The sequence below is a fragment of the Streptomyces sp. NPDC043867 genome (genome assembly GCF_056435845.1).
Genome location: NZ_JBWKDS010000003.1, coordinates 169055 through 224652, shown reverse-complemented (window position 1 = coordinate 224652; position 55598 = coordinate 169055). Strand labels below are relative to the sequence as shown.

Genomic DNA, 55598 nt, shown 5'->3' with positions numbered 1-55598 from the left:
ACCCAAGCGATGGCTAGTTCCGCAGCCTCGTCCCATGGACGGCTGGGATCGTTGTACGGCACCCATACCGCCACGTACGTCGCATCGGTCATGGAGACGACTGTAGTTCCGTGCACCGACAGGAGACGACCAGCTGCTTCTGCCAGCAGAAGCAGTCACCCTTATGGAAGGCCGCCGCCCCCGCCAAAAGCAGAGGAACGGCTCAGCGGGACACTACTGGGTATCTGTCACACAGCACTCCGGTGCCGTTGGATGATCTCATCGGAGAGAAGGGCATTGCCCGCGAGGAGCACCAGCGCGCCTGGTGCTGGAGTCGCTGATGCGAGGCTAGGAGACGGTCCCTGTACGGGCAGGTGACCCGCCTCAAACCGTGTGTGGGATGCCGGGTTGCCCAAACCTGACCCATGGCGCCCTGTGCTGGCACTGCGAGCTGGAGCAGGGGAAAAGTTAGCACTTGTACCTCGCTCACGAGCACGCAACAGCCCTGGGAAGCTCCTGCCCCGTCAGTCGCTGGCGCGAGCAAAGAGGTGCAGGGGCTCCCACGTCCATAGCCGCCATTCCCCCGGCCATGGCTCCGGCTTGGGGTGAGCCTGCTCGTCTTCTCTGATCCACCGCATGGACACCGTGGCTGGCGGGCCGCTGACGGGGTCCAGTCGCGCTGTAACGGTGCATGCGGCAGGCATGTCGTGCCTGACGGCCAGGACGTGGAAGGTGGCGAGAGGATAGTCCTGGTAGGCCCGACGGACCGCACTGCGTGCTGCCTTGCCGTGCTTGGTATGCAGCTCCTGAGTGAGGAGGTCGCTCAGGGATCCGTAGTTGCCGTCCCTCCACCAGGTCAGCAGGCTCTCGGTGCGCTCACGGACGGGGTGGCTGGCGAAGTCGTCGGTTCCCGGCAGGTGTTCACGCGTCGTCCACTGCTTTTCGATGCTTTTGATCTTCCCCTGTTCCGCGAAGAAGGCGGCCGCGTCTTTGAACTGTCCGGCCAGTGCCGACCAGGAGAAGGGTCCAGCGGCGCTGTGCTGCTGCTCTTTCTCTCGCGCGGAAGCCCAGTCGGCGACGGCGAACAGTCGATTCCATGCCTTGGTCGCCACGATGATGTTGTCGTATTCGAGGATGCTGCCGTGCACGATGCCGTTGCGATAGAGCTCGTACACGGGCGCCTCCTGGGTGGCGCTGCGGCCTTTGGTGAAGGTCTTGTGGGCGTGGGCGAGGCCGCGGTGGTGGCCGACGACGCTGTCCCAGGCGTGAAGGTCCTTCGCTTCTCGGGCGTGCAGGCCCCGGCGTACGGATTCGACTTCGTTGACGAAGCCGTCCATGACGCTCAGCAGGACATGGATGCAGGCGTAGTAGCGGCCAGCGAAGTAGTCCTCCTGCGCCTTGTCGATCAAAGGAAGTCGACGGCGCATGGCGGGGAGCTTCCTGAGGAGGCGGATCATGAACGACAGCCGGTCGCGATCGTGGTAGTGCTCGATAAGCATGACCTCGGCACGGTCCGCGTCCTGAGGGGCATCGGTGAGAATTGCCTCCACCACTGTCAGCGACAGATGGTCGTGGAGGATCCAGTTCTTCTCGCTGAGCAGGTCGTAGAAGGCATCGACCTGATGCTGGAGTTTGAGCATCTGCTGCTTGACAGCCTTGGCCTTAGCCCTCGCTGAGGGGAAGAATCGCAAGACCGCCAGCGCCTGTTCCGCTTCACGGAACGAAGGAAGATCACGAGCCGATTGGTAGGACACAAAAGGATCGTATGGAAGGGCGCTGACATTCCCCCACACGTTTACCGTGTGAAACGCCCACGCACGCGGGCCCCAGCGCGGGTTCTCTCCCCTCCCTTGCCAGCCCGTGCCCGCCCGTCTCTCCCCCTCTCCGGACGGGGCCGCAAGGGGAGGGGGCCGGGTGCAGGTGCTGGGCGGCTCCGTCCGCGGCGGCCGCAACCTGGGCGTGGCAACGCTACGGGCGCTGGTCTGGGTGGCGCCGCGGGACAGGCGCGGTCCCGCAGACGCAGGCTGTTGGGATGGGTCAGAGGGTGGGCGCCAGCCGGACCTGCGGTGCCTTGACGATGGTGATCGTTCAGGGGGCGGTCCTGGTCCTCTCGCGGCGTGCGGACGGCCTGGACATGCAGCTCGAGTTGAGGACTGCCGCGGCGGGCCGGGCGTCTACTCCATCTCGTCCGTCTTGCGCCAGTCGCTGTCCTCACTGGGCAGCCGGCAGTCCAGTACGTGCGCTGCGGCCAGCAGTGTGCCGTCATCGGTTAGTTGGCGTATCTGCTCGTGTTGGTCGCGGCGGACATCGTCGATGGCGTGGTTGGTCGCGGGGCAGCTGCGTTTCTTGGTGTTCCAGCGGGTGCAGTTGAAGTAGCCGACGAGGAGCAGGCCGGCGGTGTCGGGTTCGCTGAGGTAGGCGCGCAGCTGGGTGCGGGCGGTGGTGGGCAGTTCGGGGTTCCAGCATCCTTTGGCCTCGATGATGACTCTGAGGGTGTGCTGGCCGGTGTCGGCGGGCGCGGGGGCTTCGATCTGTATGTCGGTGCGCAGGCCCGGCAGGCCGTCGCGTCGTACCTGGACTTCCCGGTTGACGACGACGCGGTGGCCGCCGATGTCGCGGCGGAGGAAGGAGGCGACGGTGTCGCTGAGGTCGTCTTCCCAGCAGGGCCAGCACTGGGTGGTGGAGTTGAAGCGGTGCTGGTCGCGGTTCCAGAGGGTGACGGCGGTTCCGTTGTAGCCCTGCAGGTCTTCTTCCAGGGCGGCCAGGGATTCACGGACCAGGTCGAGGAGTTGGCGGGCGTCGCGGACGAGGCGTGTCTGGTGGTCGGTGGCGAGCCGGATCAGCTGTTCAGGCTCAAGGGGCTGCGCGCTGTGGTCTGCTGCCGTGCGGGCTGTGCTGCGGGCGAGCATGCGCAGTTGCCATACCTGCGGATATGCCAGAGCGAGCCGTTGCAGGGCGGCTGCGGCTGTGTGCGTTTCGCGGGAGGCGAGGATCCGCGGCAGGTGATCCAGCAGGTCGACGAGGCGGTCTTCGTCCAGGATGAGGCCGTTGTACAGGGGCCGCTGCAGGCGTCCGACGCCGACATCGTCCAGGAGGAGGGTGTAGAGATCAGCTAGTTCGTCTTCGCCGAGGTGGTTGAAGGGCCATCTGTCGGGTCCTGCGGACAGGTCGGTGAGTAGGTCGCGGTATTCCGCCAGGACGGTGGGGTCGCTCAGGCCGTGATGTAGGGCAGGCCAGTGAGCGCGAACGATGTCGTGGCGGAGCAGGGTGCGGGCGGCGAGCAGCCACTGTTGCCGTTGCGGCGCGCCGGGCTCGCGTCTGCTCGGGTCATTGCCGAGAGCGTGTACGAGGTGGCTGAGGGCGTCGGTGTCCCCGGCTGCGGCGAGTTCGTCGAGAACGTTCCACCACTGCTCGGGGCTGCGGTCGCTGTCCAGTGCCCAGGTGTGAAGGAGGGGCCGGAGTGCTAGGGAGGGGTCTTTTCCTAGAGTTCTGGTCAGGTCGCGCAGGGTCTGGTCGGTGGTGTGGTCGAGGGCGTCCAGCAGCAGCGGGTGCAGGTGGTCTCCGGCGCGCGGAATGCAAAGTCGGATCCAGGTGCGCTGTATCTCGCGTTCGTGAGCGTTGTAGGTGGTGTCGCGGGCCAGGGCGACGACCCAGCCGGCCCAGTGTGCGGGGCTGGCATTAAGCACGGCCGGGTTGTCGATAAGGGCGAAGGCGGCGAGTTCTGTAGACCGCGGACGAGCTGTGGAGTCCGTGCGGAAGTTGGCTGCGGTCAATGGCAGCGACTCAGTCAGGAGGTGTAGGGCTGCCTGGCCAAGACGCCGGGCCTGTTGGGTGCCGGCTGCTGGCCGTGAGGGGGCCTGGTCGGCGAGGGTGAGCATGCCGGTCATGCGCTGCGGTTGTGAGCCGTCAGGTGTGCGCAGCAGGCAGACCAGGGCACGGTTCCATGCGGTCAGGACGTCCGGGCCGCGGGCGGCAAGCGCCTCGTCCACAGCCATGCTCAACGCGGCTGGATCGAAGCGCCGTTGCTTGTGTTGCGTTGTGGCGCGTGCTTCGCGTTCTTGCTTGTTGTATTGGTAGGTGTCCCAGAACGCGGTGGCGGCAGCGAGCGTGTGGTTGGCACGGCGCAACGCATCGGCACGGGCCTTTGTCTCGCGGTCTTCCGGAGGCGCGAAACGGACCGCCTGCCGGGCGCGGATCGCGTTTATGGCGGTGAGTTGGCCCCAGTGTTCCATCCAGTGCAATAGGTCGGCGTAGGGCAGGATGAAGTCGCCGGGGAGGGCGGCCAGCAGGGTGTAGAAGGGTTCGTCGTCGCCGTGCTGCAGGAGGTAGCGGGCGAGGAGATGCCGGGTGCGGGAGCAGTCGTCCAGTGCCCGGGCCAGATCCTCAAGGGAGCCCTGCAGGGCTGAGCTGTGCAGGAGGTCCTCGTGTGCGGCCAGGCTGAGGAGCCCCTCACCGATGAGGGGCACCAGGTTGAGGGCAGGGGTGATCTCGTCCAGGGTGACCGCGCGAGCTATCACCGCCAGGGCCAGGCCAGGACTGGCTCCCTGGGCCTCTCCTGCCTGCAGGACCTGCCCGGCCCATGCGGCTGCTTCGGCGATGGTGCTGGCGTCGAGCTGTGCCGGAGCCTCGCGACGCAGGAAGAACCCTGCTCCCACGTAGGTTGGGTCCGGGTCGCGGACGCGGTCGAGGTACTCGGTCACGGTCAGCTGGCCGGGAAAGAGGTGGCGCAGTGCCGCCGCGATCACCTCGGGTGACGCGTCCTGGGCCAGGCCCGCGATCCGGGTGAGCGCGTCCGGGGTGGGCTCGGCGACACCGGCCAGGGCCGCGGTGCGCACGCCGGTGTTGTGGCGGGTGTTTTCGGCTACCGTCAGCAAGTCGTCGGCCAGTTCCGGGTGGGGGCAGGCCCGGGCGATGCTGACGGCCGCGTACAGCAGATGTGCCGCTCCGGCTTCCTGCAGGCGGGGCCGCAGCTGGCTGGCCAGGCCGGGGTGGTTGAGGCGGTACAGCAGGCTGTGGTCGAGGTCTGCCGTGTCATCGCGTTCCAGCAGGCCGAGCAGGGCGTCAACAGTGCGCTTGCGCTCGGTGTCGGGCAGGCTGGGCAGGTCGGTCAGGAGCAGCAGGAGGGGATCGTCGCGCAGGAGGTCGGCAAAGAGCGTGGCATCGCTGGTGGCGCGCCAGGCAGCAACTTCCTGGTGTGCGGGAATGATGTGGCGGGCCTCGCCGTCTCCGATCCACAGCAGCTGGCGCTGCGGTTGCGGCTGCAGGTTGCGCATGCGCAGGAAGTGGGCGGCAAGGAATTCGCGGTAGCTGTCGTGGGCGAACACCCAACGCAGGTCACCGGTCGGGACCAGCAGGCTCGACTCGGTCACCTGGCGTAGGTTCCATAGGGTGCACGGGACGCTGCCGCCCAGGTGTCCGGGCTCGTCGGAGCCATCGAGTCGCGACAGTCGAAGGTCCTCCAGAGTGGCGGAGTCGTTGGTGAAGAGGTCCTCAGTTACCGCTGTGTACGGCCCGAACTGCAGGGAGGCGGCCAGCCGGGCCGCGACCGCCAGCAGATGTTCGGGGGATGTCTGAGTCTGTAGCTGGTGTGGGTCGGTGGGACGGCGGTGCTCGGTGCACAGGCGCAGGCAGGCTTCGAGGTAGGCGTCGTGGACCGTGGCCGGCAGACGGGCGTGGGCGGCATAGCTGTCGAGGAGCTGCAGCAGGGTGACCGGGTGGGTGGCCAGTGCGACCAGACCCTGCTGCTGGATCGACTCGAGCAGGGCATCGGTATCCGCCACGCCGACCGTCTGGGCCGCGGCGGCCACATCGTCTCGGCTGAGTGGGGCCAATCCCATGATCTTTATATGGTCGCCTTGCCAGCGTGTGCGCAAGGCTTCCTCGAACCGGGCTGGCCAGCGTGCGCTGCGGCAGGTGATGCGCAGGTGCAGCCTCTCGCGATCCGGCTCGGGCACCTCTTCGAGCGCCTCTTCCAGGAGCTGGTCCAGCTGGGGAAGGTCGTTGAGGCCTTCGTCCAGGCCGTCGAGGAGAACGTGCCACTCCCCCGGCTCTGTAGGAGGTGTCAGGGCTGCCTGCAGGCGCGTCTGCGCCAGCCGGATCGTGGTGCACCGTTTCAACTCCAGCCAGGTGGCATCCACACCGTCGTCCAGCAGGGCATCGTGTTCCTGGCGCAGAGCGTACGTCTTGCCCATACCCCGTTCGCCACGCAGCACTATGACCGCAGTGCCCCGCTCCTGGGCCAGCAGCACACCGGCCTCGGCGTTGCGTGGCGGCCATCCGTAACGGCCCTGGGCGGGCGGCTCGTCCAGCACGAACACCCGCCGCTGCCAGGGAAACTGGTGCTGTGTCAACGTGCTCTCCCTGGCGCGCGGGGCCAACTGTTGAGGCCACCCTAAAACCGACAGCGCCAGCAAGACGGTTGGATGGCCAGCCGCCCCCCTTCTGGAACGCCACCCCCGCCCTGCTTCCGGGCGACAACAGGCGCTCCCCTGCGGGCGCACTCGGACGAACGCTGGCTTGCTTCTCGCCTCCGCCCGCCCTCGTGGAGTGACGTCCCACCCCTCGCATCAAGATCAACTTCTTCGCATCCTCAGAGACCCCAGTCCCAAGAAATTATTCGTGAAGTTGAGACATTCTCGATAAAGATGCGGCGTCCCAGGTCAAAGGCTTGCCATCGATGATCACGAGAGCCCTTGTATCTCATTGAGACAGGTCAGTCAGGAATACGGCTCAACCTCAGCTTCTGTGAGTGCAGTTGAGATAGTGCAGGTCACAGCGATGGGCATGTCTCAACTGTGCGAATAACCGACACCCTCCCGAGGCTCAACTCCCTCTACAAAATACCAGAACCGACACAGACGTACGCCCAAAGTCACACACTGGAGAAGTCGATTTCACTGAGGGGCGGCTCTGTTCACGAGAACAGGCTCTGGCTCAACTTCTGTGACGCGACCCGTGAGTGGTGAACATGAGGGGGACGGCGTCCGCGTAGTCGTAGTAGCCATCGCGGTCCTTGTCCCCGTAGGTGCCGTGCCACTGGTAGGTGCCCGACCAGATCTCCCTCGTCTGCTGCAGCACCGCATTCATGCGGTGCTGCAAAGCTTCGGGTCCGATGCGGGTACCGGGGTTGAAGACCACCGCGACCGGCGGGTGCGCCCGTCAGCTACGCCCACCCTCTCAAAGACGGCCGCGCCGGCCTCGCCTACCGGGACCTGGAAGCGACCTGCGAGCACCTCGGCCCGGACGGCGAACGTTGGCGCCGCCTCATGCAGCCGTTGCTCGAACATTCTCAAGAGCTGGTCGACTTCATCCTTTCCGGACAACGAAGCCTTCCCTGCAGCCTCTCGGTCCCGGCGCTGCTGGCTTCCCGCATGCTGGTGCACGGCACCGCGTTGGCGCCCCGCCACTTCAGCACCGAAGAGGCCCGCTCCCTCCTCACCGGGGTGGCGGCCCACGCGGTGGGCAGGCTGCCGTCCCTGGCCTCGGGCGCGGTCGCCGTGCTTCTCGGACACCTCGCGCACGCCGGTGGCTGGCCGGTGCCCGAGAGCGGTAGCGCCCGCATCGCCGACGCGCTCGCCGCCGACATCGTCGCCTGCGGCGGAACCTTCCACACCAGCCATCACGTGACCGGTCTCGAGGAGCTCCCCCGTGCCAGGACGGTGCTGCTCGACGTGAGCCCCAAGGCGTTCGCCCGGATCGCCGCCGATCGGCTGCCCGTCCGTTACCGGCGAGGCCTCGCCCGGTTCCGGTACGGGCCCGCGGCGGCGAAGGTCGACTTTCTCGTCTCGGAGCCGATCCCCTGGGCCAATCCCGCCGTGGGACAGGCCGCCACCGTCCACCTGGGCGGGACCCAGGCAGAGATGTACCGGGCCGAGACAGCGGCGGCGGCCGGCATCCGGCCCGAGGGGCCGTTCGTCCTGCTGGTCGACCCGGCCGCGGCCGACCCCGGCCGCGCCAGAGCCGGACGACGTCCCGTATGGGCCTATGCCCACGTCCCCAACGGTGACGCCGTCGACCCGGCCGCGACGGTCACTGCGTGCATCGAGCGTTATGCGCCGGGATTCACCGACACGGTCATCCGCCGGCGGGGGATCAGCGGCGCACAGTACGAGGAGTACAACCCGAATTACGTGGGGGGAGACATCGGCGGGGGTGCCATGACCCTCTGGCAGTCCCTCATGCGTCCCGTGCCCCGCTTCGATCCGTACCGCACCCCGCTGCACGGTGTGTACCTGTGCTCGGCGTCAACGCCGCCCGGACCGAGCGTCCACGGCATGTCGGGACACCTTGCCGCGCTGTCCGCCCTTCGCCGCGAGTTCGGCGTACGTACTGCTCCGGACATCGGACCGCGGTGAGCCGTCCGCACGCGACCCGCCCGCGCAGAGCGCTGCTCACCCCGCGCTCTCCGCCACCTCGTCCGCGGACTTGTCGGGGAAGACCAGCCGCACCCCGCCGCCGATCACCAGGAAGCAGGACAGCAGGAGGGCGAAGTGCATGAACTTCGCGGCACCCTCCCAGTCGGACGAAGGCCCCAGGACCAACCAGAAGGCGAGAGCCATCCCCGCCAACACCACCGCCACGCCGAGCAACCGACGCACTCCATGATCCCTTCTCAAAATGACCTTCAGGCAACCGTCCTACTCTACGCACCGGTAACTACGGCTCGGCGCACGGCAGATAAGCAGCTGGCCGAATCGCGCCGCCCGCAGGCGCGGCGCCACCCTCATGAAGGCCGCGCGGGGCGGGGGGAGCCCCCGCCCTGTCACGACCATCGTCGCCACCGGGCGCCGCTGCAGCGAGGTCGTCGGACTGCGCCTGGACTGCGTCGGCCGCTACCGCGGTCTGGCCATGCTGTTGCACGACCAGACCAAGGTCGGCAACTACAACGAGGGCATCCGCATCCCCGAGCCCGTCTACCAGTGCCTCGATGCCCGCCGAACCAGGACACTCCACCGCTTCGAAAAGCGCTACGGCCGCACCCCAACAGCCGCTGAACGCCCCGGCCTGCCCCGTTCCCCTCTCGCATCCGCAACCCCAACGGCCGGCAGCCGATCTCCTACGGACACTTCAACCAGCGCTTGGCAGCATCAGTGAACGCCCTGAGGCGTCCTCAACTCACCTCCGTAGTCCACGAAGAGGAGCATTCCCCTTGCGACTGCATCGCGTAGCGCCCGGCATTGCCGCAGGCATCCTCGCCCCGGCCCTCCTGCTCGCCACCCCGTCCTTCGCCGCCACGGCGGCACCGACCGCGGTGACGGTGTCCGCGGTGTCCTCGTCCGCGGTGTCCTCGTCCGCGGACGAGCCGGACGCCGACGACCTGAGGGTGGCCATAGTCCGGATCCTCGCCGACCAGGACAGCGGCCGGCGTGTGACACGAGAAGCCAACGCCCTCCTGGACGCCAACGACCCCGAGGCGATGCGCGCCTGGCTGGAGACCGGCTACCGCATCGCCCAGGCCGAGGACGACCGCGTCGCCATCGCGCGCATCCTCGCCGACCCGTCCATCAGCCCGGCCCTGCGCGCGGCAGCCAACGCCGCCCTCGACGACAACACACCCGAAGCACTGCGCCACTTCCTGGAAGTCGGCAGGTACCAGGTCGCCTGACCGGCACGGCGCCGCACCACAGCGCGTCGCCCGGGTGGCACCCCCTGCCGCACGCCCGGTCACCGGAACGCCGAGAATCCGGGCGGGGCCGCCTGCACCTCTGTGTGCCGGCGGCCTCGCCCGGCAGGCCCTGCGCCGGCTCGGCGCCCTCCGCAGAGCTCTGTGGTCTCGCCGCCCGGTGCGGCACGGGCCACTGACACCTCCGACAGCAGAAAGCACATTCTTCGATGACCACACAACTCCTACGCACCGAGCGCAGTGGTCCGCAGGCCGCTTCCGTCGTGACCGACCTGCCGTTCAAGCCTCAGCTCGTCAAAGTGGTGTTCAGGGACGTGACCCCGTTGCACGTCTCCCGGCCGGCCGCGTGGGCCGCCGCCGAGCGCTTCGTGCAGTTCGGATCCGGTGACTACGGTCCCGGCGAAGAACGACCCTGGTGGGGGTTGTGGTGGGGGACGGCTGCTGGTGTGACGGGTACGCGTGGCGCCGGGCAGGCCGGTGCCGTACCGGACGGGAAGCGAGCGGCTCCGTGATGATCGGCGTCGATGTGGGCAGTGGGGACCGGACGGCGCTGGGTGTGCTGGCGCAGTACCGGATGGCCACCACCGAGCAGATGCACCGGGTGATCTCCCCCGAAGTGCGTATCGAGCAGAGCCGGCGGCGGCTGACCAGACTGCGTGCTGAGGGGCTGGTGGACCGCATCACGCTGCCGCAGGCCGGACGAACGCGGGTGTGGTTTCCCACCGCGTACGGCGTGCAGCCCGCTGCCGAGTGGCCCGAGATGCGCGGACACCGCCTCTCCAGGACCGTGTCCGATCCGACCGCCGTGCGATTGAAGGTGGGCCACACGCTGACGGTGACCGAGACCGCACTTGTCTTCCTCGAGGACGCCCGTCGCCGCGGCGATCTGTGCCAGCCGCTGGACTGGATCCCCGAGGTCCACCACCCGATCGGCAACGGCGAAGCCGTCATCCCCGACGCCCTCCTGTACTACCGGCGCGGGCCCGCCGAAGGTGACAGCGGATCAATGCTGCGGGCCTTCGTGGAGGTCGACCGGGCCACGATGGGACCCGAACGCCTCGCCGCCAAGCTGGCCGCGTACGAGCGCCTCCACCGCTATGTGCCCATAGCCCCCGGGCGCCGGGCGACCTTCCAGGAACCGGTGGTGGAGTAATGGCGGCGGCGCTACCCGCTCTTCCCACGCGTCCTGTTCGTCCTGGACGGTACCGGAAGCGCCGGCGTCGAGAACCGGATTCGCGCCCTGCACGCGGCGGCCGGGCTCCTGGCGCCGTCCCGCTTCCCCCACGACGTCCCCATCCTTGCGGCGCAGCTGGCCGACCTGCTCGAGCACGGGCCTGGCGAACCCGTGTGGCGCCCTGTCCACGACCCCGACCAGCGAGTCCCCTGGACCGTGCCCGGCCATCGGCAGCCATGACACACAGCCGCCGCAGCAGGGCCTCGGTCTGTGCCGCTGACCAGCCATGGACGGGGCCACGGTGCGAGTGGCCGTCCCGCGGTCCGCTCCACGGTCGGGGGCGGTGCCGCGCAGTGCTTGGGTCAGCGGTCCACGGCGGGCAGGTGGGCCAAGCCGGTGTCGCTCATGACGCGATCGATGGTCTCGCTCAGGGCACTGTCGGCGCCGATGACGGTCTCGATGCCACCGGGCAGCAGATCACGCGCCCGGTACAAGTCCCTCAGCTGCATCTCGCTGACGTCGGCGGCGATCGGCTTGGTGGCGTGCCGGGCGAGGGTCTCCTCGAAGGGCACATCCAGGTAGTAGCAGTGGGTCGGCCCGCGGTGTTCGGCGCGTAGCTGGGCGAGCATGTCGCCGTAGCGGTCGGCGTAGAGGAGGCCTTCCACGACGACGTGGAATCCTGCGTTGAGGGCGTAGCGGGCGGTCAGGTCGATCAGGCCGATGTTCGCCGCTCCCGGGCGGTCCCGTTCTCGGAGCACGATGCGACGGAGGTTGTCCTGGCCGACCAGGGCCAGGCCGCGACCGAACCGCTCGCGCAAGCCGGCCGCGACGGACGACTTTCCCGAGGCGCTGTTGCCGCGCAGCACAACGAGCCGGCTCTCTTCGGTGCCTACTCTCACAGCGGTCACGTTATCGACGGCCAGGGACAGCGCCGGGAGCGTGTCCCAAGTGCGCGGACCGCGGCCCCGGGCCTCGCGGCTGATCTCGCCACGCTCCTCCAGCTGCCGTAACTGGTAGGCCACCGACGACGTGCTCGACAAGCCGACGCTGCGGGCGGTCTCCCGCACCGTCGGCGCCTCGCCGCGCTCCACAATCGAGCTGCGGATACACGACAGGATCGCCTCCTGCCGGGCGCTCAGATACTCCAACTTGCGCCTCACGCCACACCTCGCTCCTGCCGGCCGACCGGCAGCTGCTCCCGTAGGGCTGCCCACCCGGCCGACGCACTGCCCGGACGCTGCGACCAGTACGGGTGGTACAGCACACGCGCACCTAGAACCAGCAGGTCCCGTCGCAGCCGCGTGCGGGACAACACGTGATCAATACAGCTAGAGCCCTGTAGGTGCGGGTGTAGGCCAGGTGCAGGTCGACCAGATCGGGCGGGAAAGAGTCGAGTCGGCCGGCGTTCTGCAGCTCCCTCAGGTCGGCCATGTAGATGCGGAGCACTCCACCGTTGTCCGACACCGCCAACGGCGCGTCTAGCCTCATCAACGTGAGCTGGCGGTCGCCCTCCAGGGCGACCGAGGATCGCAACTTACACGGCCCGTGAATCTCGATCACCGGGTACGTGCCTGGCGGTCGCCCTTCGGGCGACCCGACCGAGGATCGCAACGGCATACTGCGGGCCGTGACGTTCTGGCGTGAACTGCTGGCGGTCGCCCAGCGTCATTTCCTTCTCGCTCGGGCGTATCGGGCTTCCTCGGACTCGCGTCGAGCAAGGAACACGATGACGGCATCGGCTGGAGCGATCACCGTATGGGAGGGCAGCCCAGGAGCCCGGGCCCAAAATCTCGTGCTGTCCTTGTCCTCATCAACCTGGGCGCCGACCTCGACGAGCTAGGGCCTGTCGTTTGGATCATGCCGGCGTCGCGGGGTCTGGCACGCACATCTGCGGCGTTGTCGTCGGTCGCCGACGCTCCGCGTCGACTCCCTCCTCCGCCTTGCAGCTGCACGCGCCAGACCCCGCTCGGGTCGGTCAGGACGAACCGTCGGTCACAGCCAGCCTGATCCAAACGACAGGCCCTAGCCGCGCGCACCCCGCGCACCGGGATGCGCGCACCGGTCGGGCAGCCCGGCCAGCCCTCTCCCCTCCTCTGCTCAACCGCGCCATGTACGGCGCCTTTGTTAGGCCTCTTTACGAGGTGTGCGGCCGGCGCTTTAGTGCTCGAAGACCGCCGTCGCCACGGGCACTGCGAGCAGCAGGCTGAGTCCGATCAGGGGGAGGCGGTCCAGCCACAGGACGGCGGCGAATTCGCGCAGTGTCGCGGCCAGCCAGTAGGCGGGGGAGGTCGGCGCGCCCACGACGTGCAGGGGCACGCCGACGCGGCGGGCCAGCAGGGTCGTGCGGTAGACGTGGAAGCCGCTGGTGACCACCGTGGCACGGTGGCCGGGAGTGGTGCCGTCCACGAGGGCCGCGCTGAAGCGGAGGTTCTGCCCGGTGTTGACGGAGCGGTCTTCCCGTGCGATCCGGTCGGCGGGCACTCCGCGTCCGCGCAGATAGTCGGCCATCGCGTCGGCCTCTGAGCGGACCTCGTCGTCGCCTTGGCCGCCCGAGACGACGAACACCACACGAGGCGTGTCCGGTGCGCGGGCGGCGTCGATCGCGAGGGCGCGCTCCAGCCTGCGGGTCAGCAGCGGGCCGGGCCGGCCGCCGTCGAGCCCGGCGCCCAGGACGACGACATGGGTGGTTCCCGGCAGGGGGGTGCTGCGGCCCCGGAGGAACACGTAGCCGGCGAAGACGAGGAAGAGCAGAGTGAGGTATCCGGCGGCCGCGTTGACCGCGACCACGAAGGCACCGAACGCCTCGCCGCCGACCGCGTGGAAGACCGCGTCGAGGCCGAGCACCGCCAGCACCGCGCAGCCGGCGCCCCCCGTTGCCAGCAGGGCTGCCTGCGGTCCGTAACGCCGGATCAGGAGGACGCCGTCGGCCAGCAGCAGCAGGCCCAGCGCGAGCGCCAGGAGCAGGGCGGCGACGGCGAGGACGGTGGCGATGGCCGGGTGGGCTGCCGCACTGCGAGCGGCCACGCCGAGTCCGGCAGAGGTCACCGCCAGGCAGAACAGGACGGCGGTGGAGAACCGGTGCGGTGCCAGCAGAGCGTTGACGACGCCACCCGCGGCGAACACGACCGCGGCGAGGTACTCCGGGTACTCCGGCATGTGCCGCACCGCTTCGCTCTCCTGCCCGCCGGGCCGCTGCCCGTACCCGCTCGTTCTCGCGCCGCCCGCGGGTTCCCGGACCCGTGCACTACGGGGACCCGCTACGGACGGCCGCCGGCCATCCTCCCAGACCCGCCGTAGTGCTCCGAACCCGGGCGGGCGGTGGTGCGTTCGACGGGACCGGCATGTCGTGCCGGTGGTGGTGCTGCCCGGCCGGACGTGGACAGCGCGGTTTGTGAGCGCCGGTGATCAGCAGGGCACCGCGGGCGGTTGTGTGGCCGCCGGCGGCGCGCGGTTGTCCCGGGAAGCCTCGTTCACGGGCACTGCGTCCGCCGGCACCGACGACGCGGCTCAGATGCCGCAGGTAGGGGCGGACCAGTACGGGGAAGGGTCGAGTGCGACATGGGTGTGGTCGTTGTGATCGGGGTAGCCCGGACCGAGGATCTCCGAGAAGCCGTGCGTGCGGGCCTGCTGGGCGAGGCGGCAGAGGGTGGGGGAGCCGGTCAGATCGGCGGCGTCGCCGTACAGGTGGCGGCTGGTGGACGAGCCACCGACGGCGCTGTTGCAGGCGTAGGAGCGGAAGCCACTGGAGACGGTGAGCGGGACGTCCCCGAGCGCGTGACGCATCGCCTCCAGTTTCCACATGGTCTTCAGCGCGTTCGCCTTGGCGGTGGCCGCTGGGACGGCGCCGCCCGACCAGTCGGAGTTGCAGCGGTTGAGTTCGGCGTAAGCGAAGTGGATCGGCGTGCAGTCCGCGTCCTGCAGCGCGTAGAGCTTGCTGAAGGTCGCCGGCCCCGCGACTCCGTCGGCGGCGAGGCCGTACGCGGACTGGAACGTGCGCACGGCGGCGGCCGTGCGGGCGCCGTACTGGCCGTCGTAGGAGAGGCGCTCCCCGGACGTCACCCAGCCCGCGACCCGGATCTGCAACTGGGTGACGTCGCTGCCGGAGGCGCCCTGGGAAAGGGATCGACTCCAGGTGTAGCACTCGTCGGCGTGTGCGGTGCCCGCGGCGGCGCCCACGCCGACCATCACGCCTGACGCGAACATGACAATCACGGTGAGGAGGCGTGCGAACCGTCTGAACATCCAGACCTCCGGGTCGTCGGTGCGGCCACCGCTCTCGGGACGGCCGTCGACCCCAGCCTGAGCCCAAGTACTACGCGCGTCAACGGTGCGGCTCCTGTCAGGCGGCGCGCTTCACGTGGCGGACCATCCACAGCAGCAGGGCGTCCAGGCCGGTGGCGGCCGAGAGGACCCGGTCGACCGCCTCGGGGGTGTGCAGCCACTCGTCGCAGCCGAGAGGACGGGCGGCGATCAGGAACGGTGGCGCAGCAGGTTGGCACGGCAGTGGTTCGTCGGGGAGCCGCGTGGGGGGCGTTTCATCACGTCCCCGGAGATGTCGTAGCCCTTCTTTTGCAAGTCCTCGACGCTGGCGGGACCACCGACCGGGCCAGTCTGCCCATTTCCGTCGGAATCTCGGGCGCCAACCTGCACGACAGCCAAGCCCCGATCCCCTGGTCATCGCGACGTCGGCGCGAACGGCGGTCTCACCGGCTACGGCGGGGGCCTGGAGCGCAAGCAGCGACTGCCGGCCTTCGAGAGCGGACGGAGTGCGGCAGCCCTGTTCTAGAGCCCCTTAGTGTTCATGTCACTGAACAACAACCACATGCACGACCGTTGACGCGGCCATGGCAAGCGCTTACCTTCCAGAACACAAGCGCTTTGGTCATCTGCGCGTGCCGCCCAGTCGTCTGCCATGTTCACGTCGTCGAACCAGCCGTATGGTCGCACCGGGCCCGCCGCAGAGAAAAGGGGTCAGCGAACCCCCCGTCGGACGAGCCGCAACCACCTGGAGAGAGAACGATGCAACGGAGACCCGTCATCGCGTGCGTCGGCCTGCTGGCCGGCACACTCGTCGCGTTGTCCGGCAACACGGCGCAGGCAGCGTCCACCCGCTACGAGGCCGAGAGTTCCCCGGCCGTCTGCACCGGCACCATCGACTCCGACTGGGCCGGCTACTCCGGCAGCGGATTCTGCAACGCCACCAACGCGGTAGGCGCCTATGCCCAGTTCACCGTGAGCGCCTCCACCGCCGGGACGGCGACACTGAGCATCCGCTTCGCCAACGGGAGCACCGCAGCCCGCCCCGCGACCCTCACGGTGAACGGCGCCTCGGCCACTTCCGTGTCCTTCGAGAGCACGGGCGCCTGGGGCACCTGGTCTACGAAGACGCTGTCGGTACCGGTCAGTTCGGGCGGCAACACCGTCCGGCTCAGCCCCACCGCCGCCGCCGGGCTGCCCAATATCGACCATCTCGACGCGGAGGTGGGCGGCACCACCACCCCGCCGCCCTCGGCGACCGCTCTCTACGTGGCGCCGAACGGCACCGACGGCGCGGCCGGCACCCAGGCGGCGCCCACCACGCTCACCTCCGCGATCAGCCGCATCACCTCCGGCGGCACCATCTACCTGCGCGGCGGGACGTACAACCACGCGCAGACGGTCACCATCCCGGCGGGCAACAACGGCACCGCCGCCGACCGCACCGAACTCCTCGCCTACCCCGGTGAGACGCCGGTCCTGAACTTCTCGGCCCAGGCCGAGGACCCCGCCAACCGCGGCCTCGCCGTCAACGGGTCGTACTGGCACGTCAAGGGAATCGTCGTCGAGCGCGCCGGGGACAACGGGATCTTCGTCGGCGGCAGCAACAACATCTTCGAGCGCACGGTGACGCGCTTCAACCGCGACACCGGCCTCCAGCTCTCACGGATGCTGTCCAGCACCCCCAGCAGCCAGTGGCCGTCGAACAACCTCATCCTGAGCGCGGAGTCGCACGACAACGCCGACTCCGACGGTGAGGACGCCGACGGCTTCGCCGCCAAGCTCACCACCGGTCCCGGGAACGTCTTCCGGTACGCCGTCTCCCACAACAACATTGACGACGGCTGGGACCTCTACACCAAGACGGACACCGGCCCGATCGGCCCGGTGACCATCGAGGACTCGCTCGCCTACGACAACGGCACCCTCAGCGACGGCTCCCAGGCCGGGAACGGTGACCGAAACGGTTACAAGCTCGGCGGCGAGGACATCGGCGTCGACCACATCGTCCGGCGCAGCATCGCCTACCACAACGGCAAGCACGGCTTCACCTACAACAGCAACCCCGGCTCCATGAAGGTGTCGGACAACATCAGCATCGACAACGCCCAGCGCAACTTCAACTTCGACGCCGGCACCTCGGTGTTCACCAACAACACCTCCTGCCGCAGCGGCAGTGGCACCAACGACCGGATCATCGGCACCGCCGACGGCACCAACCAGTTCTGGTCCGGCACGAACGGCTCCCGCTGCTCGTCGTACGCCGGAGCCCTGCACTGGTCGTACGCCTCGGACGGCCGCCTGGTCGTCACCTTCGGCGGCTAAGCCGCACCTTCAGCGGCGGCCAGGCCGCGAGAACGGCCTTCCTCGAGGCCCCCACGCCCCGACGGCCCACACCGGCCGCCGGGGCGTCACCGCCTCGTCCAGGCCGCCGGTGAACCGCGCCCGCGCTTCTCTGAGCCGAGCGGTCCTCAGGAAGCGCTCGCGAAGTCACTGACCGTGACTGTGTGTGACATTGCCCCCTCCGTCCGGGAGTGCCGGTCGCGGGCTTTTTCAGGGTGTCCTTGGGGAGGCCGACGGCCATCAGCAGGAGGATGGTCAGGAGCATGGCGGCGCCGAGCCAGGCCAGGGCGGCGGAGGCGCGCAGGCCGTAGCCGGACAGCGCCCAGTACGCGGTCAGCAGGCTCCGTTCGCTGCGGGGGATGTCGCCGGCGTGGCGGCGCATCTCCATCTCCCCGTAGTAGAAGTCGGCGGCCCCGGGTTCGTGCTTGCCGTCCTCGAAGGCTTTGCGCAGCGCCCGGTACACCGGCGCCAGCTGCAGCGGCCCGGTCCGTCCTGCACCGAGCACTGCCGGGTTCCAGCCCCGTACGGCGCCCGGTCGGCCAGCACGCCAGTGGTGTTCTTCGGCGAGGACACGGCGCTCGGTGAACCGAACGGGCGGCCAGCGCCGCCAACGCACAGAAGACGGGGCCGTGTCGAAGGTGCAGGCGCCTTCCAGGCGCAGTTGGTCCAGGTGGACGGTGCCGGCGAACAGGCAGTTCGACAGGTCGGCGTCGGCCAGGACCAGGTGGGCCGCATCCACTCCGCGCAGCGACGCCGGCCGCACCGACGGATCCGGCAACGCCGCGAGAGCGGCTTCGTCCAGCTGGCCGCCGTCGGTGAGGATGAACGGATCGGGCTCTGCGGCGATCGTGAGGGGATACTCGAACACCGCATGCGCGAAATCGACCGTGGCGCCCGGCGTCGCCCTCGAACGTCGCCAACCCGAACCTGGCGCTGTCCTCGAACGTCGTTGTCTCGAACCAGGCGACGGCCTTGAACGTCACCGCCCCGAAGACGGCGTCGCCCTCGAAGGACGCCGACCCGAATTGGGCGGACCCCAGGCGGGGGTGTCCGGTAGTGGGGTCACGGACGGCATTGAGTAGGGCGTCTGGCAGGGGTTTGGTGAAGGAGGTCCCGCGGTGGTCGATGTCAGTACCGGGGGTGAGGCCGGCGAGGTAGGCGCCGCGGGTCTGGGGCACCACGACCCGCGGCCGCAGCCATGTCGTCCGGTATAGGCCGACGCCTCACCGAACCGCTGGCGTATCGCTCAGCGGGGCCTGAGTCCGTCGACGACGACGTCCAGCATGCGGTTCAGCTGGGGGCGCTGCTCGGGATCGCCGGCCACGGAGAGCAGACCGGCGAGGATGCCACCCACGTCGGCCGGGTCGATGTCGCTGCGCAGTTCTCCTGCTGTGGCGCCGGCCTTGAGCACCATCGCCAGGACCTGCTGGACCTCGTCGCAGACCGGTCCGGTGCCGAAGCGGCCGGAAGCACTCATGGCGACCAGAGCCTCGCAGATGCCGCGTCGTTCACCGGCCCAGTCGGCGAATCTGAGCATCCACGCGTGGAGGGCCTGGGCCGGCGGCTCGGTGGCCAGCAGCGTGCGCGCATCTTCGCGCAAGGGGCGGATCTGGTCCCGGTAGACCTCTTCGACCAGATCCTCACGGGTGGGGAAGTGCCGGTACAGGGTGGCGTTCCCCACTCCCGCGCGTTTGGCGATCGCGTCCAGCGAGATCCCGCGTCCGGACGCGAAGGCTTCGGCGGCCGTGGCGATGAGCTGCTCGCGGTTGCGCTGCGCGTCGGCGCGCAGGGTGCTGCGTGGAGGTGTCATGACCCTCGCGATCGTGAGTGTCGGATGAGGCTCGGGAACGATTCGGGGATGTCCCCGGTTCAGTGTACGGTGAGACAAGCGGGGAGTTCCCCGATTGTGAAGTGTTCTCGCCTCACTGCTTCAGCGACGAAGGGTTTTGCCATGCCTACAGCTCTCATCACCGGGGGAACGACCGGGATCGGAAGGGCGACGGCCGAGCTGCTGCACGCCCGCGGCTACCAGGTCGCGGTCACCGGACAGAATCCCTGATTCCCTCGCACGGGCACGGTCCGAGCTCCCCGACGACGTGCTCTTCGTCTGATCCGGTGCGCGCGTGCTCTCCGACACCGACGCTCTGATGTCAGCGGTGTCGGCGCGGTTCGGGTCACTGGACCTGCTCTTCCTCAACGCCGGGATATTCCGTCCGGCACTGGCAGCCGATGTGACGGAGGAATCGCTCGACAAGCACGCCGACCTCAACTTCAAGGGCCAGTACTTCACCCTCCCAAACTGGCTCCGCGCAGAATTCGCGTCAACGCCGTGAGCCCCGGGGCCACCGACATCCCACTGTTCGACAAGCTGGGAGTTCCCCAGAGCGGCCGGGACGCCATGCGCGCGAAGATCCCCTTCGAGCGCTTCGGATCCAGCCGCGAGGTCGCGGAAGCAGTCGCCTTCCTCGCCTCGGACGCCGCCGGCTGCATCACCGGCCAGGACGTCACCGTGGCCGGCGGCTACGGGCTCGGCGCCTGATGAGCATCCACGGGCCCACGACCGCCCGCACGCAACACACCCCAGGAACCACACCTCACAGGAGAACACGATGGCGCTCACGCTCGACACCTACCGGCAGCTGGGACGTTCCGGCCTGCGGGTCTCACCACTCGCGCTCGGCGCGGCCACCTTCGGCAACGACTGGGGCTGGGGCGCGGAGCAGGACGAGGCGCGGAAACTGTTCGACCTCTACGTCGAGCGGGGTGGGAACTTCATCGACACCGCGGTCACCTATACCAACGGCACCTCCGAGCGCATGCTCGGCGAGTTCGCCCGTGACCGGCGCGACAGCCTGGTCCTGGCGACCAAGTACACGACGCTGCGTCGGCCCGATGACCCCAACTCCGGCGGCGCCAGCCGGAAGAGCCTGTTCGGCGCGGTCGAGACCAGCCTGCGACAGCTGAATACCGACTACATCGACCTGCTCTACCTGCACGTATGGGACTCCACCACGCCCGTGGAGGAGATTCTGCGCGGCCTGGACGACCTGGTGGTCCAGGGCAAGATCCTCTACGTCGCCATCTCCAACACCCCGGCCTGGCAGATCTCACGCATGCAGACGATCGCCGACCTGCGCGGCTGGTCGCCACTCACGGCACTGCAGCTGGAGTACAACTTGGTGGAACGTACCGGGGAGCGTGACCTTCTGCCGATGGCCCAGGAGCTGGGACTGGGAACCGTGCTGTGGTCCCCCTTGGCGGGTGGGGTCCTCACCGGCAAGTACAGCCGCCAGGACTTGACCGCACCGGCGTCCGACCGGAGTGAGAGCGCCCGCAAGAGCTTCAACCTGGCCCTGGGCGGAGTGACCGAGCGCAACCTCGCCATCGTGGACGTCGTCAAGGAGGTCGCGGCGGAACTGGGCCGGACCCCTGCACAGGTCGGACTGGCCTGGACCTTGCACAACCCAGGGGTGACCGCGCCCATCATCGGGGCGCGAACTGTCGGACAGCTGCAGGAGAACCTGGGAACCCTCGAGGTCGACCTCACCCCGTCCCAGAAGGCGCGCCTGGACGAGGTCAGCGCGATCGATCCCGGCTTCCCCCACGCCATGCTCGCCAGTGACCACATCCGAGTACAGACCCGCGGCGACCTGAAGATCCAGGCCCGCCATTGACGGACGCGCACGGGGGCGGCATCTCGCCGCCCCCGTGCGCGCGTCGACAATCCGCCCGGCCACGCCGCCCCAGTCACGCGGGGGCCGTCGCGCTCTCACGCTCGGGGGTGCGCGGGCGGGGCAACGTCGCAACGCCGCCGCGAGTCTACGACCCCAAAAGCGGGCGACCGCCCAAACACAGCGGCGAGTTCGCCTTCGGCCAGCTCCGGCCGACTCCGGTCCTGCCACGACGTGCGCGGGCTTCTCGCAGTCGGGGCAGCGCACCAGGACAGACGGGCCGGCGCATCTGCTCGTACTTCGGCCCGGCCCCCGCCTCCCTGCGGCGACGGCCGCCCCGCCGGTCGTGACGCCCGGACTCGCACCGCCCCTCCCAGCGCGACGCGAGCTCGGCCACGAGGTCACCCAGGCGCTCCGCCGACAGGCCACAGAAGGCAGAATGGGACATAGCCGCGCGGGCCTGACCAAGGTTCACACCTCGACAACCTGATGGCCCGCCGGTACGTCACGGCCTGCGGGAAGGCGCGGTCAGGCCGGCTGCCACAGTTCGACTCGGTTGCCCTCGGGATCGGTGACCCAGCCGAATCGGCCGACACCCTCCATGTCCTGCGTTTCCTCGGCCACGTCTGCTCCCTTGGCGCGCAATTGCGCGAGCATCGCATCCAGATCGCCGACCCGGAAGTTGAGCATGGTCTGCTGGGCGCGGGACCCGAAGTAGTCGGTCCCGGACTCGAACGTCGCGAACACCGTCGGCCCGGCCCCCTGACGCCATAGGCCGTTCTCATCGGCGTCCAGGCCCAGACAGTCGCGGTACCACGCGTTCAGGGCCGCCGGGTCGGCAGCCCGCACGAAGTAGCCACCGATTCCAAGTACACGTTCCATACCGCCATCCTGCCAGGACGGCGATCGGGAGGCTCTGGCACCACACAATCACCTGCTTCACCCCCGTCTCAATCGCGGGGCACCCCGTAACTCTTTGTTCGCCTCCTCAGCGGCGGATCTGACGATCGAGCGCATCCGTGCCCTCGCCGCGCAGCCGGATCAGGTCGAAAGCCTTGCGCTGGAGTTCAATCACGGAGATCGCCCGCATCGCGGACATCGACACCGCCCTGGTCGGCCAACCGCACGAGCTCCACCTCGTCGCGGACCGGCAGGTCAAGGATCTCCTCGCCGGCTGCCAGGTCGCCCACCTGCCCGGACTCGCGATGCGGCGGATCGCCGACCTCTACCCGACGCCCTCGACGAACAGACCGTCGTCGTTCCCGGCACCGGCACCGGCACCCTGGACGTGATCGTGCCGCGCTGGCCAAGTCGCCAGCCGCCGTCCACGAACAACGCCGGGCTCTGGAGGCCCGGATCGAGGCACTGCTGGAGGCCCACCCTCTTTCCCAGGTCCTGACCTCGATGCCCGGCATCGGCGTCAGGACCGCCGCAGTCCTCCTGACCACCGTCGGCGACGGCAGCTCCTTCCCCGCCGCCGCCCACCTCGCTTCCCACGCGGGCTCGCACCTACGACCAGGCGGTCGGGATCCTCGATCCACGGCGAATACGCCCCCGGAGGCGGGATCCGACAGCTCGAACGCGCGATGTTCCTCTCCGCGTTCGCAGCCCTGTACGATCCCGCCTCCCGCACCTGCTACGACCGCTGCCGGGCCCGCGGCAAGACCCGCACACAGGCCCTCCTCCGCCTCGCCCGCCAGCGCATCAGCGTCCTGTTCGCCATGCTCCGCGACAAAACCTGCTACGAACCCGCCTCCCCGAAGCGGCCAGCGCCCGACCAGCTCGGGCTTGACGAAAGACACAGGGGCACTCCCCGAGACAGGGCTCCCGCTGTCAGCCCGCGAAGTCGCGGATGACCTACTGGGCCACCCGCTTCCTGGCGTCGGCGAGTTCCGCGGCGATCGCGGCCCACGCGTCGTCGTCGAGGGAGAGCAGCGCGGGCCGCGGTTCTCCCTCGCTGACCCACTGACGACGCGCGTGCGTGTGCGGGTGCGTCGAGTCCACGCTGTGGCCGCGCAGTGCGCTGACCCGGCGCAGCCGCTCGTACTCCCGCTCCGGTACCGACCCGACATGGGTGGCGAGTCGTTCCCACAGGCCCTCCCACGCGTCCCGTCGTGACCGCCCGCCGATGCCGGTCTGGGCCAGCACCGATTCTCTGCGCAGCTCGATGTCAACGGAGTCGGCGACGAGCGGTGTCCGTCGTGTCGCCCGTGGTGGAACGCCTTGATGGAGCTTTGTAGGTGAAGGACTTGGGAGCATCAGCACTGCGCAGCAGGTGGAAGATCTCGGCCTGGCTCGTGCCGGAGCGAATCGCCACGGTGTCGGCGTCGGCCGCTCAGAGGTGGCCGTCCAGGAACTCCCGTACCTCGGCGATGGTCATGGGCCCCGTGCCGTGCGCCACCGCCTCTCCCTCCTTCAGCAGGACGCAGGACGGGGCTCCGGTGATCCCGTATCGCTCGGTTGCGGCCGGACAACGCGTGATGTCGGCGCGGACGGCCGTCAGGCGGCCCGTGTAGTCGTCGGCGATGCCACCCACGACGAGGTCCATCACCCGGCAGGGCTCGATTGCCTTGGGCCATGTCCCGGTGAAGTATGCGAGGACCGGAACTGCGCTCATCCCGAGGATGAAATTGAACTCCGCGTCCTCACGGGGCTGGTGAACCCGTTTCGCCATGGAAGCTCCTGACCTCACGTCCGTTGTTCCATCCCCATCATCCCCCGCGCGGTGGGCCAGGCCGGCCCGGTCGGTCGTCCGGCTGCCCCGGGCCGCATGAGCCAGCTCTGATGCACCGAGAACCAGGCAGTACGCGTCAGCTGACTCGAAGACCGACCGCCAGCGTCAGTTCAAGGACCCGGTGTGGCGATGCGAGGTCCGGAAACAGCTCCCGCAGCTGCGACATCCGGTACCGGACCGTCTGGGGGTGGACGAACAACGCCGCCGCCACCTCGTCCCGCCTGCCCTGGTGCAGCAGCCACGCCCGCAACGTCTCCTCCAGCCGCCGTGAGGTCGCGACGGGCAGGGTCCGCAACGGTGCGAGGGCTCGGGCACGCAGGTCTGCGAACGCGTCCACGTCGGCGCTCAGCACCAGCTCGGGCAGGTGGTCCTCGGTGTCGCGAATATCAGAGGAGAGGGAGCGCGCGCGTACGGCTCGTGCGTACGAGTCGGACGCACGAGCCCATGGCCGGGCCGGGCCGACCACGGCGGTGCGGTCGGTCAGCTGCCGCAGGAGATGTGACCTGTCGGCATCGGGGACGAGCAGCACACCGGTGGCGTCCGGCAGATCGTCGAGGACGAGGGTGCTCGGGTCGAGCGCGCGGTAGGCCGGCCGGGCCTGGGCGGCGGGCAGCAGGACCGCGGTCAGCGAAAGCGGAGGCTGCCACCCGGCCCGTTGAACAGAGGCCCGCAGCACGTCCGGGCTCGCGCCGGCGAGGAGGTCGCGGGCCAGGTGTTCCAGATGGCGCTCGTGGGCCCTGCCCCGGGCGGCCAGTTCGTCGGCGTGGCCCGCGGCGCTCGCGGCGGAGAGCTCGTCGATGTAGGCGAAGGTCAGCTCGGCGAACTTGGCGACCTCGGCGGCGGGCAGACCCGCGGGTACGGCACCCGCTGCCAGGCATCGCCAGGCCACGCGGGCGCCGACGCGGTAGGCGCTGAGCAGGGCGTCCATCGAACGGCCGTCGCGCACCTCGCCGCGGCCCAGCTCGTAGGCTGCGTCACCGGCGTCGCCGCCTGTGGCGTTCCCGCTCGCGAGGTCCAGGTAGTGCCCCAGGGCGGTACGGACGGCTCGGCGGATGGTTGCGCCCATGCGGCCCGCAAGGGCGTTGGCGTAGGGAGGGACCTCGTCGATGATCGCCTGGACGACCTCGTCGGCGGTGGTCTTCAGCGCGGCCCGAAGTGCGGTGACCGTCGTCTCATCCAGGGCCAGTTCGCCGGCCCTCCGGATTGCATGGTTCACGTTTTGTTCCCTGCGAACAATTCAGCCGACCAGATTTACGTCCTGCGGTCAGGACTTTACGCCTTGAGGCGCAGCAAGCTGGAGTCATGACGAGTGCAGCCCTCCGCAGCAGGGCGTGGAAACTGCTGGAGATGGTCACGACGCCGCTGCTGCCGTCGGACTACCTCGACCTGGTCAGTCCGCTGCGTGCGGGCGCTGACCTGCGTGGGCGCATCGAGGCCGTGCACCCCGAGACGGGTGACGCCGCGACTGTCGTGATCAGGCCGGGACGGGGCTGGCGCGGCCACACAGCCGGTCAGTACGTGCGGATCGGGGTCGACGTCGACGGGGTGCGCCTGTGGCGGGCCTACTCCATCACCTCGCCGACAAACCGCCAGGACGGCCGCGTCACGATCACCGTGAAGGCGCTCCCGGACGGCAAGGTCAGCAACCACCTGGTCCGCAGGGCGAAACCGGGCACGCTGATCCAGCTCGACCAGCCGACCGGTGACTTCGTGCTGCCGCAGGCCAAGCCCGCCAAGGTGCTCTACCTGACGGCCGGCAGCGGCATCACGCCCGTGATGGGCATGCTGCGCGACACCGAGTTCGACGACGTCGTCATGGTCCACTGCGCGCCACAGCCGCAAGACGTGATCTTCCGCGACGAACTGCACGACCTGGTCGCGGACAAGAGGCTGCGGCTCACCGAGGTGCACACCGACACGGACGGCATGCTCGACATCGCCCGTCTCGACGAACTCGTGCCCGACTGGGCCGAGCGCGAGACGTGGGCTTGCGGGCCCGCGGGCCTGCTCGACGCCGCCGAAGAGCACTGGACCGAGCACGGCGTCCAGGAGCGCCTGCACACCGAACGCTTCCGCCCCGGCATCGTCGTCGCCGGCGACGGCGGCGAGGTCACGTTCAGCGCCACCGGCAAGACCGTCGACGCGGACGGCGCCACGCCGTTGCTGGACGTCGGCGAGGAGGCCGGCGTGCTCATGCCCTCCGGTTGCCGCATGGGCATCTGCTTCGGCTGCCTCACGCCGCTCAAGGCGGGCGCCGTCCGCGACCTGCGCACCGGCGAGATCACCGAGGCCGAGCCGGGCGTCCTCATCCAGACCTGCGTGTCCGCCGCGGCGGGCCCCTGCGACATCGAACGGTAGGAGCACCTTGACCGCCATCGACCCCACCGCCCACCTGACCGCGGAGCAGATCGAGGAGCTCGGCCGCGAGCTGGACGCGATCCGCGACGAGGTGATCGCCGGCCGCGGCGAGAAGGACGCCGCCTACATCCGCAAGGTCATCTCGGCGCAGCGCACGCTCGAGCTGGTCAGCAGGGGGGTGCTGCTGTTCTCGATCTTCCCGCCCGCGTGGCTGCTGGGCACCGCCGGTCTGTCCGTGGCCAAGATCATGGACAACATGGAGATCGGCCACAACATCCTGCACGGCCAGTGGGACTGGATGCGGGACCCGAAGATCCACTCCACCACCTGGGAGTGGGACCACGTCTCGCCGGCCGAGCAGTGGAAGCACTCGCACAACGAGTTGCACCACACGTACACCAACGTGATCGGCAAGGACAACGACCTCGGCTACGGCATCATGCGCGTCGACGAGGACCAGAGGTGGCATCCGTTCCACCTCGGCCAGCCGCTGTGGAACTTCCTCAACGCCTGCTTCTTCGAGTACGGCATCGCAGCGTACGACCTGGAGCTCGGCAAGAACCTGAACAAGCGCCGCCGCAAGAACCCGGAGTTCCGGGCGCGGGCCAAGGCCGTGGGCCGCAAGATCCGCAAGCAGGTGCTCAAGGACTACGTGATCCACCCGCTGCTGTCGGGCCCGTCGTTCCTCCCCACGCTCGCCGCCACGTTCACCGCGAACCTGGTCCGCAACATCTGGTCCCACTCGGTGATCATGTGCGGGCACTTCCCCGAGGGCGTGCAGGTCTTCGAGCGCCGGTCGATCAAGGGCGAGACGCGCGGCCAGTGGTACCTGCGCCAGATGATGGGCTCGGCGAACATCAGCGGCAGCAGGGCCATGCACTTCATGACCGGCAACCTGTCGCACCAGATCGAGCACCACCTGTTCCCGGACCTGCCGAGCAACCGGTACGCCGAGGTCGCGGTGAAGGTGCGCGCGCTGTTCGAGAAGTACGAGCTGGAGTACGTCACCGGCCCGCTGCCCAAGCAGGTGTTCTCCGCGTGGCACAAGGTCTTCCGGCTCTCGCTGCCGAACAAGAAGCCCCGGGTCGAAACGCCGGACCGCGAGCAGGAGCTCGTCGCCGCCTGATCCCCGGTATTGGTGCAGATGTTTCGGCCGTACCGGCGGCACCGCCGGGTTCGGTGAGATCCGTTGCGGACGGTGGGCGGCCGCGACATCAGACCGTACGACACGGGATCCGGGCAGCCCGGTGTCCGGCTGCGCTGCCTGGACAGGCGAGAACGCCGGAACCGGCGCGAGGCTCAGCCCTGGGTGCGGAGAGACATGAAGAAATCGTCGATGTCCAGGATTTCTTCTTCGGTCAGGAAAGGCACCCGCCACTGCAACCGCGCGCCGTGTTCCATGAATGCGGGCGGAAGACCCGTGCCGTAGGTCTCCACGTACTCGGCCGTGTCGCGACGCCAATAGTAGGTGCCGTCACTGTGCAGAGAGGTTCCGCCCGTGACGGCGAATCGGCGGCCCACGATGTCCTCCGAGTGCCCCATGAGGGCAATGGAGGGGGGTGACTTGGCGCTTGCGACGTCTTTTCGGCCCGCACAGAGGGCGGCGTTGGGTGTGTGGCGGATCCTGCCACCGGGGAAAATCGCGGTGATCGTCCTTGCGGTGCTACGGCATGATCAGCGCCTGGGCGACATGGCCACCCACAGACTCACCCCCGGCGAGGAGACCGCCAACCGCGTCCTCGCCATCGGATGCGCACCAGTCGAGCACGGCTTCGCCCACCTCAAAAGCTGGCGGACCCTCATCCAACTCCGCACCGGTCCCGACCGCGCCGCCCAACTCCTGGCGTCCCTTTCCCGGCAGCATCCTGATCACACCGCCGACCGCCCACCGCCCGCGCCGTCCTCAACGCATCAGCCAGCAGAAGGCCGAGGCCCGACATGGTCTCCCTCTGACAAGATCAACCTTCCTTGTCGCGTGGGGTGACGCGGAAATCGAACGGAACAGTCCCGGGGTCCAGCGCGGTCACTCCGCCGTCCACGGTCAGGACAGCGCCGTTGACGAAGGAAGCAGTTGGCGACAGCAGCCAGGCGATAGCCTCCGCGACCTCACGAGGATCCCCCGGTCGGCGTGCCGGCAGCAGCCGGGTGGCTTCCTCGTAGGCTCCGTCGATGTCGCCGGAGGCCAGTCCGGCATCCTCTGCGAACCGGGCCATGCGACGGTCGGCCATCTCCGTACGCACCCAACTGGGGCAAACGGTGTTGGCTCGCAAGCCCTGGGGCCCGTAGTCCACAGACAACGACCGGCACAACTGCAGCAATGCCGCCTTGGAGGTGGCGTACGCGGCGTTGCCCACCCCGTTACGCAGGGCGGAGACCGAAGCGACCGCGACGACGGAGCCCCGGGCCCGAAGCAGGTGCGGTAATGCCGCACGCATCAGGAGGAAAGGGCCGGTGAGGTTGGTACGGAGCACCAACTCCCAGTCGTCATCGGACAGTTCTCCGACACCCCCGCTGCGTCCCACTCCCGCGTTGACAACCAATCCATCGAGTCGGCCGAATCGCTCGACGGCAGTTTCGATGAGGCGGAGAACATCGTTCGGGTCACCCGTGTCAGCTGGACAGGCCAAGGCCCCGGTTTCCTGGGCGACGCGGTGCAACGGCTCCGGTCGCCGGCCCGAGATGACAACTTCGTGCCCAGTCTCCCGGAGCAGCCGTGCAGTTGCCGCACCGATTCCCGTTCCTCCCCCAGTCACGACCACAACACGCTGATCCGTCATGTGCGTTCGCCCTCCTGCTGCTGTCAGATCGAGTGAAGCGAGCTTAGACGGCTGCGGACCGCACCTTTGTTGGGAAGCGCGTGGCGGGCATTTTGCGGTCGCCCATCCGCTTGTTCCACTCGACGAAGGTGACGACCGGGGGCGGGTCCTCGCTGGCGCACTCCTCAGGCAGGTCCAGCTCCAGGTCGATAGGTTCGCCGACAATGAGCGGATCACGGGTCTCATGTCGCTCGGCACGCCCTTCGGCGCCCGCGAGCAGGAGTACGCCGACGACTCGGTACTGGAGGCCGGCGATCACGTCGAGAACGGCGGGGCCGCACAGCCGTACCGGTGGATGGTCGCCCGGCTGGGAACGGTCGTTGTGGCCGTCTCCGTGCGGGGCGCGAAGGGCCATACCGCGCGGGAACTTTGAACAACTGGGCAGCAAGGCCCTTGGCTCAGATGCTGACGCGCATCGAGCAGCGGCTGAAGGGGAAGTGATGGAGCCGCTGCCAACTTCGGATCCTGCCAGGCTAGCGGGCTACCGGCTGCTGGGACGGCTCGGCGCGGGCGGTATGGGGGTGGTGTACCTGGCCCGCTCGGCCGGCGGAACTCGGCTCGCGCTGAAGGTGATTCAGGCCGAGTACGCCGCGGACCCCGATTTCCGGGAGCGGTTCCGGCGTGAGGCGGACACGGCCGGCCGGATGACCAGCCCGTGGGTGGCGTCCCTGGTGGACGCGGACCCCGAGGCGGCACAGCCCTGGCTCGCGACCACCTTCGTCCCCGGTCCCTCGCTCGCCGAGGCCCTCGCCTCGCACGGGCCGCTGCCGATGCCGAGCCTGCGGGTGCTCGGGGCGCGGCTCGCCGAGGCGCTGCGGGAGCTGCACGCGGCCAATCTCGTGCACCGGGACGTCAAGCCGGGCAATGTGCTGCCGGCGCTCGACGGGCCACGGCTGATCGACTTCGGTGTGGCCCGCAATTCCGAGAACACTGCGCTCACCTCGACCTGTGTCGTGGTGGGCACGCCGGGGGTGATCCGGCCCGGGCACCCGAGGCGGCCGCGCAGCTCGTCGCCGACCGTTCCGTGCTGGCCGTGACGGTCCCACCACGGACGCCACCGCCCTGGCCTCGCTGGCGGCGTACGACGCGGCGTCGCTGCCCCTGATCGCGGTGTCGCCCGGCGCCACCGTGCTGGGGGTGACGGGCAGCCGGTCCTTCCCGCACGCCCGGGTGACGGACACGGTCCTGCCGTTCTACCTGGACGCGTATGTGCGCGGCACCGTGAAGTCGCGCACGGTCGGGATCGTCGGCGACCGGGCGGTGGACGCCTACGGCTGGCCCTGCAAGTGGGCGAGCTGTGGCGGATGCTGCGGTGGTCGTGACTGCCGCTGCCTTCCCCGTGGCTGGGGCGGGAGACCGGGAACTGGCGGGTAACCGCCGCTTGCCTGGGCGTCGCGGCGGGGAGGTACGGGGCAGCCGAAGCACTCCTCGCGTCATCAGGGTCAGGTGATCGCTGTGCAGATGCCAGGCGCCGGCCGGGGCGCGCCGGTGAGTGTTCCGGTGCCTTTCGCCGGAGGCGGCTCGGTCGGGCCAGGCGGGGCCGACCTCGGCGGGGGCAGCCCGTGACGCTCCACGACGACGTTGCTGCGCTGTGGACTGGTTCGGTGGCGCTGGAGCCTGGACTGCTGGTCTTCGAGGGCGTGGTCGGTGCGGCGCACGCGCATGCCCATGCGGCGGTGCAGCTCCTGGTCGTCACCGCCGGCCGGGTAGAGCTTGCGGACGGGCACGGAGAGGCGCGAGCCGTCAAGGCTGCCTTGATCCCTGCCCGAGCCGTGCACGTGGTCAACGGCGAAGGCGCGACAGCGGTCTGTGTCTACTGCGACCCGGACAGTCCTGTGGGCCGGGCCCTTCAGGCCCGCTTCACGCACGCACCGGGTGACCGCCTCACCGGCTGGATCACCGCCGCCGCCCCGATCGCCTCCTCGCTGCAGGCGCCGGCCGCCGGCGGGATCGGGGAGAGGGTGATGCGCGAGGTGATGCGTGATCTGGCCGTGGGCCGGTCCGCGCGTGGCTGCCATCCGGCGGTACGTGCCGCCACCGCCCGTGTCCAGGCGCTGCTGGGCTGCCCCATACGGCTGGGTGACGTGGCTGCGGAGGTCGGTCTGTCCGCCGGCCGGCTCGGGCACCTGTTCGCTGAGGAGCTCGGGTTGTCCTTTCCCGCCTACCTGCGGTGGGCCCGGCTGCGGCGGGCGATGGAGCTGGCACGGGGCGGAGCGACTCTCACGCAGGCCGCCCACGGTGCGGGGTTCGCCGACAGTTCGCATCTGACGAGGGTCGCCCACGAGATGTTCGGGCTCGCGCCCTCCGAGGTCATCCGCGGTGTGCAGTGGGCGCCGGCCCCGACGAACCGCCTGCTCGCCACTTGAGGGTGCGCGGCAGCGGATCCGTCCAAGCCAGTCCTGGCGGTGCGCAGCACGCTGGACTGCATGGTCGGCAACCTCATTCGGTACGGATATGCCCCGCTGCTGCTGGTCGGGGTCAACGGCTGCGGCATCGCCCTGGCGGGCGCGGGCGCGTCGAAGGTGTGGCTGCTCGCTCTGCTGGCGGCTGCGGTCGGGGCGTCGTTCGCCGCGGAACGGCTGTTGCCCTACTGCCGGGAGTGGAACACGCCGGTGGGTGACGGCCGTCGCGACACGGCCCATGCTGTGATCAACGAGACCCTGATCCTCGGCAGCGTCGCTGCCATCCCGGTGCTGGCGGCCGTCGTCACGGTGGCCGAAGTGTGGCCGCACCGTTGGCCGTTCGCCCTCCAGGTGGTCTTCGCGGTCCTGGTGGCGGATCTTGGGATCACGCTCGTCCACCTCGCCAGCCACAGGGTCGGTGTTCTGTGGCGTTTCCATGCCGTCCACCACTCCGTGAAGCGCTTCTACGGCTTCAACGGTCTGATGAAGCATCCGCTGCACCAGAGTGTGGAACTGAGTGCGGGGGTCGCGCCGCTCCTGGCCATGGGCCTTCCGGTCGATGTGGCCGCGGCTCTGGCCCTGGTCGTTGCCGTGCAGTTGCTCTTGCAGCATTCCAACGCGGACTACCAAGTGGGTCCTTTGCGGTACGTGCTGTCGCTGAACGAGGGGCACCGGTTCCACCACCTGAAGTGGGCGGGTGTGGGTGATGTCAACTTCGGTCTGTTCACCCTCGTCTGGGATCGGATGCTCGGCACGTACTCGTACGATCCCGGGCGCCGGTTCTCCAGCGATGATCTGGGGATGGCCGCGAAGCCGTGCTATCCGGGCGGCTACCTCGCACAGCTTGCCGAACCGTTCCGTGCCCGCGGCGCCTGCACCGCACCAGCCGCGGACCACGGCTCTCCCCCATTGCGGACCCGTACCGGGGACGGCACCGGCCGGGCGTAGCGGGCGCCCCCCGGTGCCGGGGGGGGCGACGCCCGGGTTCAGCCGTGGCCGAAGGGGCATCCGCCCTTGCCGCGGCGTTTGGCGTCGTCGTCGAGGTAGAAGTTGGGGCGCTGGTCGGCTTGGTGGTAGTAGCGGTGGAAGACCGGTGTGATGCCGCCGGAGACGGGGGGCACGATCCAGCTCCAGTCGGCCGGGACGGTGCGGCCTTGCCGTTCCTCTTTGGCCAGGTGGGTCAGGAAGTGCCGGGATTCGGTGTGATGGTCGCTGATCTTGACCTCGGCCTCGTTGAAGGAGTGCAGCACGGCGATGTTGAGTTCGACCAGGGCGCGGTCGCGCCACAGGGTGGCCTCGCTGCTGGTGTCGAGTCCGAGGTGTTCGGCGACGGCGGGCAGCAGGTTGTACCGGTCGGTGTCGACGAGGTTGCGGGCGCCGATCTCGGTGCCCATGTACCAGCCGTTGAAGGGGGCAAGCGGGTAGTCGACGCCGCCGATGCGCAGCCGCATGTTGGAGATGGCCGGGACCGCATGCCAGCGCAGGCCCAGGTCGGCGAAGCGCGGGTGCTCGGGGTGGGTCAGGCGGACTTCGAGGACGAGGTCGTCGGGCACGTCGAAGAGCTGTGGCTTGTCGTGGTCGGTTTCAATGACCCAGGGCAGTACGTCCCAGGGGCCGCCGGGGGCCTGCCATCCCAGCCGGCGGGCGGTGTCGGTGAAGTTCACGTAGGCGGGGTCGCCGACGGTGTCGCTGCCGTCTCGGCGATATCCGGCGTAGCGGATGAGCTGGTCGTTCCACACCCGCGGAGCTCGTCCTTGGGGTGTGTCGGGGGCGAAGACGGAGATGACCGGGCGGATGCGCCCGTTGTTGGTGGCCTGGCGCAGGTGCTCGGCGAGGTGCCGGTTTATCTGGTCGGCGCCGGTGGCGTCGCGGCGGTCCAGGACGCGCAGGCTCTTCCAGTACAGGCGGCCGATGCAGCGGCTGGAGTTGCGCCAGGCGACGCGGGCGCCGAAGGCCAGTTCGTCCGCGGTGTGGGTGTAGGTGCCGCTCCGCTCGATGTGGGTGCGGATCTGTTGCAGGCGTGCGTGCAGGGGGGCCGGCTGGTCCGGCTGCTCTGCGTGGTGGAGGCGCACGAACTCTTCGGCTTCGTCCCAGTCGGCCGTCGCGTCTGCAGGCGCCCGGCGGGCCGCGTCCGGCCAGGATGACGGCGCGGCCGAGGTGCCGGAAGGGGTGGGGGTGGGGTCGGTGGGGGTGGAGCGCGCCAGAAGAGTTTCGGAGTTCATGGGTTTCCTCGCGGGTGGCGTTCGGCTCCGCGGGTCGCCTTGTCGGCGGGGCGAGCCGCGGATGAGCTGTGGCGCGGGGGTGACGGGCGGGGGCACCCGCGCGTGGGCATCGACGACTTCGGGAGTGAGCCGTGCGATCGCGCCGGTGCCCACGCCGGCACACGGGGCCCGGGTCATCTGCCGGACCGGCGGGGCGCGTCAGGCGGCCAGGTCGCCTGACGCTGCTGTACGGGGGTCCGAGTGCCGGGCGATGGAGGTGCCGAACAGCTCGTCCCAGTAGGGGGCGGAGATACCGAAGCCCCGGGTGTCGTCGCGGAAGTGGTGACGCATGTGCAGGGAGCGCAGGTGCCGCATCAGCCTGCTCTTCGGTTTGGCGTGGTGGAGGTAGAGGTGGAACAGGTCGTAGGTGAGGTAGCCGAAGGTGTAGCCGGCTCCGAAGGTCAGCGGGAGTGATCCCGGCCCGGAGGCGAGATAGAGGGTGCCGCCGACCATGGGGATGCTCAGCAGCGGGCTGAGGATGGAGCGGCGCGCATCCTGGGGGTAGTCGTGGTGAATGCCGTGCAGGATGTAGTGCAGGCGTGCCCCGAAGCCCTTTTCGGGCTCGTAGTGCAGCACGATGCGGTGGCCCCAGTACTCCGACAGTGTCCAGGCCAGGTAGCCGGCTGCCGCCCAGCCGGCCAGCGCCCAGCCGCTCGCCCGGCCGGTGGAGAACCACACGCAGAGGGCGATGACGGGGCTGAACATGGCCACGGTGGTGACCGGGTGGACGTGGATGAGGTGGTCCAGCCACCGCCGGCCGACGACGGCGGGCGCGTTGCCGCGGCGGACGGCGCCCTTGTAGCTGCCGCGGGCGGGCGATGCGGAGGTCACGCCCCGGCTCCTTCGGTGGTGGGAACCTTCACCCGCGTCTCGTAGGCGACACGGGCCTGGTAGTTGGTGGTGCGCAGCAGCTGGTCGGCTTTGAGGAAACGGCCCATGGCGTCGCGCCAGGGCTGCGGCAGCAGGAACAGGGAGCGGGTGACGGGGTTGGTCCAGCCGGGCACGTACCGGTTGTAGACCGGGCGGCGGGCGGTGCGCAGCACGGACTTGGCGATGTCGTCGGGGGTGAGCAGGGGTACGAAGCGGCCCTTGCCGACGCCGGAGGTCAGCTCGGTCTGGGCGGGGATGGGCAGGATGATGGACAGGTCCACGCCGGATCCGCGCAGTTCGGCGCGTACGCCCTCGGACAGGCCCACCACGCCGTGTTTGGCGGCGGAGTAGGTGGCGCAGCCGGGCAGGCCGATCATGCCGACGGCGGAGACCATGTTGATGATGTGGCCCTGGCCGCGCTCGCGCATCGGGCTGATGGCGGTCTTCATTCCGTTGAGGGTGCCGAGCAGGTTGACGTTCAGCTGGTGGGCGGTGTCCTCGGCGGACTCGTTCTCGAACCGGCCGACGATCATCTCGCCGGCGTTGTTGACGAAGATGTCGATGGCGCCGAGGTCGGCTTCGACCGCGGTCCAGAATGCCTGGACGCTGCGGGGGTCGGTGACGTCGAGGGGGTAGGCGTGGGCGCCGATGCCGGCGGCGACCTTGGTCGCGAAGTCCAGGTTGCGGGCACCGATGGCCACCTTGGCGCCCTTGGCGAGGAACAGTTCGGCGGTGGCGCGGCCGATGCCGCGGCTGCCGCCGGTGATGGCGACGACCTTGTTGTTGATGTCCCTGGGCACGGGAGGGCCTCCTGAAGTCGCGGTGGGATCGGTGGGGCGTGGGGTGGGTCAGGCGAGGATGCGGAAGGTGCGGTTGTGCCAGATCAGTGGGTGGCCGCCGCGGTGGCCGAGGGCTCGGACCGCGGCCGTGAGGATGGTGTGGTCTCCGCCCGGATAGGCGGCCTGGACCTGGCACGTCAGCCAGGCCAGTGCCTCGTCCAGGACCGGCAGGTGGTCCATGCGGTGGTGCGCGGTGTGGGCGAAGCGGTCGGCCTGGTCCACGTTGCGGTCGGCGAACCGCTTCGCGAGGTGGACCTGGTCCTCGCGCAGCACGTTGACGGCGAACGCGCCGGTGGCGCGGATCCGGGCCAGGGTGCGGCTGTGGTTGTCCGCGCAGGCCAGGATCAGCGGCGGATCCAGGGACAGTGAGCACACCGCGCTGGCCGTCATCCCGGCCGGGCCGGTGCCGTCGGTTGCGCTGGTGGTCAGTACGGTGACGCCGGTGGGCAGTTGGGCGAACAGATCTTTGAACTGTTGTGCGGTCACCGGTTCCGCCGTGTCGCCTGGGTGTTGCGGCGGGGCGGCCGGCGTGGTGAGGGAGCGGGTCACGGCCGGGCGTCCGCTGCGGTGGCCGGGACCGGCAGCGGTTCGGAGGCGGTCAGGGTGATGTGCTCGCCCAGCAGGCCGCGCAGGATCAGGCTGATGGCTTCGGCCAGGGCCTGGCAGGCGATCGGGTCGATGATCGCGGCGAGGCTGGGCATGCCGAGGTCGAAGGTGGCGGTGAACCGCACGGTGACCGCACGGTCGTGGCTGTAGACCTGCCAGCTGCCGTCGAACTGGTCGAAGTCGCCGTCGGTCTGGGTGAACTCGATGGTCAGGTTGGCGGCGTCGACGCGGTCACGTTCGGACCAGCACAGGATGCCGTTGCGGAAGTTCACCGACCAGTCCGAGTCCAGGGTGTCGCCTCCCTTGTCGGTGACGGTCACCTCGCGGACGGCGTCGGTGTACCGCGGGTAGGCGGCGAAGTCGCGCAGCCGGTCGAAGACGTCGGTGGCGGAGGCGTCGGCTATGAGGGCGTCGAGAGTCACCTCGGGCATGTCAGTGTGTCCCCTTCTTGAAGGCGGTCGGGCGGGTCAGGGCGGCGGCCGCGGAGGTGAAGGCGCTGCTGATCCAGTCCAGATCGGCGGGCGTGAGTACCGCGGGCGGGGTCAGGCGCACGACCCGGTGGGCGTTGAGGGAGTGGTTCACCAGCAGCCCGGCCTCGAGAAGGTGCAGGACGAGTTCGCCTGCGGCGCGTTCGTCGCGCATCTCGATGCCGATGAGCAGGCCGCGGCCGCGGATGTCGGCCACCGTGTCGCCGTACAGCGGTGCCAGAGCACCGTGCAGCCGGTCCAGCAGTTCCTGGCCGAGGGTGCCGGCCCGCTCCACCAGGTTCTCGTCGCGGATCGCGGCCACGGCCGCCGCCGCGGCGGCCATCGCGACCGGGGCGGCGGCGAAGGTGGAGGTGTGCAGGAACGGGTCCTTGTCGAACGGCGTGTACGCCTCGGCGGTGGCGACGGCGGCGGCGACGGGGATGACGCCGCCGCTGAGGTTCTTGCCGACGAGCAGCACGTCCGGCCGGACGGCCTCGGTGTCGGCACCCCACCAGGTGCCCAGGCGGCCCAGGCCTGTCTGGATCTCGTCGAGGACGAAGAACGCGCCGTGCTCGGTGCACAGCTGCTGCACGCGGGTGAGGTAGCCGGGCGGCGGCAGGACGGCGCCGCCCTCGCCCTGCATCGGTTCGAGGATGACGCAGGCCGGCCCGCCGGTGGCGAGGGCCTGCTCGAGGGCGTCGGCGTCGCCGTAGGGGACGTGTTCGGCCGGCAGCAGTGGGCGGAACGGGTCCTGGTAGAGAGCTTTGGCGGTGACGGCGAGTGCGCCGGTGGTCTTGCCGTGGTAGCCGCCGACGGCGGAGATCAGCCGGTGCCTGCCGTGGGCGCGGGCCAGTTTGATCGCTGTCTCGGTCGCTTCGGCGCCGGAGGTGACGAAGTGCACGCGCTCCAGTCCGGGTGGGGTGACGCCGGCCAACGCTGCCGCGGCGGTGGCGGCGGCCGGCTCCAGGAGCAGGCGGGTGGCCATGGGGTGGCGCCGGATCTGCTCGATCACTGCGTCGACCACCCGGGGGTGGCGGTGGCCGAGGAGGAAGACGCCGTAGCCGCCGCAGTCCAGGTACTCCTTGGCGTCGGCGTCCCACACGCGGCTGCCTTCGGAGGCGATCTCCATGGCCGCGCCGGTCAGGGACGCCAGGCGGGCCCGGCCCGTGCTCAGGTGCCGCCGGTAGATGCCGAGCACCTCGGCGGACGAGGCATCCGCTGCCGCCGGAGGGGTCAGGGTGAGTTCGCTCATGCCGTCACCTGCGCGGTGTCGAGGACGGGCGCCGACGGCGGGCGGACCATGCCCCTGGCGTGGGCCATGTAGGTGACCGAGGTGCGCAGTGCCGCCTCCAGTTCGGCGGCGCTGAGCGCGCCCGGTATGCCGGGCAGCTCCCCGAGGCTGGTGGGGAAGACGTGCCCGTGCGCGAAGAGGGCGGTCATGGCGAGCATGTCGTCGAAGCGGCGCCGCGCCCGTGGGTGCAGGTTGGCGATGAACACGGGCCTGATCAGCCGGTCGACCATCTCGGGGCCGGTCATGCGCGGCCGCACCGGGTCCAGGCCGAGTTCGCCGGCGGTGTCGGCGATCACCTGAAGGGCTCGCTCGGTGCTCAGCGCGTTGTTCCCCGCGGTGACCCATACCTCGCCGTCGCGGCGGCCCTGACGGATCAGAGCGGTGATGGCGGAGGCGACAACGTCCTGCGGTACGAAGTCGACGGGCGAGTCGGCCGGCACCGGGACCAACGGCAGCAGGCCGCGCAAGAGGCCGTGGATGATGCCGTGCATGCCCTGGAACGCCGAGATCTCGCCCGTGGCGGCGTCCCCGATCACCACGGACGGACGGATGATCACCGCGGGGATGCCGGCCGTGCGCACGACCTGTTCGCCCGCCCGCTTGGAGTCCAGGTAGTCCTCCGGGCGCGCGGTGGCCTCCCCCTGGTCCTGACCCAGGTGGGTCCGGGTCAGATCGGTGCGGTCCACGAATGCGGTGGACACGTGGTAGAGCACGGCGTCGGCGTCGGCGGCCAGTTGCACGATCTGCCGGGTACCGGCCTCATTCAGGGCGTGGGTGGCCTCGGGACCGCTGGAGAAGGCGGTGACGGCCGCGCAGTGCACGATCACGTCCACCCGGGAGGCGAGGTGGCGGTAGGCGGCCCGGGCAAGGCCGAGGCAGGGCGCGGTCAGGTCTGCGGTCAGCTGCTCGTCGGCGCCGGGCGCGGGCGTGCGGTGGGTCAGGGCGATGACGTGGCAGTCGGCGAGTTGGGGCAGCAGCGCGCTGCCGAGGACACCGGACGCGCCGGTGAGCAGAACAGTGGGACGGCAGGGCACGATCGAGCACCTCACGGACAGGTCTACGGGCGTACAGGAGTCGACGGGCAGCGGCAGCCGGACGTGTCGTGGCTGCGGCGTGGCAGCACGGCTTGCACGATCGGCAGGGCGCGCAGGAAGAGCGGAACGAGCGAAAGGGGAAGGAGGGCGGCGCGGTGGGACCGCGCGGCGGCGGTCCGTCAGGGGATGCGCAGCGGGGCGTGGCCGGCGAAGTAGTCGGCCAGCGGGGCGGCCATGCGGGCCCGGGACGGAGGGTGGAAGGCCAGCGCGCGGCAGGCGGAGTGCAGGTAGGCGATGTCACCGGAACGGATGAACGCCATGCCGCCCAATGCCTCCACGCACACCGACAGCACGTGGCTGATCGCGTCCTGGGCGGCGTAGCGGCACACCAGGGAGCGGGCCAGCGTGTGCTCGCTGACGCCGTCGGATGTCACCTCGGCGGCGAGCCCTTCCAGGGTGAGGGCGACGGCGTCCACGGTGGTGACGGCGTCGGCTCGTACGGTCGGGTCGACGCGGGTGTTGGCCAGGGTGTGTTCGACGAGGGCGGAGGCCGCGCCGAGGTAGCTGGCGGTCATGAGGGTTTCGAACCAGACGAAGCCGACGGTCTGCAGCGCGTCCAGGCGGCCGTCGTCGGTGACGTCGGTGCGCACCAGCAGTTCGGCGGGCACCTCGACGTCGTCCAGGACGACTTCCTCGCTCTCGGCGCCGGCCAGGATCGGGCTGCTCCAGAACGGCTTGACCGACACCCCCGGTGCGTCGGCGGGCACGAGTGCGATGGCCAGTTGTTCGGTGCCGCCGGGGCCGGGCAGCGGCAGGGATGCCGTGAGCAGGTTCATCGAGCGGGCCAGGCTGCATGGCTTCTTCGACCCGCTCAGGAACACCTTGTCGCCCTCGGTCCGGGCGGTCAGCGCGGGGTTGAGGATGCCTTGTCCGGTGCGGCCCTCGGCGAAGCCGGAGGCGAGCAGCAGCTGGTCCTTGGCGATGGCGGCCAGCAGCATCCACTCCATGCCGCTGCTGGTGGCCGCCGCCTCGACCAGGGAGGCCACGGAGAAGTGGTGCATGGTGGTGGCGACCGCCAGCGACGGCGATCGGGAGCCGAGCGCACGCTGTACGCGGAGGGCGGTGAGCAGGTCCGCGCCGCGGCCGCCGTGTTCGATGGGCACCAGCAGGCCCGGTCCGTCGGCTTCGGTGAACAGTTTGATGCCGGGAGCGCCGGGAGCTTCCAGCTCCGCCAGCGGCACAGCGGCCAGGGCCTGGTCCAGCCCGGGCAGCAGCTCCTCGACGATGGCGCGTTCACGTTGCAGATACCGCATGGACCTGGTTCCCCCAACCTGGTTGCCTACCTGTATCAGCCGCTGCGTCCGCCCGAAGTCGTGCTCCCGGCCGAACACCCCCCACGGCATGGGCAACGTTATGAGTTGGTGCTGCAGCAGCCGTGCAGCGGAGTTGCAGGTACCGCTCAAGAGTTCGGCACGGTGTGCTGCGAAGTGTCCTGTACGGGTGCTGGGGCCCGGCGTGAAGGCGTCCGCCCCGGTCGGGTGACCGGGGCGGACGGGTGAGCGCGGGTCGGTTGGTCAGTCGTCGAGTCCGATCTTCTGGTGGAGGCGGGCCAGGGGGCGCGGGGCCCACCAGTTGGCGCGTCCGGCCAGGCGCATGAACGCCGGCACCAGGATGCCGCGCACGAGGGTGGCGTCCACGATGACGGCGAGCGCGAGCCCGACCCCGAGGAGCTTGAGCGGGGTCAGGGAGGAGGTCGCGAACGCCAGCAGGACGGTGGCGACCAGCGCGGCAGCGGCGGTGACCAGCCGTCCGGTGCGCTCGAGTCCCCAGGCCACGGCGGAGACGTTGTCGCCGGTGCGGTGGTATTCCTCCTTGATCCGGGAGAGCAGGAAGACCTCGTAGTCCATGGAGAGGCCGAAGGCGACGCAGAACATGAGGATCGGGGTGTCGATGTCGAGCATGCCGGTGACCGTGAAGTCGCCGACCAGCCAGCGCAGATGGCCGTCCTGGAAGATGTAGACCATCGCGCCGAACGTGGCGGTCAGGGAGAGCAGGTTGAGCACGATCGCCTTGACGGGGATGAGCAGGCTGCCGGTGAACAGGAACAGCAGCACCATGGTCGAGGCGGCGATGATGCCCAGCGCCCAGGGCAGCTTGTCGCCCAGGGTCGCTTTGGAGTCCACCAGCAGCGCTGCCTGCCCGCCCACGAGGACCGTGTCCGGGGCGGGCTGGGCACGGACGGTGTCGACCAGGTCCATGCCCCGTGCGGAGTACGGCTCGGTGTCGGAGACCACCGACAGCCAGGTGCCCTTCTCTGCTTCGAACCGCTCGGACGCCTTGCCGGGCGGGGCGACCCGCTGCCCTTCGCTGTAGGAACCGGTCAGTGCATCCACCCGGGTGATGCCGGGCACCGTCGACAGTTTCTGGGCGTAGTGGGCCACCTTCGCCGACGCCGCCTGGGGGTCGATGTCGGGCATGACCACATTCAGTGGGGAGCTCTCGCGGTTGTCGAACTCCTGGCGCAGCATCTCAGCGCTCTGGTGGGCGGAGGAGCCGGCGGGCAGCACCCGGTCGTCGCTGTCTCCGAACTCGGCGCGCAGGAACGGCAGTCCGAGCGCCATCAGGACTGCCGTCACGGCCAGTGCGAAGGGCAGCGGACGGCGCATCACCGCCATCGCGAGTTTGTGCCAGAACCCCTCCCGGTTGCTGCGTGCGGCGGCGACCGGGGCGTTCCGGCGGAAGAGGCGGCGCACGTTGAGGGCGTCGATGCGGCGGCCGAGGACGGCCAGCAGGGCGGGCAGGACCACCACTGAGCCGAGCGCCGCCAGGCCCACCACGGCGATGCCGGAATAGGCGAAGGACCGCAGGTGGTACATGGGGAAGACGAGCATCGCCGACAGCGACACCGCGACCGTCAGCGCAGAGAACAGCACGGTGCGGCCGGCGGTGCGCACGGATTCGGCGACGGCCTCGTGCACGGTCCGGCCGCGGGCGAGTTCCTCGCGGTAGCGGGTGACGATGAACAGGCTGTAGTCGATCGCCAGCCCGAGGCCGAGCGCGGTGGTGATGTTGACGGAGAACACCGAGACCTGCACGACCATGTCCAGCAGCCGCAGGATGACAAATGATCCGATCACGGCGAGGATGCCGACGGCCAGCGGGGTGCTGGCGGCCACGACGCTGCCGAACACCAGCAGCAGGATGATCAGCACCAGCGGGCCGGACAACAGCTCCGCCTTGGTGAGGTCCTCCTCGCTGCGCTTCTCGATCTCCATGCGCACCGCGGTCACGCCGGTCGCGGTGACCTTCAGCGGCCCCCGCTCGCCGACGACGTCGGGCACGATCCTCGCTGCGGCCTTGCGGACCTGGTCCTCGTTCCCGGCCAGCCGCACCATGATCAGCCCGGTGCGGCCGTCCTTCGAGCGCAACGTGGGCGCCTTGTCCAGGGTCCAGTAGGAGGCCGCCTGCACCACGCCGTGTTCGCCGGCGAGCCGCTCGGTCAGCGCGGCGCCTTCTTTGCTGACCTGCGCGGCGTCGATGTCGGTATCGGCGGAGGCGATGAACACCAGGTGCGGGGAGCCGCCTTCGAAGCGGGTGTTGAGCAGTTCATCCGCGCGGGCCGACTCCGAGGCCGGGACCGTGATGCCGCCTTCGGACAGGCGGCTTTCGACATCGGAGCCGAACGGGACCGCGACGAGCACCGCCGCGAGGGTGGCCAGCAGGACCAGGAGTCGGCGGCGGGCCAGCCAGTGGCCCAGCCTGGCCAGTCCCCGGGTGGGTACGGGCGGTGCGACATCAGGTGGGGTCTGGTTGCGAACGGTGGATGGGGATCCCACGCCTCCTCCTTGGAAGGTGCAGATGGGGCGGCGGCCGGCGAGCGAAGGCCGCACACGAACAGGGGGGTGAAGGGCCGAGGCAGCCGGCCGGACGTGGCCGGGGCCGGGCGTCAGCCTAGGAACGCGCGTATCAGCACTCCGGCAGGGCAGATGCAGGGGACATGCAGGAACACGACAGGATCACCTCCGGGTGTGGTGGAGCATGCCGGTATGGGGCTTGCGGGGTGCGGGCAGCCAGACCGGCAGGCGGGCTTCGGCGTGCAGGCCGCCGCCCGGCGCTTCCTGGAGCAGGACATGGCCGTTGTTGACGCGGGCGAGGCTTGCGGCGATGGCCAGACCCAGACCGGATCCCTCACCCGGCGCGGCCCGGGGTCCGCGCCAGAACCGGTCACAGGCACGGCCGCGTTCGTCCGGGCTCATCCCGGCACCGGCGTCGATGCACTGCACCGCTACCATCCCGGCGTCCTCGGCCAGCCGCAGAACGACGGTCGAGGCGGCCGGTGCGGCCCGGATGGCGTTGTCGAGGAAGACATCGAGGATCTGGTCCAGTGTGCCGCTGATCGCCCGTGCTACCGGCTGGCTGTCGCTGTCGATGGTGAGGGTGACGTTCCGGGGCGTGGCCACCAGCCTCCAGGACGCCACCCGTTCTTCTGCCACCACCAGCACATCGACCGGTTCGGCCGCCTGGGTGCCGGACTCCGCACGGGCGAGCAGCAGCAGCGCGTTGAGGATGCCGGTCATCCGGTCCACTTCGCCCAGGGCCTGCTCCAGGCTGCCCGCACCGGCCGAAGCCACGTGCGGTTCCAGGTTCTCCAGGCGCAGCCGCAACGCCACCAGCGGAGAGCGCAGTTGATGGGAGGCATCGGAGACGAACGCCTTCTGCACACTCACCTGCTGTTGCACCTGCACGGCCAGGTGGTTGAAGGTCTCCGCCAACACCCGCAGATCCGGCGGGCCCAGGTGCACTGGTACCCGCGCATCGTGGTCCCCGGCGGCGAACTGGCGGGCCGCTACCTCCAGATACCGCACCGGGCGCAGGATCCACCGGGCGATCGGCTCAGCCAGGAAGCCGTTGAGAGCCAGCGCGAGAGCGGCGATCACAGCGGCCACCAGCCACATCCTCAGCTGCTGCACCTGCAGGTCGTCCAGGGCCGAGCACACCACGACCGCCCCGACCAGCACCCCGCCGTGGATGACCGGCACCGCGACCACGAGTTCTTTTGAAAGCCTGGAGGCCTTCCAGTCGGCCGAGTCGGTGGACTGCCCGCGCAGCGCCGCCTGCACCACTTGCTGCTGCGCCAGCTTTTCCGGTGTCAGCAGGCATAACGCTCCCTCCACGGAGCGGCCGTGGGCATCGAAGACATGGGCGCGGCCTCCGGTGTCGTCCTGATACGCGGCGATCCGTTCCCGCAGCTCGTCCCGCTCACCTGTCGTCAGGGCCTTGACTGCGGCCGGCGACAGTTGCCTGGCCTGCTGGGCCCGGGTGTGCGCCAGTTCCCGCAGCGTCTCGTCCCCCTGGTCCATGGCCAGCGGCAGGCCCAGCGCAGTGACCACGACAGCCGGTAACGCCACCAGGGCTGCTATCAAGTGACGCCGCACGGCATCCTCCCCCTCACGCCGCGGCCGCGGCGGACCCCGCAGACATCCGGCTTCGTGGTCACGGCCGCTGGGGCAGCACCAGGCGAAACCCCACCCCCCGCACCGCCTCGACCCAGTCCCGGCCGCCGAGCTTGGAACGCAGCGAGCCGATGTGCACGTCCAGCGTCCGGGTGGAGCCGTGCCAGTTGGGATCCCACACCTCGTTGATCAGGTCCTCCCGCTCGCGCACCGCCCCGGCGTCGGCCAGCAGCGCGGCGAGCAGGTCGAACTCACGGCGCGTCAGGCGTACGGGGCTTCCCTCCACCTCCACCTGCCGGGTCCTCAGATCCACCGAGATCGGCCCGAACACGCACCGCTCCGCCGCCCCTTGACCATCGCCTGCGGCCGGCACGGCGCTGTGGGTGCGCACCCGGCGGGCCACCGCGTCCATGCGCGCCAGAAGCTCCCGCATGCTGTACGGCTTCACCAGGTAGTCGTCCGCACCGGCCTGCAGTACCAGGACCCGGTCCAGCTCCTCCGCCCGGGCCGTCACCGCGATGATCGGCACCGCCGACGTCTCGCGGACCCGCCGGCACACCTCCTGCCCGTCCAGGTCCGGTAACCCCAGGTCTAAGAGCATGAAGTCGGTGTGTGGCGCCGCGTCGAGCGCCTCCCCGCCGCTGCCCACACAGTCGACCTTGTGTCCGAAACGCTGCAGCGCCTCCGACAGTGCCTCGGCGATCCGTACGTCGTCCTCCACCACGAGAACCTGCATCTGCGCACCCCCGTCGCAGTGGAGCCGTCCCCTGACGACCCACCCCGACATCGGATGTTATCGATGAAATCGGAATACATGGATGAAACTAACGGGTAACCGAGCGGACGGGCCGGATACATGCATTTATCACATTGACAATTCACGCTATCATCGTCATGTGTCGATGAGTAGGCTCCCGTCGCCGTGCTCCAGGGGACGGCGCGCGGCGGCTTCCCCGGCGATACGGCCCATGAGAGCGGAGAGTGACGATGCAACAGACAGAACCAGCCCTCACAGCCGACCCTTGTCACGCCCCGACGGCAGCAGTGGCGCTCTTCCGTTCCCTGGGGGACCCGGCGCGGCTTGCCATCATCCGCCGCCTGGCCGAGGGCGAGGCACGCGTCACCGACCTGGTCGCCTGCCTGCAGCTGGCCCAGTCCACGGTCTCCGCCCACCTGTCCTGCCTGCGCGAATGCGCACTGGTGGTCTCCCGCCCGCAGGGCCGCGCCTCGCTGTACTCGCTGGCCCACCCCGAACTGCTGGACCTCCTCGCCTCCGCCGAGCAGCTGCTCGCCGCCACCGGCGAAGCCGTCGACCTGTGCTCCGACTACGGCAAGGGCACCGAAGTCCCCGAGGAGCCCGTCCGATGAGCACCGCCCCGCCACCACCCCCGAGGTGACCGACCCTGCGGCGCACCGCGCGCCGCGCCGGGCGAAGTCACCATCGGCTACAACGCCGTCGAGGACATCGCCCGGGGAGGCCGTTACGTGCTCGGAATGTTCACGCCTCGAAGATGCGTGCGTGGCGGGCGAGCAGGGTTGCCCGGTGCTCGGCCAGGTCGGCGGTGACGTGTCGCCATCTGATGTCCTTCAGCGCGGCGTCGAGCACGGCCATGGCCTCGTCCATGCGTCCGAGGCCGGCCAGCAGCTCGGCCAGTTGCTTCGGTGCGGAGCTGTAGGTGCGCAGCACCTCGATGGCTTCCTCGTGGCGGCCGTCCTCGTCCAGGAGCCGGGCGACGACGAAGCCGGCGGTGTTCGGCACGGCGTAGGGCTGGTACGGGCGGCTTCTGAGGACTTTCAGGGCCCGGTCGGCGTGGCCCAGTTCGGCGAGCAGCTCGACCGTCCACTCGTACGCGTATGTCTCGTCGGCATCGATGCGCTGCCGCATGATGGCGATACCCTCCTTCACCCGGCCCCGGGTCGCGAGGGTGCGGGCCAGCAGCAGGGCGAAGCCCGTCCTGCCCGGGGCTGCCAGGGTGCGTAGCGCGTCGACGTATCCCCGCTCGGCCAGGATCGGCGCCAGCCAGGACTGTGTACGGGCGTCCTCGGCCATGGCGAGCGCCTCGGCCACGCGGTCCGCACGCAGTAGCAGGTACACCCGCAGGTGCCATTCCGCGCAGTCCAGCGTGTTCCAGTGGGGTGGGGTGCCGGCACCGGCACGCAACTCGTCGAGTGCGTGCTCGGCCAGGCCGTGTCGGTACAGCGAGTCGATCACCTGCTGGAACGCTTCGTCGTCCCAGGCCTCCATGCGGACCTTCAGGACGGTGACCGCCGCCTCCAAGGGCATGTCACCGGGGTCGATGACGCGGTGGAGGAGCTCGGTCAGGTTCGGGGTGAGACGGTCGCCGCGTCGGTGGAGCCCTCGGAGGTCCTCCCACCGGCCGTGCTCGGCGTAGTACTCGGCCAGCCGCGCCCTCGCGTACACCGTGCCGGTGGCCGCCATCGAGGCGACCTCTTCCACCTGGCCCTCGCGCAGCAGCCTGCGGATGTTGTCCTGCTGCTCGTGTTCACGCCGAGCCCGTTCCGCGGGGCCGTACGGCTGTCCCCAGTCGACGAGCGCGGGGCTGTCCCCGTTGCGTCGCACGGCCGCGCCAACCGGCCCGGCTGCGGACCGATGTGGCGTTCCCTTCTTCCTCTTTCCCTTCCCCATCGCTTCAGTGTCGAGCACGGAGGCACAGATCGACCAGCCCGTTTCCCGGCCTTTGGTCAGAGGTCGAACTCGAGGTGTTCGATGTCCGTGAAGCGGATCTCTTCCAGCTGGCCGGCGCGGCGGCCGCCGTCCTGGAAGTACACCTCCTTGAGTGCCTCAGCGGCGAGTTCCCGGAGGTGCTGCTCGGTGGCGCCCTGTTCCTGGGCCTCGAAGAGGCGGGCGGCGTGGCTGGGGGGGGCAGGGCGACGGTCAGGTGCCGGATGCGGTCCTGGTCCGTCGTCCCGATCGGCGCGGTGTAGCCGAGCCGGGCGCGGGTGTCGAGGACGATGCCGCCGGTGCTGGCCGCCTTGTGCCGGGCTTTGGCCCGGATCTGCGGCTGCCACCGCTTCTTCACCTCCCGCTCCAGGCGTGCGGCGAGGTCCGGGCGGGGCTTCTTGGCCTTGCCCGCCACGTACCGTTCCACCTGCCGCTGGGACATGCTGAGCAGTTCGGCGACCGCCTTTGTGCCCTTGAGCTGCTTGACCAGGTACCGCATCTGCGGGCCCGCGGTCTTGGGTGCCGGGCGGGTGAACGCCTTGTGCACAGCGGCGTCCAGGCCGTCCCCGAACATGTTCATCGCCCTCTCCTACTCGCCGTTGTCGACGTCGGTGACGGTGCCGTCCTTGATGTACCGGGCGAGGTTGAGTTCGGGGGCGTTGAACTGCTCGCGGACGCCCTCGCCCCACAGCACGCTCTGGGTGCCCTCCCACTTGACCAGCCCGGGGTTGATGCCGGGCTTGAAGCCGCCGGGCAGCGGCTTGTCGTCCCGGTAGGGCAGGAAGTCCAGCGGCGAGGGCCCGCCGGCCGCGTACACGACACAGTCGGAGAGGACCGCGACCGGGTACTGGCCGGTGAACGCCGCGTGCTTGACGATCTTGCGGTGCAGGTTGATGCGTACGTTTTCCGTTCGAGGGTGGGCGGTGTGCTGCGACAGGAGCTGACCTCTCGCAGCGAAGGGCCAGCGTGGCTACGGCGGTGGCGAAGCAGAAACCGGGAAACGCGAGGTTGTGCAGCACGCGGGCGCGCAGAAGGAAGGCGCAGGCACGTGCCCGGAACTGTGGCTTCCATCACGGCGAATGTGATCTTGACCTGGTGAGATCGTCGGATGCTCGGTTTCCTCCTCCGTCTCCTGCCGTTCTGGGTGCGCGAGCCCCTGCTCATCGCGGTCGGGTCCGTTCTCGGCGTACGCATCGCGTATCTCGCCGTCCGGGATCACGATCGGGTCGCGGCCGGTCTCGGCGCGGTGTTCCTCGTGTTCACCGCGATACGCGTCCACATGGTGGTCCGGGCTTTGCGCGCACGCCGGAACCCGGGTCCGGCGGCCTCCGCGGACGGGGCGGCGGTCGACGCCGGCGCCCAGCCACAACCACAGCCGCAGCCCGCGCCCCGATTCGAGGCCCAGGCCGGAACCGGGCCCCTTCCCGGCCCCAACACCGCGGAGAAGGAGCACAACGCATGGAGCCAGGCCGTGGCGGCCGTGGCCGTGTTCGGGGCCCTCGCGGCCGCGCTGTGGCTGGCACCACGCTTCACGCCGTCCGACGACAACGCCGCCGAGCCCGCCTCGTGCCCGGGCGGGGCACACGAGAAGCTTCCGAAGGTCTACAAGGCCGCGCCGCAGCCGGTGACCGGTGAGGAGCTGTGCAAGGCGCTCAACCGCTCAGACCTGGCCGAGCTCCTGGGAACGCCCCAAGAGACCGCGACCACTGCCTCCGGCACCAACAACACCGCTCCCCTCACCGACGGGAGGGTCGCCCAACCGGAGGCCGAGGTCGCGTTCGACACGTACACCGTGAACGTCTCGGCCACCTACAACGAGCTGACGACCGGCCAGTACGTGAAGCTGATGAAGTTCGGGGACGAGAGGGACATCAGGACGCTCACCGTTCTCGGCCGGCCCGCGGTCCTGTCCTCGGACCACACCATGAAGTTCGAGATCGATCTCGGGAGCAGCGGGTCCGGCGGACCGGTCGAACAAGGCCCCCTCGCCCGGACGCTGTCCGTGGCCCTGGACCGTCATGACCGGGGCGGCTACTGCGACATCACCGTGTGGAGCACGTCCGGAGCCCTCCCGGACGACAGCGCTCTGCGCGGCATCGCCGAGAAGGTTCTTCCGAGGATCCCCGAACGGCCCGTCCGGTGAGACGGCGTGAGCCCCTCGTTGATGCGCCCAGGCGAGATGACGTCCTCTGCGTTTCGGCCACTCTCCCCCGCCGCGAGCCGGTCCCTGTCGACGACATGGAACAAGAGGAATTTCTCCTTCCTGTGAGTTGGTGGATCCGCTGGGTATCCGGGGTGATCCACGGCCGCAGGGGTCGTGGATGGACGGGGACTCAACTGCGTCTCACGGGAGGGAACTTGATGGGCAACAGGACGTCAGCGATGGCCGCCTTAGCGGGAGCTACGGTGTTGGTCCTCACCGGGTGCGGGAGCGGCTCCGACTCCGAGGAGCAGCCGTTCGAGGGCAAGAGCGCCGACAAGATCGCAGCCGAAGCGGTCAAGGCGACCGAGCAGGCCGACTCGATGCACGTGCAGGGCAACCTACGGCAGGCCAACGGGGCGGCACTCGACTTGGATCTCTCCGTGGACCGGCGCAAGAACTGCGAGGGCACGGTGAAGACGGCCGGAACGACGGCTGACGTGCGCCACGTGAACGCCACGCTGTACCTGCGGGGAAACGAGGCGTACTGGAAGAAGGCCCTCAAGGACCAGCCCCAGGGCGACAGGATCGTGCCGAAGGTGAGCGACAAGTGGGTGAAGGCTCCCGCCGACGACTCCATGACGCAGGGCCTGTGCGACAAGCAGGGGCTGGTGGCGTCGATGGACGAGGACAAGTCCGAGCGCAAGGGGCTGAAGAAGGGGGCGACGACGACCGTGAACGGCGAGAAGGCCATCCGGCTGACCAAGAAGTCGGCGGGCGGTGAGACGCTCAGCCTGTTCGTGGCCACTGAGGGCAAGCCCTACATCCTGCGAACGACCACCAGCGGCGGGAAGAACCCCAACACCGCCACGTTCAGCGAGTACGGCAAGGCCGTGAACCCGGAGAAGCCCGCTGCCGGTGACGCCGTCGACCTCAACGAGGTCGCCTCCTCGGGGCAGACCGGCTGACCTGCGCACGGAACGGCAGCAAGGCCCGCAGCCGTCAGCGCAGCCTCCGCCTCCGCCTCCGCGGTCGAAGGCAGGAGTGAGCCGGCGGGAGCGGCCGGCGCCGAAACCGGCGGCGTTGTCGGCCCGTCGCCGACGGGGGCCGTGTCCTGCGCACGGCCCCGCCAGGCGCTCTGCTTCCGCGGGTGCAGGTCGAGTGCGATGTGCGGGGCGAGCGCGTGAAGGAAGTCGGGGGCATCGAAGATCTCGCCGGCGGAGACGACGCCGACAGCTTTGGTGCGGCCGGTCAGGACACGCTCGAGGGCCTCGGCGACCAGGGGCGCGGTAACAGGGCGATCATCGGCTGCCGGACCAGGCGCTCGCGGTCCGCGCGGCAGCGCTCGCGGGTCGCGTGGGTCGGTTCGCCCTGCAGCTGCCACAACACGTCCATGGCCTGCTCCGGCCAGCCGGTGAACTGTCCACGCATGCGCGCAGGTTAGCTCCCCAGGCCCATCCCTGCCGCCCACGGGTGTGAACTGTCAGGAACGGGAAGGAAGTCGGCGGGGGCCGGGAGAGCGGGGAGGCGCTGTGGGGAGCGAGATCTCGGGCAGGTTCCGGTACAGCATCACGCACACCTACGTCACGCGGCACGTCGGTGACAGCACACAGACGGCGACACTGGCCAACGCGGAGGTGGGCAGCCTGGACCGGTTCGCCGAGCGACCGAGTGAGACAAGCGTACGGTGCGAGCACTGCGACGCGCGGCTGCGGGTCGTGCTCCGGTCCACGGCCGACGTACGGCAGCGGCGGCGTACACACCGGCTGCTGTGGCCGGTGTGGGCGCTGCCGACCGTGTTGGGCGTCTGGGGTTTCGTGCATGTGCTGCGGACCGGTGACGGCTTGGGGGAGGCCGACCTCCGCCTGTACCTCACCGCGGCCGCGACCCTCGTGTTCGGGTACAGCACCTTGCGCAGTCTGGTCCTGGCCCAGGGCTTTGACACCCCCGAGGTGACCGGGCCGGATGATCGGGAGCCGTACGGGGTTGACCACAGCTGGACCACGCCCCGGCAGGCAGATGCCGAGGACCGCAGGCCAAGGCTTTGAACACCGCATGGCGAAAGGTCCGGAAAGTGCGTTGTCGGTCCCGCTCGCCCCGTCCGACAATTGCACGGCCGCCACCAAGGCGGCAGCCGGGACCGGCACCGTAGGCAGCTGAAGGTGTCCCCCGCTGCGTGACGGGGGTCTGTTGGTGCTGCGCATTCACTTCACCGCGGAGGATCTCGCCCGCACCCGGGTGGCCGGTACCATCGGGGCTGCCGCGGAGACGTACTACAGCCTGGAGATGCTGTGCGGGCGCTCTCTCCCGTTGCCCTTCCAACGGTGGCGCGCCACCGTGGCCGGCCGGCTGGGCCAGGACGCCGGGCCACTCACCTCGCTGCTGCCGGCCCGGGGCCCGGGCCTCGACCTGCTGGCGCTGGCCGGCGACTCGCCCGACATCGACCACGCCGTGGAGGCTCTGCTGCGGGCACCGCGCACCCTGGTACGCCGCGAACTGGAACCCGTCGCCGTCGGTCCCGCCCACATGCCGTGGGCGCGGGCCCTCGCCGACGGGGACGGCGAGGCCCGGCGGCTGCTGGCGGCCGGCCTCGTGGCTTGTCACCGGGTGGCCGTCGCACCGTACTGGGCGGCTTCCCGGTCACAGCTGGAGGCCGTACGGGCGCAGTACGCCCGCACGTTCCTGGAAGGCGGAGTTGACGCTCTGCTGGCCGCTCTGAGCCCTTCGCTGGTGCGCTGGCAACCGCCCGTGCTGGAGATACGCCACCCCCGCCCGGTCGAGATCCACCTGGGCGGCAGAGGGCTGATCCTGGCGCCGACGCTGTTCTCCTGGCGTGCGTTCAGCCTGCTGTACGACCCGTACGACGACGCGTCGGTGCCGCGGCTCACCGTACCCGCGGTGACCGACCCGGCCACCGGCGCCGCGCTGTGGCGCCCCAGGGGCTCCGTGAGCGGCGATCCCCTGGGCGCCCTGCTCGGACGTACCCGGGCCACCGCGCTGCGCGTGGCCGCCGGCGGTTGCAGCACCACCGAACTGGCCGCGCGCCTCGGTGTTTCGCCGGCGGCCGTCAGCCAGCACACCAGGGCGCTGCGCGAGGCGCGCCTCATCACCACCAGCCGGCGCGGTGGTTCCGTGCTGCACATGGCCACCGCCCTGGGCCGGGAACTGCTGGACGGGAACCGATAGCACCGCGCAGCGTGGCCGGGGCCCTTAAGCCATGGCTTAAGGGCCTGGCCGCCCGTGCCGGCAGCCCGGAGCATTCATGGCGTTCGGCATGACCGGGGACCGCCGGTGCCGAACTCCTGGAGAAAGGAGAACGCCGATGATCAAGCGTGCCCTGTCGAGGGCCACAGCACTGGCTGCGGGAACGGCGGCAACACTGGCCGCGGCCGCCCTGCTCGCTGCACCGGCTCAGGCGACAGCAACCGCCTGGAACACCTGGGACAACCTGGCTTACACCGATCGCTGCCTTGACGGCAGTGCATCCCAGGGGGTCCGGCTCAACACCTGCAACGGGAGCTCCTACCAGAAATGGGACTATTTCTGGGACAGCACCGCCGCGATCAGGCATTACCAGTCCGGGCGGTGCCTCGACGGCAGCGTCTCCCAGGGGGTCCGGCTCGTCGCCTGCAACGGAAGCACGTACCAGAAGTGGCGCCCCACCTCCTCCACCGGCGAGATCAGGCACGTTCAGTCCGGGCGGTGCCTCGATGGCAGCGCCTCTCAGGGGATCCGGCTCGTCGCCTGCAACGGAAGCCTCTACCAGCACTGGGGATAGACCTGCGCTTGCCATCGAACGACCGGCCGCACGTCTTCGGAAATCCCCGGAGATCAGTAGTCCGCCCCCTTGAGGAGTCCTGAGTTGAAGGCACACAAGTCCATGCGCTCAGTCCTGATCGCCGGCGTCCTGACGGTGGCCGCACTGGCCACCACCCAGGCCGCGCAGGCGAGTCCGAGCAACACGAGTGCCACCTGTCCCTCCAATGCGATCTGCCTCTGGACGGGCGTGTCCTACAGCGGCGCCCAGTACAACTGGACGGGGGGATACAAGGACCTCCCCGCGGCCTGGCGCGATCACTCGTACTCCTTCATCGCGAACCGGTCCGGCGGCTTCATCGACTGGAGCGGCGGCCAGAAGGTGTGCCGCACGGTCAGAAAGGGCGACTACGCCGCCCACTACGACACCGGATTCGGGAAGAAGATCGACGGCGTCGACAACGCGTGCTGAGGTGCGGGCGGGGGACCCGCACGGCAGCGCCTGGCCTCACCGTTTCACCCGGCGCCGGCTGACCGGGGGGCGCAAACGCGCAGTGGGGTGAGGCGGATCGGCCGACGAGAGGCCGCCGTCCGCACGAGGTGGGCGGTCGGCGGCCCTGGTCGGCACCTGGCGGCGGTCAGTGCGGGAGTCGCTCCATGAGCCAGCGGCACAGCTCTTCGGTGACGGCGGTGTGTGCGGTGGTCGTGGACGAGCAGACGAATTCGTCCAGCTCGCTCTCGTCCGGGTTCAGGTCGTGGATGTTCGCGTACAGGTCGTCCTGCTTGTCGATGTTGCGGATCGCGACCGCGCTGACCGAGGGGACGAAGCAGACGTCCTCGTGCCGCAGATCCGCCTTGCCGCCGAGCTTCTTGATCGTGTCGGCGAGGATCTTGTACGTGTGCAGGGTTCCACCCGGTGCGCCGTCGACTTCCGGGAAGCCGTTGGTCGTGATGGTCTTCTCGGCCGCGGGGAACCGGCGGTTCAGGTATGCGGCCGAGACGTCGTCGCCCTGGGCCTGGGTGTAGAAGGCGGTGCCCGGGTAGATCCGGTCGATCCGCAGCGCGACATCGCCGGGCTTCACGTCCGGCAGGCCGACCCCGTCGGCGCGGCCGTTGGCCACGGCGATCTTCATCGGGATCGCCGGCCAGTTCCCGACCCGCTCCAGCTCGGCCAGGAACTCCGTGCGCTCCGGCGCGACACCGATCTTGCCGGTGTCCTTGTCGTAGTGCTGCCACAGCATCTGGCGCGCGGCCGGACTGTTCATCTGCTTCGCGAAGTCGTTCGGGAAGGGGATGAAGTGGGAGAACGCCTGCACGCCGACCGGGATGGAAGCGCCGCGGTGGGGGCTGTCGTAGGAGAAGTACAGCGCGGTCCGGTGGTCGACGCGCTCGTTCTCCATCTTGGCGAGTGCGTAGCGGGTGACGATGCCGCCCATGCTGAAGCCGCCGACGACCAGACGGTCGTCGCCCTGCTGCATGGCGGTGGCCCGCACGACGGCGGCCACGACCGTCTCCGCGTTGTCCAGGATCGAGGCGCTGCGCTCCTCGAAACCGAGCAGGATCACGTCCCTGCCACGTCGGCGCAGCTCGCTGATGAACGCGAAGTCGCCGCCCTCCAGGCCCTGGTAGAGCACGTCGAGCTTGCTCCGACCGAGGTTGAAGCCGTCGGCCATGATCACGGGCCGGGTGAGACTGCGGTTGCCCTCGCCGAGGAAGACCCACGCGAAGCCGTTCGGCAGGGGCCACTCCTCGTGCTCCGGCACCTCGAGGGTCCCGGCGGGTTCGGCGGTCAACGAACCGCCGAGGGTGAACGAACCGACGTTGGGCTCGGTCGTCGCAGACATGGACGTACTCCTCGTGAGGGGGTGGGTGAGACGACGTCATCATGGGGGGCGATTCGGGCGTATCACCCTTCGGGGCTGCGGAGTTCACCACATTTGATGGAGCACGCACGGGAAGTGTTTATGCGCACGGCATGTGCTGCCGGCCTGGCGAGGCGACTGGTTGGCCCAACGCTCCCCTGGCCCGCTCGCACCGGGGCTACGCCTCCGGGCGCGGCCCCGAACGCAACGCTGCCGCCGCCGGCGGTGCCCCTTCCCACCGTGCGCGGCGTCGACGACCAGTGCCGAGGGGCCGACATGGTCCATGACGAGGGCGGCGCCGGAATCACCCGATGAGCCCGCCGCGTGCGCTGTGCGCGTGCGGGGTCCCGGTCCGGCCGACCGGGACCCCGCACGCGTGCTCACACCGGTCAGCTCGGCTGGTCGCCGGTGTAGCGGTAGATGCCGCCGGCGGAGTTGACGACCCACACGGTGCCGTCGGCAGCCGCGCCGACGTCGACCGCTGCGCCGGGGATGCCCGTCCAGGGGTTGGCGTCGTGCCCGGTGTAGCGGTAGATCTGGTCGGAGGAGTTGATGCCCCACACGTTCGTCCGGGAGCCGGCGGAGATCCGTTTCAGGCCGCCCGAGACGGCGACCCAGTCGGTGGAGCCCTGATCCCCGGTGTAACGGTAGATACCGCCCGCGGAGTTGACGTGCCACACCGTCCCGTCGGCGGCCACACCGATGTCCACCGCCTTGCCAGGGACACCGATCCAGGGATTGGCGTCGTGCCCGGTGTACCGGTAGATCTGGCCCGACGAGTTCACCCCCCACACATGGGTCCGCGACCCCGCCGAGATGCGGGACAGGCCGCCCGAGACGGCGACCCAGTCGGTGGAGCCCTGATCCCCGGTGTAACGGTAGACACCGCCCGCGGAGTTGACGTGCCACACCGTCCCGTCGGCGGCCACACCGATGTCCACCGCCTTGCCAGGGACACCGATCCAGGGATTGGCGTCGTG

Annotated in this window: 56 protein-coding genes and 6 pseudogenes (1 of these 62 cut by a window edge); 25 read left to right on the top strand and 37 right to left on the bottom strand. The window is 69.7% G+C overall.

Annotation, left to right across the window (positions count from 1 at the left end):
• The 4 genes from AC069T_RS04615 to AC069T_RS04600 form a co-directional block, all read right to left on the bottom strand.
• A protein-coding gene (locus AC069T_RS04615; protein WP_478781309.1) for a hypothetical protein crosses the window boundary here: on the bottom strand, positions 1-92 show its start. Its footprint begins 529 nt before the window's first position; 92 of the gene's 621 nt are visible here — the first part of the coding sequence; it begins with the start codon at positions 90-92; its stop codon lies off the left edge, out of view.
• Between the two features lie 411 nt (positions 93-503).
• Complete coding sequence (locus AC069T_RS04610) at positions 504-1733, bottom strand: hypothetical protein (RefSeq protein WP_478781308.1); 1230 nt, start codon at positions 1731-1733, stop codon at positions 504-506.
• A gap of 420 nt (positions 1734-2153) precedes the next feature.
• Positions 2154-6329 (bottom strand): hypothetical protein, encoded by a 4176-nt coding sequence (locus tag AC069T_RS04605; RefSeq protein WP_478781307.1) that lies wholly within the window; start codon positions 6327-6329, stop codon positions 2154-2156.
• Between the two features lie 583 nt (positions 6330-6912).
• A complete protein-coding gene (locus tag AC069T_RS04600; RefSeq protein WP_478781306.1) occupies positions 6913-7065 on the bottom strand; it encodes a hypothetical protein in 153 nt (50 codons plus the stop codon).
• 284 nt (positions 7066-7349) lie between these two features.
• Between AC069T_RS04600 and AC069T_RS04595 the strand changes: the two genes are divergently transcribed.
• A complete protein-coding gene (locus AC069T_RS04595) occupies positions 7350-8333 on the top strand; it encodes a phytoene desaturase family protein (RefSeq protein WP_478781305.1) in 984 nt (327 codons plus the stop codon).
• Between the two features lie 36 nt (positions 8334-8369).
• On the opposite strand, the gene AC069T_RS04590 is transcribed toward AC069T_RS04595, so the two are convergent.
• Complete coding sequence (locus tag AC069T_RS04590; protein WP_389507828.1) at positions 8370-8576, bottom strand: hypothetical protein; 207 nt, start codon at positions 8574-8576, stop codon at positions 8370-8372.
• Between the two features lie 551 nt (positions 8577-9127).
• Here AC069T_RS04590 and AC069T_RS04585 point away from each other — a divergent pair.
• From AC069T_RS04585 to AC069T_RS04575, 3 genes are all read left to right on the top strand, one after another.
• Positions 9128-9583: an ALF repeat-containing protein gene (locus AC069T_RS04585; RefSeq protein ID WP_478781304.1), complete on the top strand. Its 456-nt coding sequence runs from the start codon at positions 9128-9130 to the stop codon at positions 9581-9583.
• Positions 9584-9810: 227 nt separating this feature from the next.
• Positions 9811-10113 carry a hypothetical protein gene (locus AC069T_RS04580; RefSeq protein ID WP_478781404.1) on the top strand — a complete coding sequence of 101 codons (303 nt, stop codon included), beginning with the start codon at positions 9811-9813 and terminating at the stop codon, positions 10111-10113.
• Complete coding sequence (locus tag AC069T_RS04575) at positions 10113-10754, top strand: replication-relaxation family protein (protein WP_478781303.1); 642 nt, start codon at positions 10113-10115, stop codon at positions 10752-10754. Before AC069T_RS04580 ends, AC069T_RS04575 begins: the two co-directional genes overlap by 1 nt.
• Positions 10755-11137: 383 nt before the next feature.
• Here AC069T_RS04575 and AC069T_RS04570 read toward each other — a convergent pair whose 3' ends face one another.
• From AC069T_RS04570 to AC069T_RS04550, 5 genes and pseudogenes are all read right to left on the bottom strand, one after another.
• On the bottom strand, positions 11138-11683 hold the full coding sequence (locus tag AC069T_RS04570) for an AAA family ATPase (RefSeq protein WP_478781393.1): 546 nt from the start codon (positions 11681-11683) through the stop codon (positions 11138-11140).
• Between the two features lie 75 nt (positions 11684-11758).
• A pseudogene (locus AC069T_RS04565) lies at positions 11759-11935 on the bottom strand (LexA family protein); the annotation flags it as partial.
• Between the two features lie 112 nt (positions 11936-12047).
• A complete protein-coding gene (locus tag AC069T_RS04560) occupies positions 12048-12335 on the bottom strand; it encodes a hypothetical protein (RefSeq protein ID WP_478781302.1) in 288 nt (95 codons plus the stop codon).
• 597 nt (positions 12336-12932) lie between these two features.
• Positions 12933-13931, bottom strand: a complete 999-nt coding sequence (locus AC069T_RS04555; RefSeq protein WP_478781392.1) for a YdcF family protein — start codon at positions 13929-13931, stop codon at positions 12933-12935.
• Between the two features lie 351 nt (positions 13932-14282).
• Entirely contained in the window at positions 14283-15017 is a 735-nt protein-coding gene (locus AC069T_RS04550; protein WP_478781301.1) for a D-Ala-D-Ala carboxypeptidase family metallohydrolase, read from the bottom strand.
• Positions 15018-15444: 427 nt separating this feature from the next.
• On the opposite strand from AC069T_RS04550, the pseudogene AC069T_RS04545 reads away from it, so the two are divergent.
• Positions 15445-15561, top strand: a pseudogene (locus AC069T_RS04545) (methylated-DNA--[protein]-cysteine S-methyltransferase); the annotation flags it as partial.
• Positions 15562-15794: 233 nt separating this feature from the next.
• Positions 15795-17357: a silent information regulator protein Sir2 gene (locus AC069T_RS04540; protein ID WP_478781300.1), complete on the top strand. Its 1563-nt coding sequence runs from the start codon at positions 15795-15797 to the stop codon at positions 17355-17357.
• Here the strand turns inward: AC069T_RS04540 and AC069T_RS04535 are convergent.
• Complete coding sequence (locus AC069T_RS04535) at positions 17341-18243, bottom strand: hypothetical protein (protein ID WP_478781299.1); 903 nt, start codon at positions 18241-18243, stop codon at positions 17341-17343. The genes AC069T_RS04540 and AC069T_RS04535 overlap by 17 nt on opposite strands.
• A gap of 378 nt (positions 18244-18621) precedes the next feature.
• A complete protein-coding gene (locus AC069T_RS04530) occupies positions 18622-19185 on the bottom strand; it encodes a TetR/AcrR family transcriptional regulator (RefSeq protein ID WP_478781298.1) in 564 nt (187 codons plus the stop codon).
• Positions 19186-19326: 141 nt separating this feature from the next.
• Between AC069T_RS04530 and AC069T_RS04525 the strand changes: the two genes are divergently transcribed.
• The 4 genes from AC069T_RS04525 to AC069T_RS04510 all read left to right on the top strand — a co-directional run bounded on the left by AC069T_RS04525 (position 19327) and on the right by AC069T_RS04510 (position 21049).
• A complete protein-coding gene (locus tag AC069T_RS04525; protein WP_478781297.1) occupies positions 19327-19434 on the top strand; it encodes an SDR family NAD(P)-dependent oxidoreductase in 108 nt (35 codons plus the stop codon).
• A 64-nt stretch (positions 19435-19498) separates the two neighbouring features.
• The gene (locus AC069T_RS04520) at positions 19499-19708 is read left to right on the top strand and encodes an SDR family NAD(P)-dependent oxidoreductase (protein WP_478781296.1); all 210 of its coding nucleotides are present in this window, start codon (positions 19499-19501) and stop codon (positions 19706-19708) included.
• A complete protein-coding gene (locus tag AC069T_RS04515) occupies positions 19705-19914 on the top strand; it encodes an SDR family oxidoreductase (RefSeq protein ID WP_478781295.1) in 210 nt (69 codons plus the stop codon). Before AC069T_RS04520 ends, AC069T_RS04515 begins: the two co-directional genes overlap by 4 nt.
• A 70-nt stretch (positions 19915-19984) precedes the next feature.
• Positions 19985-21049 (top strand): aldo/keto reductase, encoded by a 1065-nt coding sequence (locus AC069T_RS04510; RefSeq protein ID WP_478781294.1) that lies wholly within the window; start codon positions 19985-19987, stop codon positions 21047-21049.
• Positions 21050-21574: 525 nt separating this feature from the next.
• Here AC069T_RS04510 and AC069T_RS04505 read toward each other — a convergent pair.
• Positions 21575-21928, bottom strand: a complete 354-nt coding sequence (locus AC069T_RS04505; protein WP_478781293.1) for a VOC family protein — start codon at positions 21926-21928, stop codon at positions 21575-21577.
• A gap of 173 nt (positions 21929-22101) precedes the next feature.
• Here AC069T_RS04505 and AC069T_RS04500 point away from each other — a divergent pair, with 173 nt between their 5' ends.
• Positions 22102-22338 (top strand): hypothetical protein, encoded by a 237-nt coding sequence (locus tag AC069T_RS04500; protein WP_478781403.1) that lies wholly within the window; start codon positions 22102-22104, stop codon positions 22336-22338.
• Positions 22281-22809 (top strand): annotated as a pseudogene (locus AC069T_RS04495) (transposase); the annotation flags it as partial. The gene AC069T_RS04500 and the pseudogene AC069T_RS04495, both read left to right, overlap by 58 nt.
• 94 nt (positions 22810-22903) lie before the next feature.
• Here the strand turns inward: AC069T_RS04495 and AC069T_RS04490 are convergent.
• The 3 genes from AC069T_RS04490 to AC069T_RS04480 form a co-directional block, all read right to left on the bottom strand.
• The gene (locus AC069T_RS04490) at positions 22904-23194 is read right to left on the bottom strand and encodes a hypothetical protein (RefSeq protein WP_478781292.1); all 291 of its coding nucleotides are present in this window, start codon (positions 23192-23194) and stop codon (positions 22904-22906) included.
• Positions 23195-23381: 187 nt separating this feature from the next.
• Positions 23382-23720: a thioredoxin family protein gene (locus tag AC069T_RS04485; RefSeq protein WP_478781291.1), complete on the bottom strand. Its 339-nt coding sequence runs from the start codon at positions 23718-23720 to the stop codon at positions 23382-23384.
• A gap of 136 nt (positions 23721-23856) precedes the next feature.
• Positions 23857-24996 (bottom strand): PucR family transcriptional regulator, encoded by a 1140-nt coding sequence (locus tag AC069T_RS04480; RefSeq protein WP_478781290.1) that lies wholly within the window; start codon positions 24994-24996, stop codon positions 23857-23859.
• 86 nt (positions 24997-25082) lie between these two features.
• Here AC069T_RS04480 and AC069T_RS04475 point away from each other — a divergent pair, with 86 nt between their 5' ends.
• Both AC069T_RS04475 and AC069T_RS04470 read left to right on the top strand, forming a co-directional pair.
• Positions 25083-26138: a ferredoxin reductase gene (locus AC069T_RS04475; RefSeq protein ID WP_478781289.1), complete on the top strand. Its 1056-nt coding sequence runs from the start codon at positions 25083-25085 to the stop codon at positions 26136-26138.
• 7 nt (positions 26139-26145) lie between these two features.
• Positions 26146-27264 carry a fatty acid desaturase family protein gene (locus tag AC069T_RS04470; protein WP_478781288.1) on the top strand — a complete coding sequence of 373 codons (1119 nt, stop codon included), beginning with the start codon at positions 26146-26148 and terminating at the stop codon, positions 27262-27264.
• Between the two features lie 173 nt (positions 27265-27437).
• Here AC069T_RS04470 and AC069T_RS04465 read toward each other — a convergent pair whose 3' ends face one another.
• The 3 genes from AC069T_RS04465 to AC069T_RS04455 form a co-directional block, all read right to left on the bottom strand.
• On the bottom strand, positions 27438-27680 hold the full coding sequence (locus AC069T_RS04465; protein WP_478781287.1) for a hypothetical protein: 243 nt from the start codon (positions 27678-27680) through the stop codon (positions 27438-27440).
• 416 nt (positions 27681-28096) lie between these two features.
• On the bottom strand, positions 28097-28915 hold the full coding sequence (locus AC069T_RS04460; protein ID WP_478781286.1) for an SDR family NAD(P)-dependent oxidoreductase: 819 nt from the start codon (positions 28913-28915) through the stop codon (positions 28097-28099).
• A gap of 43 nt (positions 28916-28958) precedes the next feature.
• The gene (locus tag AC069T_RS04455) at positions 28959-29309 is read right to left on the bottom strand and encodes a hypothetical protein (RefSeq protein WP_478781285.1); all 351 of its coding nucleotides are present in this window, start codon (positions 29307-29309) and stop codon (positions 28959-28961) included.
• A gap of 85 nt (positions 29310-29394) precedes the next feature.
• On the opposite strand from AC069T_RS04455, the gene AC069T_RS04450 reads away from it, so the two are divergent.
• From AC069T_RS04450 to AC069T_RS04435, 4 genes are all read left to right on the top strand, one after another.
• Entirely contained in the window at positions 29395-29991 is a 597-nt protein-coding gene (locus AC069T_RS04450) for a serine/threonine-protein kinase (protein WP_478781284.1), read from the top strand.
• Positions 29992-30091: 100 nt separating this feature from the next.
• Positions 30092-30328 carry a hypothetical protein gene (locus AC069T_RS04445; RefSeq protein WP_478781283.1) on the top strand — a complete coding sequence of 79 codons (237 nt, stop codon included), beginning with the start codon at positions 30092-30094 and terminating at the stop codon, positions 30326-30328.
• Between the two features lie 188 nt (positions 30329-30516).
• Entirely contained in the window at positions 30517-31320 is an 804-nt protein-coding gene (locus AC069T_RS04440) for a helix-turn-helix transcriptional regulator (protein ID WP_478781282.1), read from the top strand.
• 39 nt (positions 31321-31359) lie between these two features.
• A complete protein-coding gene (locus tag AC069T_RS04435; protein WP_478781281.1) occupies positions 31360-32304 on the top strand; it encodes a sterol desaturase family protein in 945 nt (314 codons plus the stop codon).
• A gap of 38 nt (positions 32305-32342) precedes the next feature.
• Here AC069T_RS04435 and AC069T_RS04430 read toward each other — a convergent pair whose 3' ends face one another.
• The 11 genes from AC069T_RS04430 to AC069T_RS04380 all read right to left on the bottom strand — a co-directional run bounded on the left by AC069T_RS04430 (position 32343) and on the right by AC069T_RS04380 (position 44913).
• On the bottom strand, positions 32343-33578 hold the full coding sequence (locus tag AC069T_RS04430; RefSeq protein WP_478781280.1) for a nitric oxide synthase oxygenase: 1236 nt from the start codon (positions 33576-33578) through the stop codon (positions 32343-32345).
• A gap of 198 nt (positions 33579-33776) precedes the next feature.
• Positions 33777-34448 carry a sterol desaturase family protein gene (locus AC069T_RS04425; RefSeq protein WP_478781279.1) on the bottom strand — a complete coding sequence of 224 codons (672 nt, stop codon included), beginning with the start codon at positions 34446-34448 and terminating at the stop codon, positions 33777-33779.
• The gene (locus AC069T_RS04420) at positions 34445-35287 is read right to left on the bottom strand and encodes an SDR family oxidoreductase (protein ID WP_478781278.1); all 843 of its coding nucleotides are present in this window, start codon (positions 35285-35287) and stop codon (positions 34445-34447) included. The genes AC069T_RS04425 and AC069T_RS04420 overlap by 4 nt, the downstream gene beginning before the upstream one ends.
• 48 nt (positions 35288-35335) lie before the next feature.
• Positions 35336-35812 carry a flavin reductase family protein gene (locus AC069T_RS04415; protein WP_478781277.1) on the bottom strand — a complete coding sequence of 159 codons (477 nt, stop codon included), beginning with the start codon at positions 35810-35812 and terminating at the stop codon, positions 35336-35338.
• 59 nt (positions 35813-35871) lie between these two features.
• On the bottom strand, positions 35872-36363 hold the full coding sequence (locus tag AC069T_RS04410; protein WP_478781276.1) for a type II toxin-antitoxin system RatA family toxin: 492 nt from the start codon (positions 36361-36363) through the stop codon (positions 35872-35874).
• Between the two features lies 1 nt (position 36364).
• Entirely contained in the window at positions 36365-37651 is a 1287-nt protein-coding gene (locus tag AC069T_RS04405) for an aspartate aminotransferase family protein (RefSeq protein ID WP_478781275.1), read from the bottom strand.
• Positions 37648-38724 (bottom strand): SDR family oxidoreductase, encoded by a 1077-nt coding sequence (locus AC069T_RS04400; RefSeq protein WP_478781274.1) that lies wholly within the window; start codon positions 38722-38724, stop codon positions 37648-37650. Before AC069T_RS04400 ends, AC069T_RS04405 begins: the two co-directional genes overlap by 4 nt.
• 179 nt (positions 38725-38903) lie before the next feature.
• Entirely contained in the window at positions 38904-40037 is a 1134-nt protein-coding gene (locus AC069T_RS04395) for an acyl-CoA dehydrogenase (protein WP_478781273.1), read from the bottom strand.
• A gap of 261 nt (positions 40038-40298) precedes the next feature.
• Positions 40299-42560 (bottom strand): MMPL family transporter, encoded by a 2262-nt coding sequence (locus AC069T_RS04390; protein WP_478781272.1) that lies wholly within the window; start codon positions 42558-42560, stop codon positions 40299-40301.
• Between the two features lie 180 nt (positions 42561-42740).
• Complete coding sequence (locus tag AC069T_RS04385) at positions 42741-44159, bottom strand: sensor histidine kinase (RefSeq protein WP_478781271.1); 1419 nt, start codon at positions 44157-44159, stop codon at positions 42741-42743.
• Between the two features lie 58 nt (positions 44160-44217).
• Positions 44218-44913, bottom strand: coding sequence for a response regulator transcription factor (locus tag AC069T_RS04380; protein WP_478781270.1), 696 nt, complete (start codon positions 44911-44913; stop codon positions 44218-44220).
• Positions 44914-45164: 251 nt separating this feature from the next.
• Between AC069T_RS04380 and AC069T_RS04375 the strand changes: the two genes are divergently transcribed.
• Positions 45165-45545, top strand: coding sequence for an ArsR/SmtB family transcription factor (locus tag AC069T_RS04375; protein WP_478781269.1), 381 nt, complete (start codon positions 45165-45167; stop codon positions 45543-45545).
• Between the two features lie 130 nt (positions 45546-45675).
• Here AC069T_RS04375 and AC069T_RS04370 read toward each other — a convergent pair whose 3' ends face one another.
• The 3 genes and pseudogenes from AC069T_RS04370 to AC069T_RS04360 all read right to left on the bottom strand — a co-directional run.
• Positions 45676-46758, bottom strand: coding sequence for a hypothetical protein (locus tag AC069T_RS04370; protein ID WP_478781268.1), 1083 nt, complete (start codon positions 46756-46758; stop codon positions 45676-45678).
• Positions 46759-46880: 122 nt separating this feature from the next.
• Positions 46881-47440: pseudogene (gene tpg, locus AC069T_RS04365) on the bottom strand (telomere-protecting terminal protein Tpg).
• A 9-nt stretch (positions 47441-47449) separates the two neighbouring features.
• Positions 47450-47758, bottom strand: a pseudogene (locus tag AC069T_RS04360) (telomere-associated protein Tap); the annotation flags it as partial.
• A 210-nt stretch (positions 47759-47968) separates the two neighbouring features.
• Between AC069T_RS04360 and AC069T_RS04355 the strand changes: the two are divergent.
• Positions 47969-49003, top strand: coding sequence for a DUF6215 domain-containing protein (locus tag AC069T_RS04355; protein WP_478781267.1), 1035 nt, complete (start codon positions 47969-47971; stop codon positions 49001-49003).
• A gap of 263 nt (positions 49004-49266) precedes the next feature.
• Positions 49267-49968, top strand: a complete 702-nt coding sequence (locus tag AC069T_RS04350; protein WP_478781266.1) for a hypothetical protein — start codon at positions 49267-49269, stop codon at positions 49966-49968.
• 164 nt (positions 49969-50132) lie between these two features.
• Here the strand turns inward: AC069T_RS04350 and AC069T_RS04345 are convergent.
• Both AC069T_RS04345 and AC069T_RS04340 read right to left on the bottom strand, forming a co-directional pair.
• Positions 50133-50300: pseudogene (locus tag AC069T_RS04345) on the bottom strand (saccharopine dehydrogenase); the annotation flags it as partial.
• Positions 50252-50431: a hypothetical protein gene (locus AC069T_RS04340; RefSeq protein ID WP_478781402.1), complete on the bottom strand. Its 180-nt coding sequence runs from the start codon at positions 50429-50431 to the stop codon at positions 50252-50254. The gene AC069T_RS04340 and the pseudogene AC069T_RS04345, both read right to left, overlap by 49 nt.
• 101 nt (positions 50432-50532) lie before the next feature.
• Between AC069T_RS04340 and AC069T_RS04335 the strand changes: the two genes are divergently transcribed.
• From AC069T_RS04335 to AC069T_RS04320, 4 genes are all read left to right on the top strand, one after another.
• On the top strand, positions 50533-51048 hold the full coding sequence (locus AC069T_RS04335) for a hypothetical protein (protein ID WP_478781265.1): 516 nt from the start codon (positions 50533-50535) through the stop codon (positions 51046-51048).
• A 145-nt stretch (positions 51049-51193) separates the two neighbouring features.
• Positions 51194-52186, top strand: coding sequence for an ArsR/SmtB family transcription factor (locus AC069T_RS04330; protein WP_478781264.1), 993 nt, complete (start codon positions 51194-51196; stop codon positions 52184-52186).
• Positions 52187-52322: 136 nt separating this feature from the next.
• Positions 52323-52778: an RICIN domain-containing protein gene (locus tag AC069T_RS04325; protein ID WP_478781263.1), complete on the top strand. Its 456-nt coding sequence runs from the start codon at positions 52323-52325 to the stop codon at positions 52776-52778.
• 84 nt (positions 52779-52862) lie between these two features.
• Positions 52863-53228 (top strand): peptidase inhibitor family I36 protein, encoded by a 366-nt coding sequence (locus AC069T_RS04320; RefSeq protein ID WP_478781262.1) that lies wholly within the window; start codon positions 52863-52865, stop codon positions 53226-53228.
• Between the two features lie 166 nt (positions 53229-53394).
• On the opposite strand, the gene AC069T_RS04315 is transcribed toward AC069T_RS04320, so the two are convergent.
• Both AC069T_RS04315 and AC069T_RS04310 read right to left on the bottom strand, forming a co-directional pair.
• On the bottom strand, positions 53395-54600 hold the full coding sequence (locus tag AC069T_RS04315; protein ID WP_478781261.1) for a lipase family protein: 1206 nt from the start codon (positions 54598-54600) through the stop codon (positions 53395-53397).
• A 407-nt stretch (positions 54601-55007) separates the two neighbouring features.
• A partial coding sequence (locus tag AC069T_RS04310; RefSeq protein WP_478781260.1) for a tectonin domain-containing protein occupies positions 55008-55598 on the bottom strand: 591 nt, incomplete at its 5' end.

Excerpts from the sequence above, each read along its gene's own strand:
- AC069T_RS04600 (WP_478781306.1), bottom strand. The coding sequence starts at position 7,065 with ATGAATGCGGTGCTGCAGCAGACGAGGGAGATCTGGTCGGGCACCTAC.
- AC069T_RS04595 (WP_478781305.1), top strand. The coding sequence starts at position 7,350 with ATGCTGGTGCACGGCACCGCGTTGGCGCCCCGCCACTTCAGCACCGAA.
- AC069T_RS04580 (WP_478781404.1), top strand. The coding sequence starts at position 9,811 with ATGACCACACAACTCCTACGCACCGAGCGCAGTGGTCCGCAGGCCGCT.
- AC069T_RS04575 (WP_478781303.1), top strand. The coding sequence starts at position 10,113 with ATGATCGGCGTCGATGTGGGCAGTGGGGACCGGACGGCGCTGGGTGTG.
- AC069T_RS04555 (WP_478781392.1), bottom strand. The coding sequence starts at position 13,931 with ATGCCGGAGTACCCGGAGTACCTCGCCGCGGTCGTGTTCGCCGCGGGT.
- AC069T_RS04550 (WP_478781301.1), bottom strand. The coding sequence starts at position 15,017 with ATGTTCAGACGGTTCGCACGCCTCCTCACCGTGATTGTCATGTTCGCG.
- AC069T_RS04540 (WP_478781300.1), top strand. The coding sequence starts at position 15,795 with ATGCAACGGAGACCCGTCATCGCGTGCGTCGGCCTGCTGGCCGGCACA.
- AC069T_RS04530 (WP_478781298.1), bottom strand. The coding sequence starts at position 19,185 with ATGACACCTCCACGCAGCACCCTGCGCGCCGACGCGCAGCGCAACCGC.
- AC069T_RS04525 (WP_478781297.1), top strand. The coding sequence starts at position 19,327 with ATGCCTACAGCTCTCATCACCGGGGGAACGACCGGGATCGGAAGGGCG.
- AC069T_RS04510 (WP_478781294.1), top strand. The coding sequence starts at position 19,985 with ATGGCGCTCACGCTCGACACCTACCGGCAGCTGGGACGTTCCGGCCTG.
- AC069T_RS04505 (WP_478781293.1), bottom strand. The coding sequence starts at position 21,928 with ATGGAACGTGTACTTGGAATCGGTGGCTACTTCGTGCGGGCTGCCGAC.
- AC069T_RS04485 (WP_478781291.1), bottom strand. The coding sequence starts at position 23,720 with ATGGCGAAACGGGTTCACCAGCCCCGTGAGGACGCGGAGTTCAATTTC.
- AC069T_RS04475 (WP_478781289.1), top strand. The coding sequence starts at position 25,083 with ATGACGAGTGCAGCCCTCCGCAGCAGGGCGTGGAAACTGCTGGAGATG.
- AC069T_RS04465 (WP_478781287.1), bottom strand. The coding sequence starts at position 27,680 with ATGGGGCACTCGGAGGACATCGTGGGCCGCCGATTCGCCGTCACGGGC.
- AC069T_RS04460 (WP_478781286.1), bottom strand. The coding sequence starts at position 28,915 with ATGACGGATCAGCGTGTTGTGGTCGTGACTGGGGGAGGAACGGGAATC.
- AC069T_RS04455 (WP_478781285.1), bottom strand. The coding sequence starts at position 29,309 with ATGGCCCTTCGCGCCCCGCACGGAGACGGCCACAACGACCGTTCCCAG.
- AC069T_RS04450 (WP_478781284.1), top strand. The coding sequence starts at position 29,395 with ATGGAGCCGCTGCCAACTTCGGATCCTGCCAGGCTAGCGGGCTACCGG.
- AC069T_RS04430 (WP_478781280.1), bottom strand. The coding sequence starts at position 33,578 with ATGAACTCCGAAACTCTTCTGGCGCGCTCCACCCCCACCGACCCCACC.
- AC069T_RS04410 (WP_478781276.1), bottom strand. The coding sequence starts at position 36,363 with ATGCCCGAGGTGACTCTCGACGCCCTCATAGCCGACGCCTCCGCCACC.
- AC069T_RS04405 (WP_478781275.1), bottom strand. The coding sequence starts at position 37,651 with ATGAGCGAACTCACCCTGACCCCTCCGGCGGCAGCGGATGCCTCGTCC.
- AC069T_RS04395 (WP_478781273.1), bottom strand. The coding sequence starts at position 40,037 with ATGCGGTATCTGCAACGTGAACGCGCCATCGTCGAGGAGCTGCTGCCC.
- AC069T_RS04380 (WP_478781270.1), bottom strand. The coding sequence starts at position 44,913 with ATGCAGGTTCTCGTGGTGGAGGACGACGTACGGATCGCCGAGGCACTG.
- AC069T_RS04375 (WP_478781269.1), top strand. The coding sequence starts at position 45,165 with ATGCAACAGACAGAACCAGCCCTCACAGCCGACCCTTGTCACGCCCCG.
- AC069T_RS04355 (WP_478781267.1), top strand. The coding sequence starts at position 47,969 with ATGCTCGGTTTCCTCCTCCGTCTCCTGCCGTTCTGGGTGCGCGAGCCC.
- AC069T_RS04340 (WP_478781402.1), bottom strand. The coding sequence starts at position 50,431 with ATGCGTGGACAGTTCACCGGCTGGCCGGAGCAGGCCATGGACGTGTTG.
- AC069T_RS04325 (WP_478781263.1), top strand. The coding sequence starts at position 52,323 with ATGATCAAGCGTGCCCTGTCGAGGGCCACAGCACTGGCTGCGGGAACG.
- AC069T_RS04315 (WP_478781261.1), bottom strand. The coding sequence starts at position 54,600 with ATGTCTGCGACGACCGAGCCCAACGTCGGTTCGTTCACCCTCGGCGGT.